Origin of the sequence: Paenibacillus piri (assembly GCF_004354045.1) — a bacterium.
Lineage (GTDB): Bacteria > Bacillota > Bacilli > Paenibacillales > NBRC-103111 > Paenibacillus_S > Paenibacillus_S piri.
In genome coordinates, this window is the sequence record NZ_SMRT01000021.1 from 1 (window position 1) to 57671 (window position 57671).

Genomic DNA, 57671 nt, shown 5'->3' on the forward strand with positions numbered 1-57671 from the left:
CCCGAAGCTGCTATCTTCGGGCATGGGTTGCCGGAGGGAACAGCCAGCGGGTAAGAAGTGCCGCACGAGTGCCAGGGAAACAGACTTATGAAGTAGTTGAACTACAGGAGGAAAAAGAATTTCCCCGAATGACCCTAAGATTCATTGTCTGGAAGCATCACGAAAAGTCCAGTCCCAATTTAAGATTTTCATTTATTTTTCAAAGATCAAATTGGAAATTTTGAAGGCGGCCGCCAGTACCCTAGGGTACTGGAAATTAGCCCAACAACAACCTTCAAGAAATACTATACGAGGAGGAACCATGATTCAGCTATCTGTACAAAACCTCACGAAACGGTATAAAACGGGTGAAGGCGTTTCGAATATTTCACTCGATGTCAACAAGGGGGAATTGGTGACGCTGCTCGGGCCTTCCGGCTGCGGCAAAACGACGGTGCTGCGAAGCGTCGGAGGTTTTCTCGAACCGGATTCGGGCGATATTTTAATCGAGGGCAAAAGCGTGCTGAAGCTTCCGCCGGAGAAACGGCCGACATCGATGGTGTTTCAAGGCTACAACCTGTGGCCGCACATGAATGTATACAACAATCTGGCTTTCGGGCTCAAAATCCGCAAAAAAAGCAAAGCCGAAATTGACGAGGCGATTCAACGCGTGCTCGAGCTGGTCCGGCTGCCCGGTTCGCAGAAAAAGTATCCGAGCGAGCTGTCCGGCGGCCAGCAGCAGCGGGTTGCGGTTGCAAGAGCGTTTTTACTGGAGCCTGCCGTGCTGCTGCTGGATGAGCCGTTCTCCGCGCTCGATGCGAAGCTGCGTCATGAAATGCGCGAGGAGCTGCGCGATATTCAGGCAAGCACCGGACTTACGATGGTATTCGTAACGCACGACCAGGAGGAGGCGCTGTCGATTTCGGACCGGATCGTTGTCATGAATGCCGGCAGCATCGAGCAGGAGGCGAGCCCGCAGCAAATTTACGATCATCCGAGCTCGCTGTTCGTGGCGCAGTTTATCGGCAAAATGAATTTTATGAATGGCCGTGCGGAGGGGGCCAACTTACATGTGAACCGGCTGCAGTATGCCAATCCGGAGCAGCTGAACGGCGAGGTGACGGTAGCTGTCCGCCCCGAGGATATCGTATTCGCACAGCCGAATGAAGGGCTGCCCGCCAAAATTCATCAGGTGATGGTGCTGGGCCATTATGCCGAGGTGTCGCTGGAAACCGAGCTGGGCGTTTTGAAAGCATTTTTACCTCGTGATGCGGTCAAAGATATGTCGCCCGGCCAAACGGCGGAAGTATCGTTTTCCAAGGTGCTTGCTTACCGGTCGGCGTAGTCTTTTCTTTCCCCGGGTGTTCCGGCTGTGAAGCGTTTACCGTTATATCAAACTGTGAGGAGGAAGTAGAAATGGATCGAATGAAGAAGCGTTTGAGCATGACCCTGGTGTCAATCATGGTGCTGGGAGCGTTGGTGGGCTGCGGTACCGGAGGAGATAAGCCGGCGTCATCGGGCGGCGGTGACAAGGGAACTAAAAAGGATGAGTTTTCGTTTTATTTTACCGGGTCGTTGAACGTGAAAGATTTGTGGGAAGCCGTTGTGCCGATGTTTGAGAAGAAATATCCGAACATTAAGGTGAAAATGGTCCATATCGATTCGGGCTCGGGCGGGCAATCGACGGTCGACCGTATTATCGCAGCCAAGCAGGCGAACCAGAAATCCGGCAACATCGACTTGTATGAAGCCGGCTTGAGCGATGTGAGCAAAGGAATTAAGGAAGAATTATGGGATTCGCTCGACGCGAAAAAAATACCAAACCTGAGTAAAGTTGAAGAAGTGAAGCTGACGAACGTTAAAGGAATGGCGATCCCTTACCGCGCCTCGGCCGTCATCTTGGCCTATAACAGCGCGAAGGTGAAAGCACCGCCGAAGACGGCGAACGAGCTGTACGACTGGATCCGCAAAAATCCGGGACGGTTCGCTTACAATGATCCCGCCACCGGGGGCGCGGGCGACTCCTTCGTGCAAACGGCCATTTACAATTTTTTGCCGCCTGAGGCAAATGTCAGCTCGGATCCGTCCAATATGCAAAAATGGGATCAAGGCTTCGCGCTTCTGAAGGAACTGCACCCGTTTATGTACCAGAAGGGCGTCTACCCGAAAAAAAATCAAGGGACGCTTGACCTGCTGGCCAATGGTGAAGTCGATATAATCCCGGCATGGTCCGACCAGGCGCTGGAGCAAAGCGCGAAGAAGCTGCTGCCCGATACGACGAAGCTGACGCAAATCGAGCCCTCTTTTACCGGCGGTCCGACTTATATGATGGTGCCCAAGCTGTCCGAGCATACGGAATCGGTGTATACGTTCCTCGACTATGTACTGTCTCCGGAAGCGCAGAGCGTCATCGTCACCAAAATGTACGGCTATCCGGGCATCAAATGGTCCGAAATGCCGCAGGATTTGAAGGATAAATTTAAAGATGTGGCCGGCGGTTACCGGACTTTCAACATCGGCGATTTGGGCAAGGAAATTCAGAAGCGCTGGCAGCGGGATGTAGCGGGCCAATGAGTAAAAACGTCAGGCAAAGCCTGTTCGGACTGCTGCTCGTGATCCCTTCCTTTCTCATTCTGAGCTTTGTCGTCATCGTGCCGATTGTGCTGGCGATCAACGAAAGCTTTAAGGACAATAACGGGAGCTACAGTCTGACGCATTATTATTATTTATTCACGGATAAAGTAAGCGTCGGCAACATCGTATTCACTTTAAAGCTGACGGTCATCTCCGTTGTAATGGTGCTGTTGATCAGCTATGCGCTGGCTGTCTATATGCGGTTTAGCGGGGGCCGGCTCGTAAACGGGATTAAACGGATGTATATGATCCCGATGTTTATTCCTTCTGTCATCGCATCCTATGGAATCATTAATATGTACGGCAATCACGGATGGCTGTCACGGATATTGCTGCTGTTCGGTACGGAGGCGCTGCCTAAAATTATTTTCGATTATAAAGGTATCATTCTCGCCAATCTGTGGTTCAACATACCGTTTACGACCATGCTGCTCAGCTCGGCGCTGTCCGGCATTCCGAACGCCATCATCGAGAGCGCAAAAGATATCGGGGCGAGCCGGCTGCAAATTTTTTTCAGATTCATCCTGCCGTTGTCGTACCGGACGATGTGGGTGGCAATCACGTTTATTTTCATGGGCATCATCGGCGGCTTTACGGCACCGTTCCTGATCGGCCCGAACTCTCCGCAGGTGCTCGGCGTGGCGATGCGGCAAATTTTTTCCGTCTATCAGGATACGCAGCTGGCGAGCGCCAACGCGGTCTTTATGTTCATTCTCTGCTCCTTGATGGGTTATTTCTATATCCGTACGATGATCAAAGACGATAAGGCGGCGCATTAGGTCAGGACGCAACTTGCACCTATCCCTACGGCGGACTTTACCGGGTACATCGGGTAGAGCGGTCGAACGGGAAAGGTGCTTTTTTTCAAAAGTGAAGGAGATAGAGAGAAACTGCATAACGGGAGGAAAATCAACAATGAAGCATCATATAGGCTCGACAGGACCGTTAGGCTGGAGAGAGGTTCATGCCAATGCGGATTTTACGATGAATATCCGGTTGGAGGAGGCCGGTTTCGTAGAGCTCGATCTGTTGGCGAAATCGGAAAGCGACTGGCGCGTGGACGGCTATGAGTCGTCAGTGCTGCGCATTTGGCTGGAGCGCGAGTATAATCAGGATTGCGTGTTGTTTTACGGCAACCGACCTTTTACGTATACGCGATTGCTAGGTTATTTGGAGGCGGGCGATTATACGCTGCGGCTTGCCTTTCATCCCGATCTGTCGTCTCCGCAGGTGAAGCGGGCTTATATCGAATCGGTTCATGTCCGCCGAATCGGCGTTGAATCTGCGGAGTTATTCGAAATTTATAAGCATTCTCCGGTTTTGTATGGGCGCAGCGTGTACCATCCTTATGAGAGCCGTTATACGGATACGCCGCTTTTACTGTTTTATTTCACGGAACCGCTTGCGGACGGTAAAGCGATCGAGTATCAGATGATCTTTTCGCATGAGGATGAAGGGACGCCCACGCCTCTGTTGATGAGCAAGTGGGGGCGGACGACCGATATCGAGTGGGTGTACCGGGTCGAGCTTGACGGGAGCGGGGAGGTGCGCAAGGCGACCTTTCAGGGGCCCGAGCATATTACGGGACATTTCAAGGGGGGGACGGCGCTCGGAGGGCATCCGGTGCTGCAGGTGGCGACGACGAACGGCATGGTGCACGATACAGTGACGTCCGGGTACCGCTTTCTGCTGCCGCCCATGTATGAATGGAACAGACAGGTTGAGCCGAGAGAGCGGGTGATGGATGCGTATCCGTTCACTTATCAGGTGACCGCCTGGGAAATGGAGCGCCAATACGCCGCAGAGTCGCCGGCGGTGAATAATTCGTTCCAGCTGGCCGATCTGCGCCATTATTTGTATGTGCAAACGGCCAAAGTAACTGCGGAGCCCGGGGTTAGAACGTCCATCGATATCCAGGTGAAGCTCAAGGGAGTGAACGGCTGGTTTTCCGGCAGCTTCGGCGACTTGCGGCATGGCAATTTCCGCTGCGCATACGACGGACCTTATCATCAATTTTCGACGACCGTCAAGCTGCCGGAAGGGACCGGTTACGATGATATGGAGGAGGTTTGCGCGGTATGGCTGCCCGGCGGCGAAGCATCCGTGCTCGTACCTGAATTTAAAGGCTTTTTTCTCGATCGGGACTATGCGCCGTTGTCTCCGATCCGCAGCTCGACCGCCGTTACCGTGAGCCAGGAAAGACCGAGACAGACGCTATGGAGGTGGGACTTCGCATGATGACGCTGCTGCAAGCGGAGGGCGCCGTTACGCCAAGCTGCTCCAAAAGTCATATTACTTACACGCTGCATTTGCATCGGGACTGCCGGGAGCTGCATGTGGAGTTTGCCTACGAGCCGAAAAGGCTGGATGACGAAGCGAAATCGGAAGCGCTTATTCGCGATGCGCTTAAGCGGTTTGTTCCGGCAGAGCAAGACCGTTCTCCTGCTGACAATTGGAAAGATTATATGCCGCTGCAAAATTTGTTGACGCTATCGATTGATGATGAAACCGGGTTTCGTGGTGCGGGACACCGGCATGATCCGGTGCAGCATTTGACCGTTACCCCGGAGCAGGCTTCTCCCGGTCTGGTACCCGGCATATTCCCGCGCGGTCAATTGCGCATCATGATCAGCATTCATTGCGTCGTTACCGAGCAATGCCGGTATCGCATGCATGTCTGGGAAGGAAGGGACATACAATGACGGATAAGTGGCTTCCTTTCGAGCTTCACTGCCACACGTATCACAGCGACGGCAAGCAATCGCTCGCCGAGCTGGCGGCTGCGGCCAAAGCGTTAGGCCTGAGCGGCGTGGCATTAACGGATCATAACACGATGACCGGCCTTGCGGACCGCGATAACGTCGCCGAGCAGAGCGGCGTGGAGATTATCCCCGGACTGGAGTGGACGACCTTCTTCGGGCATATGCTGACGCTCGGCATCCGGGAATACGTCGATTGGCGCAATTTGAGCCCGTTTCATCTTCATCGCGGCATCGAGGGCGTACACCGGCAGGGCGGACTCGTCGGCATCGCGCACCCGTTCCGCGTCGGCAGTCCGATGTGTACCGGCTGTTATTGGGAATTTGAAGTGTCCGATTGGAACGCGGTTGATTATATTGAAGTATGGTCCGGCTTATTTCCGTCGATCCGCCGCAATAACGCCCGGGCGTTCGCCTTATGGACGGAGCTGCTCAACCGGGGATACCGGATTGCGGCGACAAGTGGCCGCGACTGGCATGTATCGGACCCGGCGAGCGAGCCGGTGTCGGCTACGTTTTTGGGGATACGCGAAGGCGGTGCCGGCGAATGGGGCGGCGGGCTGGCGCGCGGAGCGGGAAGCGCAGGCGGCGATGACGGTGAAGGCGCGAGCTGTGAGCGCGAGGGCGATGCCGGCGGGCTGGCGCGCGGAGCGGGAAGCGCAAGCGGCGGCGACGGTGAAGGCGCGAGCTGTGAGCGCGAAGGCGGTGCCGGCGGGCTGGCGCGCGGAGCGGGAAGTGCAGGCGGCGACAATGCCGGCCTGATCGGCGGAGCGTTGGATGCGCTGCGGCACGGACGGGCGGCCGTGTCGATGGGGCCGCTTCCGCTGCTAGGCGTGCTTGCCGCCGACGGCTCGCGGGCCGGCATCGGCGACACGGTGGCGCTGCAGCGGGAGCGGCAGCCGGTTGTCATAACGGCTGGCATCGATTTCGACGCAAGGGCCGGTCACTGGGAGCTGCCGGAGCAGCAGCTGCAGTTGAAGCTGGTCGGCAATCTGGGCGAGATGGCGGATGTCGCTTTGAGCAGGCAGAAGCCGCAAACGGAGCTGCGTCTGGACTTGTCCGGCGTGCGTTGGCTGCGAGGTGAGCTGCATGGCGTGTTCGGCCATGTGCGGACGATGATCGGTTTTACCAACGCGATTTATTTTACTTAAAGGAAGTGGACGATCAGGATGGGGACAGCGTCAGCGAGTCTATGGACAATTTCGCATGGGGAGCTTTTGCTGAGAATGGTGCTGGCGGTGCTGTTCGGAGGCGTTGTCGGCATGGAACGCGAATGGCATAACCATGCTGCGGGGTTCCGCACGCATATTTTGGTTTGTCTTGGTTCCGCGACGATTATGCTGCTGTCCATTTACGGATTTTCCCAATTCGTCAACGAACCGAACGTACGGATCGACCCGGCCCGGCTTGCCGCTCAGGTTATCAGCGGTATCGGTTTTCTCGGAGCGGGCGCCATTTTACGCAACGGCTCGGTGATCAGCGGGTTGACGACGGCGGCATCCGTCTGGGTCGTGGCGGCCATCGGGCTATGTGTCGGAGCGGGCTTTTTATTTGCGGCGTTTTATTCGACGATGCTGGTTCTGATCAGTTTATTCGTACTGAATAAATGGGAAAAATATTTGATGCGCCACCGGCGAAATCATGAGCTTACGATTAAGGCGCTGGATCATCCCGGCGTACTCGGCAAGCTGGCTTCCGCCTTCGGCGAGCAGGGCATTCAAATCGTCAACGTCAAAATGATCCCGGATAACGAGTCAGAGCAAGGCGGCGTAGAGCAGCCGACGATGCAGCTGTGCTTCAGCCTGAAGGTACAAAGCCCGGCCAAGTTCGTGGCGGCGATGGAACGCATTCATGCGATGGATTTCGTATTGTCGGTGGAATCGGACGGTAAATTAATGGTTGTCCCTCAGCATTCCGGGGTGGAGCGGTATCATTGAGGGGGTAAAAGCTCGTAAGAGCCTTTTAAACTATATTAGCATTCGACATGGAAACAAAGCGCTTATTTTGCCTGAATCCAACTGGCCCCCGCGTATCCGCCAAAATCAGGGGGGGGGGGGGCAGGCCGATGCGCGGCTCGAGACGTTGCGGGAACTGCTTCTGCATTGACTGGAACATATGTTTGCGTAGTTCTTTATCGCCAAGCGAATAAGTCAACTGGGCGGCGAACAGCCGGTTGTCCCAATCGGTCGGTTCGGAACCCAGCTTTTGCTGAACGAGCCGGCGGATCCGCTCAAGGGCAGCATATAAGGCGGGTAACCAAGCACTCGGCAGCTTTATAAGCGGGGATAAAGGCGTCTTTTTGCATTATAGGAGCGGGGGTCCAGCGTCTAAAAATGATTTATGGGACAGCCCCCTTTGAATCCTTGCAGCTGTTGAACGCAAGTGCTGCGGGCTTACGCCTGCGCCCGGACATAGTCCTCCGGCGTCCTGCCGATCACCGCTTTAAAGTCTTTAATAAAATGCGCTTGATCGTAATAACCGAGACTAAGCGACAGCTCCATCCAATCATGCTGACGGCTGAGGTCCAACGATTCCGCCGCATGTTGGAGCCGGTACAGCCGGATCACCGATTTGGGGCTGATGCCGACGTACTGTTCGAAGAGGCGCTGAAGCTTTCTCTTGTTCATTCCGAACCGATCCGCGAGTTGATCGACCTTCGTCATTTCGCGGTCGGCGATAATCCGGTCTATCATCTCATTGATCAGGGTCACTGTTTCGTCCTGTCCAGGAAGAACCGCTTCAAACATCGGCTCTATAAGCTTGACCATCGAATCCTCGTCCGTCAGCGAAAGGATCGATGTCTCCAAAGCCCGGGCTTCCGCACCCAAGATGGATTGCACATTCATCGGCCCGTCGCGCAGTATGGTAACCGGCTGCCGGATAAACGGATAAAAGCCGCCCGGCTTAAATTTGACCCCGAACACAGCGCCCTTCCCTTCGATAAGGCATGAATATTTTTGTTTGGCGGGAGCGTATATGCCCGTGCTTCCGTTCTGAATGACCAGGTTGACGCACGGGTTTGGGACGACTTCCTGCAAATGGGGCTCCTGCCCGGTTAAATCCCAGCTGACGATCCAGTAGTGCTTAATGAAAAAACCGGCCCGCCCGGCAGGGATGTAACGGGACAGCCGGAATTTCTCCGATCCGTGCAGCATTAAAAGGCCCATACTGGGCTTGTCAGTATGCTTATTCATCGCTCAGCCACTCCTTCTGAAAAAATCTGCAGCCGCAGCACGGCTTGTCGCGTTTTTCCAATACTTCATTCAAGATAATGGTTATAGTAAAAGTGTACTACATAACAGCAGCTGCGAACAAAGCTTGCGTTAACGAATGAGGAGGAGCTCGCTATGGATTTGAAATATGATTTTTACATTAATGCATCGCCGCAAACGGTTTGGGACGCCATCGTATCGCCGGAAGGAACGCGCAAAACATTTTTCGGTTCCGTCATCCGTTCGACGTTTGAAGCGGGTGCCCCCTATGCATATGTAGGTCCGGGCAACGACGGCGAAGAGACGGTGCATGTGTACGGAAACATTTTGGCCTATGAGCCTTATAAAGTGTTCAGCTGCACGGAGCATCCGGGCCCGTCTTATTATGCCAATCACGAGCAGCTCGAAACGAGAATGACCTTCACTCTGGAAACGGTCGGCAAGAGCACAAAGCTTACGCTGCTGCAAGATCAATGGCCTGCCGACCACCCTTCCTATGAAAGAGTCAAGCAGGATTGGTGGCTCATTCTGAGCAATATCAAGACATACGCCGAAACCGGCGAGACGATGGATTTCGGCTGGTAACATGCATCAATTTTCGTCCCATCCGACCTAAAGTATGCTTTTACGTATGCAAACGACCCGAGGCGCAGCCTCGGGTCAGGATGTCGGAATGAGTTTGCTTTTTTAAATTGAGGACAGTTTCCAGGACGAACGTGTTCTTATTGTCTTCACTGTGCCGAGAACCCCATGTTAGGCTGCATTTGCGCAGCAAAATAGTTTTGATTGTTCATATGACTGACACTTTAAATTTGATTGCATGCTTGTAAAATGGAGTGCATTTGTTGAACCGCTGTTTAATGTCCTTGAAGTGCAGTTTGTATCATTTGAGCTGCCTGGCGTTTGCGCTCTGCTAATGTAAATGTTGTGTTGAATTAACCCCTCAATAAGATGCATCCGCGACTTGAAACTTATTCAACTTTTGCAAATTTTAAATGGACAAGGCGGCATTATTTGGGAAGTATGGAATTCTTACGCGCCTATCCTTTAAGGTCGGCGAAGCCGTTTATCAAGGTTAAGCGGTGGCGGCGCCGGCAGGGAAAGCAGTTTTTGCACAAATACGCTCATGGCCATCGTCATCGGCAAGCTTTTGCTGCGGATCAACAGGAAGTCCCGGGTCAGCTTCATTCCTTTGACCGGCAGTTCGCAAATTTCGCCGCTCTCCAGCTCCTTCCGGACGACGAGGCGCGATAATATAGCGATGCCAAGCCCTGCGGCGACGGATTCCTTAACTCCCTGGCTGCTGTTAAAAATGAACGACCGCTTGACGGACAGACCGGCATCCCGAATGAATGCATCGCTAAACGCGCGGGTGCCGGAGCCGGTTTCCCTGAGCACCCATACTTGATCGTCCAGCATGCCGGCCTCGACGGCGCGCCGCGACGACAACGGATGTCCCGGCGGAGCGACCAGTATCATTTCATCCTTCATGTACGGCTTGATTTCCACGTCCGGGTAAGCGACGCTGCCTTCCACCAGGCCAAGATCGAGCTCATTGGCTCGAACCGCCTGGGTAATTTCACCCGTGTTGCCGATGTTTACGCGGATGTCCACCTGAGGGTACAAGCCGGTAAATTCGGCAAGCAGCCGCGGCATCACGTACTCGCCGATCGTGAAGCTGGCGCCGATGGTCAGTGAGCCGGTGACGGCATGCTGCAGATGCCGGATTTCTTCCTTGGCTTCATGATACAGCGATAATATTTGCTTGGCATGCCGGTACAGAATAGAGCCGGCTTCCGTCAATTTAACCTGCTTGGGCGAACGATGCAGCAGCTTGGCTCCCAGCTCCTGCTCCAAATTGCGGATGTGCAGGCTGACGCCGGGCTGGGAAAGGTTGAGCTGCTCGGCCGCCCGCGAAAAATTACTCTGTTCCGTAACCGCTACGAATACTTTCAATGTTTCCACAATCATACTTGTTGCCTCCGTCTTGTTCCTTCCTGTCTCTGTTGCTTGCCCTTCAATGGCAGGTATTCACATTGTAGCCTGATTCGATGAGCGGAACAACGGTCAATCATAATTATTTCTCATGATGGCGATAGCAGATCGGTATTTCACTTTCTTTTCCCGCAGTCTTATAGTGGAGCCATAAAGAACTTGCATGGTTCCAAAAGCGGGAAGGAGTGGAGTACGATGGCACGAGCAAAAGTACGCCAGGTTTCGATTCAAACGAATAACTATATGGGATTCGCTGGAGGAATAGCGATTACGCTGCTGCTTGCCCTTGCGGCCAAATATTTGTCCGGCTTTCCTGTATTTGCGATTATGGGACAGCTCGTTATCGCGATTTTACTTGGCATGGCATGGAGAGCAGCGATTGGCGCGCGGGAGCAGACGATGCCGGGAGTGGCGTTTTCAGGCAAAAAGCTGCTGCGCTACGGTATTATTTTGCTCGGCATGAGGCTTAATCTTGCGGATGTCGTACATGCCGGGCCGAAGGTAGCGGCGATCGCGGCGATCAATATCGTGCTCGCGATTGCGGTCGTTTACGGAATCGCCCGGATATGGAAGGTCGAGCCGAAGCTGAGCATGCTGACGGCATGCGGGACCGCGATATGCGGCGCTGCGGCGGTTGCCGCCATTTCCCCGCAAATCCGCGCGAACGATGAAGAAACGGCGGTCAGCGCCGCGACCGTAGCGATCCTGGGGACGCTGTTCACCCTGCTGTACACGGTGCTGTACCCCGTTCTCGGACTGACGGCATCCGGCTACGGCGTGTTCTCGGGCGCGACGCTGCATGAAGTGGCTCATGTGATCGCGGCCGCGGCTCCAGGCGGCAAACAAGCGGTCGATATGGCCGTTATCGTCAAGCTGACGCGTGTGGCCTGCCTCGTTCCGGCGGCGGTTTTAATCGGCCTGTGGGCCCAAAGGCTGGAGCGGAAAGCCTCCGGTACAGCCTCGAAAACGAGCTGGAAGACAATTCCTGTCCCGTGGTTTATCGTCGGCTTCCTGCTGATGAGCGGAGTGAATACGATGGGAATATTTCCGGCCGTATTTGCAGGTCATGTTATTGACGCCGCCTATCTGCTGATTGCGATGGCTATGGCCGGTCTTGGCTTGAATGTCGATATGGCCGTGTTTCGCAGGCTGGGCATGAAGCCGTTCGCGGCAGGACTCATCGGTTCCATATTGTTGTCCGGCTTCGGCTATGGGCTCGTACGGTTATTCGGGTTGGCGTAAAGCTTCGCGCCAGCCCTTATTTATTGTTTAGGAAATTATGCGCAGCAAATTTCTGTGGATAACCGGGGGCTCCCCCAAAAGTAATAGGAATTGGCTTCGGAGCTTCACGTCACTTTTGGGGGACTTTGTTCGTTGAACGTACAAGATGTTAAAACTTTGCTTCATACATTTTTGATAAATGCGCGCGTCCTCGATAACGGACGGCGAAAGTGTTTATTTTTGTGTCGGGGATGTGCGATTTTCCGCTTGACGGTGCGCAGGATTGGTCATACAGTGGAAAAGGACACATATTGAGACAAAGAAGGAAATGACAGATGGAAGCTTGGAAGCGCAATCTTTACATTTTATGGTTCGGCAACTTTTTTTGTTCGGTCGGGATCGGGATGATTATTCCTTTCCTGCCGTTGTATGTTCAAGAATTAGGGATTCACGATGTGAAGCAGGCGGCATTGTGGTCGGCGATGATTTTCGGCATTAATCATTTGATGATTGCTTTAATGTCGCCTTTTTGGGGGAAATTTTCGGACAAGTACGGGCAAAAAATGACGATGGTGCGCTCCGGCTTGGGGATGAGCGTAACCATTGCAGCTATGGGTCTCGTTCATATGCCCGTTCAGTTGCTGGTGCTGCGGGCTTTGTTCGGGACGATGGGCGGATTCTCCACTTGCGCTGTCGCTTTGATGGCGATTGAAACGCCCAAGGCGCATGTAGGCAAAGCGCTCGGTACCTTGCAGACGGGACAAGTGGCCGGGCAGCTGCTCGGTCCGCTGCTGGGCGGAATTATGGCGGAATGGCTTGGGATGCGGAACTCGTTTTTTTTCACCGGCTTTTTTATTTTGCTGGCTTCGCTGCTCGCCATGTTCGGCTTGAAGGAAACGAGAACGTACCCGAAATTCAGCTTCCGAGCGTTCGGCAAGCGCGGCGAAAAGCACGCTATCGCGGGAAACTCCGGCTTGCAGCCCAAAAAGCAGCTGGCGCTCGGCGAAGTAATCCGGCAATCTCCGGTTATTTTGACGCTGTTTGTATCCACCTTTTTGATCGCGGCCAGCTTTCAAAGCATTAGTCCGATCATTACGCTGTATGTCAAAACGCTGCATGTCGAAAACCATGTCGAGCTGATGGCCGGGCTCATTTTTGCTTCAAGCGCACTAGGTACGATTATAGCGGCGCCGGTTTTGGGGCGGATGGGAGACAGGTACGGACATTTGCTTATTTTATTATGCTGCGTGCTGCTGATTTCGATCCTGTACCTGCCGCAAGCGAGTGTGACGAATCCGTGGTCGTTGATGGGAATTCGTTTTGTCGCCGGACTGTGCGTGGGCGGACTCGTTCCTTCGATCAGCTCGCTGCTGCGGAAATTGACGCCGACCGGCATCCAGGGGAGCGTATTCGCTTATAATACAAGCGCCAATTCGCTCGGGAACGTATCGGGCTCGCTGTTCGGCGGACTGGTTGCAAGCAGCTTCGGCATACCCGTCGTATTTTACATCATTGCAGCGGTATTTTTTGTTCACTTTGTGATGCTGGCCGCCCAATACGGTAAAATTATTGAGACAGGCAAACGGGCAGACTATGAACGACAGTAGCAATTCAACGGACTTTCAGGAGGTTTCCGCATGGTATTCGAAGACTACGAAGCGGCAGTGATCGGCGAAATCGCCAAAAACGAAGTGAAGCCGAACCCGGTCAAAATCGCACTCGACATGGCCGGCAAGCCGGTCACCAAGGTGTTGGAGGCTGCGCATCAAAGCGACAACAAATACATACGAAAAGCGGTCGATTCCATCGACGTCACGATCGAAAAATCGCTGAAGAAAACGATCCGGGCCGCGAATCTGCTGACCGGCGAAGAAGCGGTGAAAAAGGAATTCCGGAAAAAATGGCAGATCGAGCTGGCCGGCATCGAACAAATCCGCAGTCTGCCGCTTTACCAAATGGACAAGGTGGCGGATTCCTTTGATGTCAGCAATGCGCTTATTGTGGCTACCGAAGGCGCCGTGATGGGGGCGGCGACAACTTTGCTGGAAGCGGTGCCTTTTGCCCAACTGGCAATTCCGTCTATAGTCATTGCCGACGTAGCCGCTTCGATGACGATCATGTCGCGGCATGTTTGCCAAATCGCCACCTCGTATGGTTACTCATCCGTCGAATTGACGAACGTCCCGCATATTTTGTCGGCGATGGCGCCGAGCTCAAGCTCGTCGGATGAGGGTTTCATGGTGACGAAAGCCGCGGCGATCAACGAAATCAGGGAGTCCGCGAAGTTTGCAGCCAGACATGTGGGCGACCTGACGAAGCAATTGACGAAAGAAACGGCGTTCCCCCAGCTCATTCATCTGGTACGTATGATTTCCCAACGGCTCGGAGTCGTCATCACTGAAAAAGAATTGGGCATGCTGATTCCCATTGCAGGTGCCGTGCTGAACGGAGGATTGAATTTGGCGTTTCAGCAAATGAACCATACGAATGCTAAGGACTATTTCCGCAGACTGTATTTGGCTAATAAATATGGGGAAAGCGTTGTTCAGGAAGCGATTGAAGCCGGAAAAGCCGCCATTCGGAATTAAAAATGAAATAGTAGCCGTGTGCAGATGAAATTTTGATCAAAGAGAACGAAGGCCACGGCTTCCGCAAATATGAAAATCAATTGGACTTTTATACGTCATTGCTTTTATTTTTGGAAATTCATTTGAAGGGTCAACCTTAATAAATTCGATAAAAGCGAGCCCGGTTGGTGCGGATACGGCACACCGGGCTTTTTAATTGACTTATACGATGTTTAAGTTTAAACTTAATCTAAATACAATAAATATTCGGAGGTCCGCCATGACAAGAAGAGGACAGCTTACGGTGCAGCGCAAAGCGGTGTACGATATTTTGACGGAAAGCCATGACCATCCGACTGCGGCTGAAGTGATCGAACGTTTGAAAAGTAAAGACCAGCATTTTGCCTATGCGACCGTCTATAATTCGCTGCGTTATTTGTCAGAGGAAGGTATGATCCGCGAGCTTAAGCTCGATGGAGATGCAAGCCGGTACGACGCTTGTACGGAGGAACACCAGCATATCGTCTGCACCGTATGCGGCAAGGTGGACGAGGTGTTTACCGAGCTTCCTGCAAAATGGCTGCAAACCGTCGCTGCGGAAACCGGTTATACGATTGAACAGCAGCATGTTTTGGTGAAAGGAGTGTGCCCCGCATGCAGAGAGAAAACGAATTGAGTACGCCGGTCAACGATACCGGGTCCTTATTGTTTCAACCGATTGCCGACGGTGTGGCCGCGGGCGATTATTGCAGCACCACACATCGTATTGTCGTCATCAGCCCGCTTCCTTATTCGCTGCACTTGCTCGTGCGCGAGCTGACGGCCAAATGCTATGACGTGCTCGTCTTCCGTCATTTGGACGATGAAGCGTTGGGTGCGCTGCCGATTGATCTGATGATTATCGATTTAACCCAGGAAACGGAGCTGGAGACGGCCGCCAAGGCGTTGTCCCGGTTTCAGGGAGTGCCTGCGCTGCGGCTCGTTCGTCCGGAGAAGTTGGCCGGTCTTGCCGGCGATGAGCAAGGCAGCTTTGCAGCTGCGACGTTAATGAACTGGAAGACGAGTACGCTGGAGCAGGTACTGGAGAGAGTTCATAAGCTGCTGCAGCAGGGGACGCGCCAGAACGGACAGCGCAATGAGCAATGGCAGCTTAAAGATTTGATGGTCGACGGCAATCGCATCGCCGTGTATAGGGGAACAGACCGGATTGAAGTGACGAAGACCGAATTCGATCTGCTCAAGTCGCTCCTCGATGCCGGAGGCGCGGCGCTCAGCCGGCAGCAGCTGATGGATCGCGTATGGGGCGAACATTATTTCGGCGGGAGCAACACCGTTGACGTGCATGTGAAAAGCTTGCGGCAAAAGCTTGGAGACGATCCGAAGAAGCCCAAATATATCGCCACCATTCGCGGTGTCGGTTACCGGATCGCCGATTGAAGGCTTCATGAAATCTTCATCAACCTTTCATCCAACCTTCATGATGGATGCCAGGCCGGCATGATAAGATCGTTCTTGTAAACAATTTATATTTAGTTTAAATATAAATTAACTGACAAGGAGGAATGCACATGTCCACAGCATCCGCATCGCAGGTTATCGTTTATTCGAGCAATACATGCACGTACTGCTCCAAACTGAAGCAATATTTAAACGATCAGTCCATCACTTTTGAAGAAAGAAATATTGACGCGAACGAAGCCTATATCGATGAACTGCAATCGATGGGCGTAAGCGCGCTGCCGGTTACGATTATCGGCGAGACTCATATTTTAGGCTTTAATCCGACCCGTATCCAAAAAGCGCTGGCTCAATAAGAGCAGAAGGAGAGAATACGATGACCCAACAACCTACTCAACCTATCGACACTGTAAAAATCGGTCTGCAGGCGCCGGCCTTCGATCTTCCGTCCACGCTGAATATGGAGACATTGGAGGAGAACGTTACGCTGGAAAGCTATCGCGGTAAATGGCTGATGCTGTTTTTCTGGCCGTATGACTTTACGTATGTATGTCCGACGGAAATTATCGCATTCAGCGATCATGCGGCAAGCTTCCGCGAGCTGGACTGCGAAATCGTAGGCGTTTCGGTAGACAGCGTCTATACGCATCGCGCATGGATCAATACGCCGCGCGACCAGCAGGGCATCGGGCCGATCGATTATCCGCTTGCCTCCGATTTCAAGAAAGAGACCGCACGGGCGTACGGCGTACTGGACGAAGCTTCAGGCGCAGCACACCGCGGCTTGTTCATCATCGATCCCGAAGGCATCGTCCGTTACCAGGTCGTGACCGATATGAACGTTGGCCGCAGCGTTGAAGAGACGCTTCGCATTTTGCAGGCTTTGCAGTCGGGTGGCCTGTGTCCGGTCAACTGGAAGCCGGGCGAGCGCACCTTGGACTAAGCGCGGCATGGAACCAGGCGCGAACACGCCATCCTAAGCGCAGCTGCAAAAAAAAGGGGTTGTCCCAAAGCCAAGAGTATGGCTGAGGGATCGCCTCTTTTTTTGGTTTTAAAATCGATCTCGCAATTTTTCGAAATTTTCATTAAATATTCCTTTACAGGAATATTCCGTATATGGTATATTCTAACTATAAGAAATCTAAAACATGAAAGAGGGATTGAAACATGGGAAAAATCACAGTATCGATGTATTTATCTCTGGACGGAGTCATGGAAGAGCCGGGGGATTGGCACATGCCTTATTGGGATGATGAAATGGCCAAATTCCAATCCGATGTGTTCTACGCGAACGACGCGCTAATTCTGGGACGAGTTACTTACGAAGGATTTGCCGCAGCGTGGCCCAAGGTGAAGGAGGAGGGTGCCGACAAGATGAATACCATGCCCAAGTATGTGGCTACCACCACGCTGGAAGAACCCCAATGGAACGCCAGTTTTATCAAGAATAACATTGTAGAAGAAGTGAACAGGCTTAAGCGGGAAACGGATCAACAATATCTGATCTATGGCAGCGGTCAATTGACTCGCACCTTGATGGAGCACAATCTTATCGACGAGTATCACTTTATGGTCCATCCGGTAGTATTGGGCAAGGGCAAACGATTCTTTATGGAACAGGGTCAAAGAGGCCTGAAGCTGGCAGGCGTAAAGACAACGACAACGGGTGTGGCCATTTTATCCTATCAACCCTCAGAATGATAAGCAGAATACGAGGCTGCTATTGTGGTAATGAACGGCGGTTGAATGACAAATGACCCATAAGCTGGTCAAGCTTACGGGTCACAGTCTGAATTATCACATCGCCGCTATGCAGCTAATATTTGCATTTAGATTCTCTGTACGATCGGAGCAGTCGCTTATCCTTTGATCCCGGTCGTGGCGATCCCTTCCACAAAATATTTTTGCGCGAAGAAAAATACGAGCACGCAAGGGATAACCGCCAGCACGGACATCGCCAACACTTGATTCCATGGCGTACTGGACGAGTTGTCCAGCGCCATCCGCAAACCGAGCGATACCGTAAACTTTTTCACGCTCGTAATGTAGATCAAGGAGTTGAAGAAATCGTTCCATGTCCATATAAACTGGAAGATTCCCGCGGAGATCAGAGCCGGTGCGGACAGCGGAAGCAGGATGCGCACGAGAATCATGAACGAGTTGCAGCCGTCCATCTTGGCCGATTCGTCCAGCTCTCTCGGCAGCCCTCTGAAAAACTGCACAATCATAAAGATGAAAAATGCGTGAGTGGCCAGCAAAGCCGGCATAATAAACGGCAGGTAGCTGTTCAGCCAATCGAAATTTTTGAACATAATGTACTTCGGAATGATTACGACCGCGTTCGGCAGCATCAAGGTGGAGATCATTAACGAGAACAATAAGTTTTTCAACGGAAAATTGAACCGGGCAAAGCCGTAGGCGACGATAGTTGTCGAAATAATCGTAAAGACTACAGTTGGAATAACCATCTTGAATGTGTTGAGGAAAAACAGGCCGAACGTATATTGACCCGATCCTTTCCAGCCGTTAATGTAGCCCGACCAGTCGAAGCTGTTAGGCAGCAGGCTAAGGGACCCGAAAATTTCCTCATTTGTTTTAAACGATGCGGTAAACAGCCAAATGAGCGGATAGATCATAACAATACCGAACAAACACATTAAAATAAACGTAATCGTTTTGCGCGTGCTTTCCGATCTCATCGTTTATCACCTCCATCTTCGTAATGGGCCCAATAGGAGGAAGATCTGAAGACTAGCGCCGTCAACGCCAAAATAATCGCGAACAACACCCATGACAAAGCGGATGCATAGCCCATTTTCAAAAACTTAAAGCCTTCGTCGTACAATTTCATACCGAACAGGTACGTGGAACGAAGCGGTCCTCCGTCAGGCAAAATGACGAACGCGCCGGTAAATTCCTGAAACGCGTTAACAATTTGCATAACCAGGTTAAACAGTAAAATCGGAGTTATCAAAGGCAATGTTACGGAGAAGAACATCCGCATCTTCGAGGCGCCTTCGACGCGGCCGACCTCATACAGCTCGGCAGGTACTTGCTTCAACCCCGCAAGAAAAAGTACCATGGAGGAACCGAATTGCCATACATTCAACATGGAAATGGTAAAGAGCGCTGTACTTGGATCTCCGAGCCAGTTGACCGGCGGAATATGAAAGAATGAAGTAAACTGATTCACAATCCCTTCTTTCATAAATAAAAATCTCCACAGGACGGCTACGGCTACGCTTCCTCCCAATATGGAAGGCAAATAATAGACGGTTCTGAAAAAATTGACGCTTTTCAGCTTCACGGTCAAGACGACGGCTACGAACAAGGCAAACGCCAGCTTGAGAGGGACAGCGATAATAGCATAAATCAGGGTGACTCTTAAAGTCTTATAGAATGTTTCATCCTGCGTGAACATCGTAATATAGTTTTTTAAGCCGATAAATTTCGGCGGGTTTATCAGATCAAAGGAAGTAAAGGAATAGTATAACGATGCAATAAAAGGGTACAGTTCCAATAATGCAAACCCGAGTATCCAGGGACTAATATATAGCAGGCCGATATACTGGTAATTCTTTTTTACTTTCACCTATCATCACCCTTACGTGTACTTCAGTCGAATCAGAAGTGCCGCTGAACTTCAGCGGCACCCTTATTTCTGTGTTCCTGACAGAACAGACCGTTGTACGAATTATTTTTTCAGTTCTTTCAGCTTATCGGTGTAACGTTTGATGAGTTCGTCCGCTGCCTGATCGGGAGTCAGCTTGTTAAATGCAACCTTTTGAATAATATCTTGGCTGATATCGCTAAGCTGGGAGTTTTGAGTTATCGCATTATCCGGTACAGCAGGTTTTTTGGAAGCAAGATCTACGGCATTTGAAATGTTTTTGTCCAATTTATTCGCTTCAACTACCGCATTTTTAGCGGCTTCGACCGCAGGAACCGCTCTGACATCGCCAAGCAGCTTAGCCGCTTCCGGATCAGTCAGCAGGAAGTTGACGAATTTAAGCGCTTCTTCCTGGTTTTCGGTTTTCTTATTTACGCTGATCACCATCGAAGGACGGATTGCAGCAGGACCGGTTTTAGCATCGGAAAAAGCGGCCGGCAGTGCGGTTACAAGTTCGGTGCCTTTAGGAAGCGACTCTTGGAATTTCGGGAACTCGCTGCTCCAGCCTTCAATGGCAACAAATTCCTGGTTGATCCATTTCGGATTTTGGTCGGTTTTTTTCGAGAACAGCTGAGCTTCGCCAAGCGGTTGGAATACGCCGTTTTGATAAGCTTTTTGAATCCAGGTGTATGCTTCGGCCGCTTGCGCTTTCGTAAACGATAAGGTGTAGTCGTCTTTGACCATCGGCTCGTTTGTTCTTTGCTTCAGCATGGACATCAGCATAATGTTGGTGACGCCCAAGTCGCCATTCATCAGGTACATTTTGCTGTCTTTATCATGCAGCTTTTTGGCTTCTTCCAGCAGGCTATCCCATGTCCAGTTCTGGTCGTATTTAATACCCACTTTGTCGGCTAACGTTTTGTTGAAAAAGACGGTACGGCCGTTCGTTCCCATCGGCAAACCGACAACTTTATTGTTGTAAGTTACATAATCTTTTACATATGTGGCATCAAAGTTTTTCAGGTCGATAGTCTTTTGACTGTTCAAGTCAAGCAGAAGCTCGTTGCCGCCGCTAAGTTCCGCAAGCCAGGGCTGATCCAGCTGAAGAATGTCGGCAGCCGTTCCGCCGGCAAGCTGGGTTTTCATTTTTTGATCGTAGCCGTCAAAGCCGCCGTATTCGGCTTCAATGGTGACATTCGGATTTTTTTGCTTGTACAAATTGATAGCGTCCAGAGTCGCTTTATGACGTGCATCGCTGCCCCACCATGCGAACCGTAATGTTACCGGCTTGCCGGAGTCGGAAGCGCCTCCGCCTTGAGAGGTTTGGGAGCCGGCGCCGCAGGCGGCAAGGCTTGTCGAAATTAATGAAATTGCTACTGCGGAACTAACCAATTTTTTCGCTTTAGTCATGTCTATTCCCCTTTTCAGTCAAATTTGCAGGTACATGTTTAATTGCACAGTTAATTATATCAAGCGAATTTTCGCGATGAAATGCATCTGGTTTGGCAAAAGGTTTGATTATTTGTCCGAAATTTCGACAAAAATAGCGAATGAAAGGGTGCTTGATTTAACATTTGACGTCATAATTTGCGATTGAAAATTGCTGTATGTGTTTATTTTGCGACGGAATGCCTACAAGACGGCGGGAATTTGACGCTGCCGAAAACAAGCGTTCTACGATGTAAGTTGCCCGTTCATTCAAACAATATCCTTGGCAGCTTTTAACCGAACCTGTCAGCCGCACGTTCCGCAACCGGCTTGGCGAAAGCTTCGGCATATGTGAAAAGGGGGCTTAACTTAACATTTGATCCCATTTTTTGTCATCATGTTGTCATGCCGTTATTCGATCTTCTATAATAATGGGTAGCGCTGCAGCCGGATCCCGGCCTTTGGCATGCAGCCGTTGAATAGGCTGGGGTAAGCAAAACGAACCATCCATTTTATTTAAAACCTATTTGTGCAAATAATAACCTTGAAGGGAATTGCATAGCGATGGCGGAGCGGGAGGTTCAAATGTACAAGCTGTTGGTCGCCGACGATGAGACGAAAATAAGGAACGGGATCTGTAATTATTTTCCGTGGACTGAGCTTGGCTTTGAAATCGTGTCCGAAGCGAAGAACGGCAAGCAGGCGCTGGATTTCATTCTGAAGCATGAGGTCGACGTCGTGCTGAGCGATATCAAAATGCCGGTCATGTCGGGCGTGGAGCTGGCCGAGGAGCTGTACAACCGGAAAAGCAAAACGAAGGTTGTGTTCTTGACCGGCTACAAGGAGTTTGACTACGCCCAGAAGGCATTGATCTATGGAGTCAAAAGCTATATTATCAAGCCGACCAAGTATGAAGAGCTGCTGGAGGTATTCTCGAAGATTAAAGCCGAGCTGGATGAGGAACGGCAGAAGGAGGCGGCGGCGCCGGCGATAGTGGAGACGCAGGCCGAGGAAACGGCAGATGAATCAGCGGAAGGCGAAGGACAAAATTACCACGAGAAAAAAATCGCTGCTATCAAGTCCCACGTAATGGAGCATTATAAAGATGTGACGCTGGAGGAAGTGGCGCGCGGCTTTCATATGAATTTATTTTATTTGAGCAAATATTTTAAAAAATGGTCGGGACAAAATTTTTCCGATTATTTGATTTCGGTCAAAATGGAAAAGGCCGCCGAGCTGCTGAAAGATTTTACGTATAAAACATATGAGGTCGGCAACCTGGTCGGCTACGATAACGCCAAAAACTTCTCGAGAGCGTTCAAGCTGTATTTTGGCAAAAGCCCCAGGGAATACCGGGATTCCCCTCACTGACCGCGATAGATCGACAGAATGGAAGGCGAGCGAATGAAGACCAAATTTTTTATCAAGCATTTATCGATGTTTTTGCTGCCGCTGCTTATACCGCTCATTATATTGGGAGCGCTGTCCATTCTCATTACGCAAAATTATATTAAAGAAGATATCAATAAAAGCTCGATCAACCTGTTGAAGCAGACGAAAGAAAACATTGAATTGATTTTGAGCGAAACCGATCCGATGAGCCTGGTCTACGGAAACGATCAGCGGATCATCGAAGCGCTGGCTTCAACAATGAGAAACAGCTCGCTAACCCATGAGGAGATCATTTCGTACACGATTCTAAAAAGCTTCCTGAGCGCTCCGGCCAACGCGAGACCGTACATCGATTCTTTTTATATTTATCTTCCAAACGATAACGGGCGTTTTATTTCCTCCAAGGAGGGCCTGACCGACTTCAACGCCTATTATGATACGCAGTGGTATCAGCAATTTATTAAAAAGGATCAGCACATCAATATGTGGATCGAGCCGCGGCTTGTGAAGCCGTTCAGCTTTGAATCGCAGCCGACCCGCATCGTTACGATTTATCAGCGAATCAGCTCCGTGAACGGCTTGATCGTCCTTAATATATTGCCGGAATACATCGAGAAAGTGTTAAAGTCATTATCCACCTTGCCGGAGCAGTCCATCCTGGTCGTTAATGAGAATAACGAAATTATTTTCAGCGACAAGCAGCCGAATTACTTGAATGATCTGAATTTGAACCTGGAGACGATCTATAAATCGGAGGAAGCGTTTTATACGGCCAAAATTGACAATGAATCGTATATCGTATCGCAGCTTAATTCGGCCAGATACGGCTGGAAGTATATATCCGTCGTGCCGCAGCGGGCGTTGTACCAGGTGCCGTTTACAATCATCAAATTTACGATTTTGCTGCTGCTCGTCTCGTTTGTGCTCGGCTTTGTGCTGGCCTTCTATTTTGCGCGGAGCCGCTACAAGCAAATATCCAATGTCATTCATATTCTCGATTCCGCCGAGAGCGGACATCCGCTGCCGCCGCTGCCGGACAGGGTCAAGGACGAGTTCGGGTACATCATCCAAAATATTGTGAAAACATTTATCGAGCAAAGCTTCCTGAAGGTCCAACTGTCCGAGCGGAGATATAAATTACAGGTTGCGCAGCTGACCGCGCTGCAATCGCAAATTAATCCGCACTTTTTATTCAATACGCTGGAGACGTTGAACTGGGAGACGATTGCATTGACCGGAAGGCCGAACCAGGTAACGAAAATCATTGATAATTTATCGGAAATATTGCGTTATTCGCTGACGAATCCGGAGGAGCCCGTCTCTTTAAATACGGAAATCAAAAACTTGAAAAGCTATATCGAGATCCAGAAGTACAGGTATGAGGACAAGTTCGATATCATTTGGGAATACGATCCGGTCGTGATCGGCTGCCGGGTTATGAAGCTGCTGCTTCAGCCTTTTGTGGAGAACAGCATCTATCACGGAATTAAGGAAAAGGAAGGAAACAGCCTGATCAAAATCCGGATTGAGCTGGTTGGTCCGGACGTCCTTATCGCAATTGTGGATAACGGGTTAGGGATGAGCAGGGAAAGGCTTCGCAAAATACGGCATGACTTCGAGCGGGATGACGAATTCTCCGATCGAATCGGCATGATCAATACGAATAAACGGATCAAGCTGGCTTACGGCGAGCAGTACGGGATCGTCATTCGCAGCAAAAAAGGGTGGGGAACGGCGGTGTACATGAAGCTGCCGATGGTTTAAGCTTTCGAGCGGCTGGAGGTCTTGCTGTAGGCTGCACCGTGCAGCTTAATTAGCGCTGTTGTTGTTCGGGCTGCGGTCCTGTGTAAACCGATTGCGGCCGGAAAATGCGGTTGATTTCCGCCTGCTCCAGCAGGTGGGCGGTCCAGCCGACGACGCGGGCAACGGTAAACGCAGGCGTGAACAATGCCGTCGGCAGCGCGATGGCGCGCATAATCGCTGCCGCGAAAAATTCCACGTTCGCATACAGCCTGCGGCCCGGCTTATATTCTTCAAGCAATGCGACGGCGATTTGCTCGGTTTGCACCGCCAGGTCGAACCAGGGATCGTTGCCGGACAAAGCTTCCGTCACTTCTCGCAGCGCTTCCGCACGCGGGTCGCGGGTTTTATAGACGCGGTGGCCGAAGCCCATGAGCTTCTCGCCCCGTCCGAGGACGCCGCGGATCCAGGCTTCCGCATGATCCTTGCTGCCGATAGCGTCAAGCATCGCAATCACTTCAGACGGGGCGCCGCCGTGAAGCGGCCCTTTCATGGCGCCGATCGCCGCGCTGACGGCGGAAGCCATATCGGACTGCGTCGACAGGACGACGCGGGAAGCGAAGGTGGACGCATTCATGCCATGCTCCATGCCAAGAACGAGATAAGCGTTAAGCGCTTTGACATGGGCGGGATTCGGACGTTCCCCTGTCAGCATGTACAGAAAGTTCGCGGTATGGCCTAACCGGGCGTCCGGTTCGATAGCAGGCAGACCAAGCTGCTTTCTGTGCCAGTAAGTTACGATCGTCGGGAGCAGCGCCGTCAATTCGACCGCCTGCCCGATTGTCGGCGGCCAGGCGGGCGTATCGTCCGACATCGCGGCAGTGGCCACCTGCAGCACGTTCATTACCGGCATCGTTGCAGGCAGCGCCTCGAGCAGCTTCCGGATGCGATCAGGCAGCTCGCGTTTGCTTTGCAGACTGTTTCTGACCGACTCCAATCGGGCTTCATCCGGCAGCTCGCCGAACCATAATAAATATGCAGCCTCTTCGTATTCTTTGCTTACCGCCAAATCTTTGGCCCAGTAGCCCCGATATATGAGGTGGCCCTGTTCCCCATCCACAAGGCTGATATCCGTTTCCGCCGCTACGATTCCATCCAAACCGGTTACTTTTGCCATCGCGCTCACCTATCCTTATCGTCTGAACCCGTTGTCGGAGCCCAGAAAAGTATGTTGATTGTTAACTCCATCATACTCCAGCAAGGATATAAAGTAAATTTATATGTTTTTATATAGTACATAAAATTTAATTATCGAAATGGATGGCGATCAAAATAACCAGCAAAATCAGACCTGCGGCCCATGCAAACCGATCCGATCGCCGAATATGAAGGTTGAAGCCGCGCGATCGGGACAAACGCTTCAATTTATAGCCCCTCGCTTCCAAGGCAAACGCCAAATCTTCGGCATGCTTCATCATCGACAGCATCAACGGAATCATAAATACATGCGCATCCCGCAGCCGGATCGAGCCCGGTTTCACCTGCGACTTGCCTCTGGCTCTTGTGATGAGCGAGATTTTATCGATTTCGTCGAACAGCGTCGGTATGAATCTGAAGAGCAGCGAGGCGGAAAATGTCAACATGGCGACCGGAATGCGAAGCCGCTCAAGAAACGCCAAAGACCTTTCCAGTCCGCGCTGCATCATCGACGGGCTTGTGGTCAGCGCGAACAGGATGCCAAGCAGCATCATCAGCAAATACACGCACAGCTGCTTGACGGTCCGAAGCGCCGATGCCCATGAGAAGTCGATCTCCCGCAGCGTCCATGTGTCCGGATAGAAGGAAACGGAAAGCCCTGAAATCATCGCAGAAATTAAAATAAACAGCATGAACGGCTTGACGGGCTTGAGCAGCGTTCCGACCCGGGCGCCGGATAAGGCTATGCAGGCGCATGCGACGACCGCCGCGGCGGCAACACCCGGCCATTGATTTTGAATCAATGTGCCGGCCGACAGCAGCAGGTACAGCACCCACTTCGTAATCGGGTGCAGCTGCTGTACCCGAGCTGCCCGGGTTGTGGCCGCACATACGGCCGATGGCGCTTGCGCCGTATCGGGCGTGGGCGCAGCCGGGTGAGCAGGCGCCGCGCCGGACATATGCGCGGCATCGGGCGGGGGCGCAGCCGCACCGCGGTCGAGCCGCCGAATGATGGCGGCCGCCGTATCATCCGGAGTCAGCGCAGGCGGTACAGGAAGCGCGATACCATGCTCCAGCAGCGCATTGGCGATTTCAACTGATGCCGGGAGCCCGATTCGGGCTTGCAGCAGCAGCTCCGGCTTGGCGCACAGCTCCTCAGGCGGCAAATCGGCTATGATCGTTCCGCGGCTCATAATAAGTACGCGGTCCGCTATCGGAAGGAACGTATCGAGATCGTGGCTGACCAGCACGATTCCTCCGTTCCCGGATCGCTTATGCCGCACAATTGTCTCGAGCAACTGCGGAATGCTCATGGGATCGATGCCCGCCGTCGGTTCGTCCAGCAGCAGCCAATCCGGGCGAACCGCTATTGTCGTTGCCATGGCGACTTTCCGCTTTTGTCCGTCCGATAATGTATAAAACGATTGCTCAAGCATGGACGCCGGCAGGCTCATCCGGCTCATAGCGCTGCCGATACGTTCAGCTTCCTCTTGCTTCGTTAAACGGAGCGGGCGCAAGGAGTAACGGAATTCTTTGCGGATGCTGTCGGCAAACAGCTGCCTTTCGGGATATTGAAACAGGACGCCCATATTAAAGCGGACGGCGTTATTCAAGCGGCTGCCGGTCCATAAAGGCTGCCCGTCATATGTAATCGAGCCTGCCACCGGAGGGATAAGTCCGGCCAATCCGCTCAGGAAGGTCGATTTGCCGGAGCCCGTTTGGCCGGCGATTAGTGTTATCGTATTTTTTTGCAGCCGGCAGCTGCAGTCGTGAAGTATCGGATCAGACCGATTATCGGCAGGTCTGGTTATGGTCATATGTTGAACGGATATCGTCACAGCTCGCTCACTGCCTTTCCAAGCTCGGCCGCCGTGATCGGTAACGGCTCACGCAGCTTGCATCCTTGGTCGAGCAAAGACAGAACGACCTGAACCGTATAGGGCGGCGCAAACTGCAGCCGATCGCAGCCGGTTTGGCACTGATCGTTCCTTTTATAGAAAAAATCGGGCGGAGACCCGTCAAAAATAATGCTCCCTTGGTCCATCGCTATGACCCGATCCGCCAACGACAGCTCATCGAGCCATTGGGTTATCCAGACGACAGTAGCCCCCAAATGATGCAGCCGTTTGGCGGCTTGGGCAACATGCTGCCTGGCGAGCGGGTCGAGCATCGAGGTCGCTTCATCGAATATAAGGACGGCCGGGTTGACGGATATGCAGGAAGCGACGGCAAGCAGCTGTTTCTGGCCGCCGGAAAGCCGGGCAACAGGCATGTCGGCCATCGACGACAATCCGGTCTGTTCGAGCGCATCCATAGCGCGTCGGGCCATTTCGGAGTCGGGAATCCCGTAATTTTCCATGCCGAAGCATACATCCTCAAATACGGTTTCTCCGATAATTTGCGTTCCCGGATTTTGAAAAACGAGCTGGACAGGGGGCTGTTCGCGAATCGCGAAGCTGATTTCACCGGAAGCTGCGGGGATGAGCCCTGCCATCAGCTTGGCTAATGTGCTCTTGCCGCTGCCGTTCGTTCCGGCTACAGCGACCCATTCGCCGCGGCGAATCGTTAAATTGATATTATTTAATACGGACACGGTTCCATCCGCCGACGGATAAGAGAAGGAGACGCGGTCCAATGCGATAAGTTCGGCTCCAATTGGCATCGATTTTTTTCTCTTTTCTAAAATGTGGGATTGTGCTAGAATACAATTGTCAACTTGTGGTTACAATATTAGGTTAACAAATAAAAGGAGAATGTGTCAATGAAAATGAGTTTAAATGTACGGGGAATGGTATTCTGCGCATTGTTTGCGGCGTTATTGGTCGTTTCAAGCTTTTTGAACCTCCACTTGGGTACGCCGGTGCCGATTACGCTGCAAAATCTGATCGTGATGCTGGCCGGCGCCATTCTGGGGCCTCTGTACGGTTTCTGCAGCATGGCGTTGGTGGTCGTTCTGACGGCATTGGGCATTCCGCTGCTTCATGGAAACGGAGGTCTTCCTTTGATTCTCGGACCTACGGGCGGGTTTATCTGGGCGTATCCGTTTGCCGCTCTGCTGATCGGCTTTGCGGCTCAGCGCATTAAAGGCAAAGGACCAGCAGCCTTTATTCTGATGTTTATTTCGCTGGAGCTGTTCGGTTCGCTGTTGTTGTATGTAACCGGAGTGCCTTGGCTCGCGCATGTCGCCGGTTATTCGATGCAAAAAGCGCTCGTCGCCGGCTGCTATCCGTATTTGCCGGGCGATGCCGCAAAAGCGGTGATTGCCGCACTCATCGCTCTCCCGGTACGCCAGGTGTTCCCCATCGCACGGATAACCGGGGCGAGCAAGACGGCGTGACGCTTGAGGGCTGCTGCAAGCGAAGCGACAAGTAACGCCGATAGGTCGCAACGGTCAGCGTCAATTAACGATGTCTATAACAAGGCTTGCTTCCTTGTTGCAGACATCGTTTTTATTTATGGATGATCATTTATTAAGGCTATATTAAATCCTGATATTGATTTTTACGATTAAGAAAACCGCCTCGTTGAATAGGCGGCTTATTGAGCTATCGTACCCGTCCCTTTAATTTGGTTTTGCATTGATTTCCGTTAAAGTTCATGCATCACGAAGTTTTCTTTTAAACGTCACTTATTTATTACCGAGTTGTTCCGCCAAACCGATTAGAAGGCCTTCATTTCCACGAATGTAGCAGAGCCGATACGAGTCCTCGTACTGAACCACTTCGCCAACGAGCTGAGCACCATGCTTAGTGAGTCTGGATACCATTTCGTCAATGTCTTCAACGGTGAACATGACGCGTAGATAACCGAGGGCATTTACAGGAGCAGTTCGGTGATCTGATATAGTAGGTGGGGTGAGAAATCGCGAAAGTTCAAGTCGGCTGTGGCCATCTGGGGTAACCATCATAGCAATCTCTACACACTGTGAACCCAGCCCGGTTACGCGACCAGCCCATTCACCTTCGACAGTAGCTCGCCCTTCGAGCTTCAAGCCAATCTCCTCGAAGAAAGAGATTGCGTCATCAAGGGATTCTACAACGATGCCAACATTGTCCATTCTTAGTAATTTGTTTTTGGCCATAGTTTTATCTCCTTATGTGTACAAATATTACCTGATCATCTTCATATTTATTCAATCAAGAATTACTAATTCCTTCCAAACGATTAACATCTTGTCACAGTTCATGATAACAAAGATAAGTCACAGTATAGTAAAATGTGAAATTTGGTTTTCGGATATGTCATATTAACTTTTATTCTACGAAATTCAATTCGTAATTACCGTAATAAGATGGGTAAATCATCTCCGAAAAGTGATATTACTCTAATTATAGAACATTAGTTCGTATAAATCAAATATCAACAACAAATTTTAACATAGCTTTTATTAAAACAACAAAGACGAAAAATGATTCTTAAATACCATTGACAAAATTTAAATAGTATGATATAATGAAATATTCATATTTGACACTTGATTTCTGTAGGGGTAAGATAAGGTTTGAAATTCAGAGTCATCTTGAAAATAACCTGAGTCTACGGAGGGATCAGATGCGAATTGCCAACGGAATCGAGATGCTGGAAATTACCGCAACAGTCATGGGGAAAACCGACACGATTAACCCTACGCTTTTATGGGACGAGCATCATGCGGTTCTCGTAGATACCGGCTATCCCGGTCAAATGTCCAAAATCGCCGAAGCAATGGAGCAGGCTGGGGTTCCCTTGGCTAAGCTTAATAAAATTGTAATGACACATCAAGATTTGGACCATATCGGCAGTCTGCCGGCTCTGCAGCAGGAGCTGTCCGGACGGCTCGAAGTGATGTCGAGCGAACTGGAAAGGCCGTATATCCAGGGCGACAAGCAGCTGTTGAAGCTGTCGAAGGAGTCTATTGCGAAGGCGCTCCAGGCGATACCGCCCGAGGTGCCGGAAGAATGGCGCCGCTCCTTCCAAAAATCGCTTGAAAATCCGCCAAAGGGGAATGTGGACCGGACGGTGACGGACGGAGAAGTGCTGCCGTACTGCGGAGGAATTATCGTCATCGATACGCCGGGGCATACACCCGGACATATATCGCTGTACCATAAGCCGAGCAAAACGCTGATTGCGGCTGACGCCATGATTGTCGCCGACGGCCAGCTTTACGGCGCACATCCGCAATATTCGCTCGATCCGCATACTGCGGCCCTTTCGCTGCGCAAGCTATTGAATTATGAAATCGAATCGGTTATTTGTTATCACGGCGGCTTGTTCAGCGGTGGTGCGAATGAACGGATCGCCGAACTGGTCAGCAAATGACCGTTCCAGCCCAATAATGCGCAAACGTTACGGGTGACTAGCGATTCAAAAGCATTGTAACACGGCAAACGTCCATCCCATCGACAATCGCCGCTCTTATGGACCCCGGAGCCGTTAATTGCGGCCAAACGATGGTTTTTTCATGTATAGAGGGACCGAGGAGACGTTGTTTTGCGACAAATGGTATAAATCAACGGCCGGCGCGTCATTTAACGTCCCTCCGGTCCGTTGCAGCTTCAATTGGAAGAAATCGGGTCAATTAACGGCAGCTCAGTCCGTTACACCAAAGCCTTGATCAAACGGCGCCCGGTACGGATGAGTACTCCGGACCTATGGGCAGCTAGTGCGAGCATTATTTATATGTATCCATCAACTTTCTCTCATCATTCATGCAAAAAAGAACCTTAAAAACCGCTGTAAAAGTGGAGTTTAAGGTTCTTTTTCTTTGAAGTCCGGTGAATAACGGCCCGCTGCGCAGGCGGATCATTCTTCCAAACCCTGTTGTCCCCGGATTACTTGAATGTATACCGCATTAACGGTAGAAATCCGGGGACAAAGGCGACCGCTTACGCTTCTCCAGAACGATTCAGCCCTCTCCGCGACGACTTTATCGGGTTAAGACCCCCACCTCTAAGGTGGGCCTTGAATCAGGTGGGGTAGAGTCCCCATCTGATTCCCCGATTTTCAGCAATGCTGAACGAGTTCGCTCTCCACGTTTTTAGAGGGATTCTCAGCTTAGGGACGAGCTCGTTTTTATACCTGACCTAGACAGCGCCCTGTACCGCCTTGCCCTGCGAATGCCGGTACAGCTGCTCGTAATAGCCGTGCAAATCAAGCAGCTGCTGATGGTTGCCGGCTTCGACAATTTGTCCTTGCTGCATGACGATGATCCGGTCAGCTTGCATAATCGTCGACAGACGGTGGGCAATGACGAGCGTCGTTCTGCCCTGCGAGACAACATGCAGCGCCGATTGGACGAGCTGCTCCGTTTGCGAATCGAGATTGGCCGTCGCTTCGTCGAGTATCAATATTTTCGGCTGGAATACGACAATCCGCGCGAAGGAGATCAGCTGCCGCTCGCCGGCGGACAGCCCGCTGCCGCGCTCCGACAGCTGCGTATCGTAGCCGTCCTTCAGCCTGGAAATGAGCGTATCGGCGCCGACAAACTTGCAGGCGTCGACGACCTGTTCGCGGCTGATGCTTTCATCGAACAAGCGGACGTTATCGACGATCGTGCCGGAATATAGAAACGGCTCCTGCTGCACGAGGCCGATCATCCGGTGCAGTGTGCTCTGGGGAATGCTGCGTATATCGGTGCCGTCGATCTGAATGCTGCCCTGTCGCACGTCATAGAACCGGCACAGCAAGCTCATCAGCGAGCTTTTGCCGGCGCCTGTCGTTCCGACGATACCGATCATTTCGCCGGGCTGAATATGCAGATCCAGATCTGCGATGACCGTGCTGTCGTCCGAATAACCGAACTGGACATGATTATAGTCGATACGGCCTTTGACATCGGTCAAGCTGATTTGTGACGGCGATGGCGCGTCCTTGATTTCCGGTTCGATCGAAAACAGCTTATACAGCCGGTCCATCGATACAGTCGTGGACTGCAGCGTGCTCCACTGCTGGGAAATGTTGTTGATCGGCTGGAAAAACTGGCGAATATACGTAATGAACGCATACAGGACACCGAACTCGATGGAATGATGGAATACCGCCATCCCGCCGATATAAGTCAGAAAAGCGACCGACAAATTGCTTAAAATATCGAAAGAACGGTTGAACAGCACGTTGGTGCGGATTTCCCGCAGGTTTGCCTTTAAATAGCTCTGGTTGCGGTCCGTAAACTGCCGCTGCTGTTCTTTTTCCTGGTGAAACGCTTGCGTCAGGTTCATACCGGCCAAATTTTCCGCAATAAATGCGATCAGCCGGGACAGCCGCGTTCTCGTTATTTGGTACGTTTTCCGCATATAAGACCGGAACCCGATGGCGATACCTGCGATGATCGGCAGCAGCACCATACTATAGCCGGCCAAAACCGGGTCGAGATGAAACATTAGGATAATGATAAAGACGAGCGTCATACCGTCACGGATCAGGCTTAAAAATACTTGGTTGAAAAATTGGTTCAACGTTTCCGTATCGCTCGATACATGGGTAACCAGGCTGCCGCTGTGAAATCGGTCAAAAAACGACATATTCAGCTTCGTTATATGGCTGAACAAATCTTTGCGGATACGCGCGACAATGCTTTGACCGGTAAATTGCAGCAAATTGTTTTGCAAATAAGTGAATATAAAGCTCGTTATTGTCAGCAGCAAATAAATGCCGCCGATCCACAGTAAAAAGTTGAAGTCGTTATTGCCGATCAGCAAATTGTTGTCGATCGCGATTTTGACCAGATAAGGCTGCAGCAGATCAGCCGCTATCGCCAGCAGCGTACAGAAAAAGATAAGCACAAACTTGGAGCGATGCGGCTTGGCGTAGCCGATCGTATAGCGGAAAGCCGCCTTGCGGTTTTCCGGACTGACGTAATAGGCGCTGCTGATTTCTTCTTCGTTATTCAGATTAGCGATGTCCTTCGGCATACCGCGTTCCCTCCTCTTGAATGGAATAGAGGGAAGCATACACGCCGTCCTCCGCCAGCAGCTGCTGGTGAGTCCCTCGCTGAACGATTTTACCTTCGTCCAGTACGATGATTTCATCCGCATGCTTGATCGCGCTGATCCGGTGGGCGATGATGATCGTCGTTTTATTTTTGCGGCTCAGTCTGAGATTTTCAATTATTTTCGTTTCGGTTACGGCATCGACGGCGCTGACGCTGTCGTCCATAATCAAAATCGGCGCATTTTTGATGAAACCGCGGGCCAGGCTGCTGCGTTGTCTTTGACCGCCCGACAAAGTAAAGCCGCGTTCGCCGAGCTTCGTATCGAACTTGTCGGGAAACTCGACGATATTATCGTAAATTTGCGCCTGCTTCGCCGCCATTTCCACCGATTTAAACGCCGATTCGCGGTTGAAGAAGGCGATGTTGTCGCGGATCGTCGTGCTGAACAGGAAGCCGTCCTGCGGCACGTAAGCGATCTGATTGCGGAGACTTTCCAGCGTTGCATCGTGAATATCGTCGCGGCCGATGCGGACCGTACCGAGCGGCGGATTATAAATCCGCAGCAGCAGCTTGACGAGCGTCGTTTTACCGCTGCCGGTTTTGCCGATTATGCCTAATGTTTTGCCGCGCCCAATCGTCAAATGAATATCGCGCAGCGCTTCCTGGGTTGAGTCCGGGTAGGCGAAGGTCAATCCGCGGATCGAGATATCCGCCGCCTGCAGATCGACAGGCTTGGCCGTCGGCAGCTCCCGGATGTCCGGTTGAATCGACAGCAGGCCGTTTAACCGGTCCAGCGAGGCGCGTGCGCGCTGCATGGCGTTGATCACGTTGCCGATTTGCTGAAGCGGGTTTACCATCATTCTCAAGTACAGCGTTAATGAGACAAAGTTGCCGAGCGAAATATGATTGTGAATTGTCAAATAACCGCCGAATACGATGGAGATAATAAGCGACAAGGCGCCTAAAAACGGCAGCAGCGCCTGGAATACGGAAGTCATGCGGACCAGCCGAAGCTGATTTTCGAGTATTTTATCGACCGTTTTGCCGAACCGGCCGCGCATGATCGGCTCGACGGCGAATTTTTTCGTAACCCGGATGCCTCCGAACTGCTCCTCGGCGGATTCAGTCATCCTGGCCAGCGATTCCTGCACCTTCGTGGATCGTTTGCGGATTTGCGGACCGAAGTAAACGACCGCAAAAGGAATCACGAGAAGCGGGAGCACACAGACGAAAATGAGGTAGATCGGAATGGAGCTGACCGCCATCATGACAACTACGGATACAAGCAAAATGATGGAGTTCACCGTGTGGTTGAGCCCCATCGACATCGCTTCGCGGACGGCCGTCACATCGTTCATGACGAAGCTGAGCAGGCGTCCGACCCCATTTTTCGAATAGTAGCTTTCGCTTAGCGTCGTAAAATGTCCGAACAGCTTTCCGCGCGTATGGTATTCGAACTTGCGTCCCAGCCTCATGACCACATACTGTCCGACCCCGAACAAAACGCCGTAACCGAGGCCGATGCCCAGCAGCAGCAAGCTGTATTTCTCGATAATCGAAACCGTGATTCCTGCCGCCTGCAGATGATCGGTGAAATCGCCGAGCACTTTAGGATAGTAGGATTGAATAATATTTGCCGTCATCATAAATAAGATGGCCACAACGTACAAAAACCAATGCGCTTTCATATAATCCGCTAGCAGCCTTTGGGCTTTCAATGGCATCCACATCCTGTAAGTTTAATCGTTTTCAGAAGTTAATTATACTTCCATGATCTGAATATTTCACCCGCATGCAATCAGTTGAAAGCGGTATTTTGGCGGCGATAACGCGCATTAACCCCGGTTATGATACATGATCGGTGTTTATCTTCCAAATGCTCTTGATTATGGCCCGATATTCGACAATTCTTAAATAAGAAGAAGCTGCTGCAATCGGATAACGGGCTGTAATTTTGTTCGCGATGCAAGTCACCCACGATGCGCCAGCAATGGAAAATGATTTGCGATGACTTGGCATCGGGATCGTAGTATACTCATTTACGTAGCAAACGAGCGCACGAATACGAGCGAAACGAATATCCGACGCTGACCGCAGCCTCATTTATTTGATTGTCCGTTTTACGAACAATTGGAGTGAATGGGGTTTTTTGATGCCTGTTTTCTATCATAAAAAAAATAAACGGAGGTAATACGCCCTATGAAAAAAAGCTTGTCGATGATTTTGTCTCTGGCTATGGCATTTTCGATGTTTTCTTCAGCAGCATTCGGTGCGGCCGCAGCCGGCAAATCTTCGCATGATTTTTCGGACCTGAACGATTTGGATGCAGCGACCAAAGAAAAATTCGATGCCATGATCTCGGGCGGTATTTTTAACGGTATCGCAGACGGCACTTTCGGCATAAACGATAAAATGAACCGGGCGCAATTCGCCAAAGTGGCGGCCTTGATCTTCGGTTTGAAAATAAACGATACGAAAACTTCAAGCTTTGCCGATGTTAAAGCGGACGATCCCGCTAACGGCTATGCACTGCCTTATATAGAAGCGATTGTCAGAGCCGGTATTACGGACGGCGTTGCTCCCGGGGAATTCAACCCCGCGGGCGAAGTGACGATGGAGCAGCTGGCGGCCTTCCTGATCCGCGGTCTTGGTATGGACGCTCAAGCGAAAGCGATGGATGGCGACGATGAATCGGTATCCAGTTGGGCGCAAGGCTACGTCGCTCTGGCGCTTGAGAAGAAATTGATGACGAATGGCCCCGACGGTTTGTTCGGCGGCACGATGCCGGCTACCCGCGAAGCGCTGGTCACTTCTTCCTATGCGGCCAAGCAGCAGTTTATCAAGGTGCCTTTCAATGGCTCGTATGCGATTGAGTCTTTCCAGGCTACGGATTACAACGAGTTTACGCTGCGGCTGAATGCGCCGCTTAACGACAGCGATGCGGATGCAATCAAAGTAAACCTGGACCTTAACGGTTCTCCGTTTACGTCGGGCTATACAACGACCTGGAGCGAGGATAAAACAAGCGCCGTCATCAAACTGGATGCCAAGTTGGGCGAAGCCAAGTGGGGCGTTACGTTGAGCGGCTTGAACAATCTGGATGAAGCGCATCATACGGCCCAGACGGAAACATCGCCGGAGAAATTGGAGAAAATCGAGGTGCTGGCGGCCGGCGACAGCCTGCCGAACAATCCGGGCCAAAAAATTCGCATCGATTTTTATGCGACCAATCAATACGGAGCCCGTTATTCCACTTCGGCCAGCGATTTTGACATCCATGCAAGCCAAGGCACCGTAACGCCGATCGGCGGCGAGCAGGCTTTTTACCTTACATTGCCTGACGGCACCGAACGCAACGAGCAAATTTCGCTTTCCGTGCTTCATCAAAACAGCAATATGCAGGTTAACAAGCTGTTCACGCTCGGTGATAAATCGGTAGTGACCAAAATTGTTGCAGGCGATTTGCTGGATAGTTCGGGCAAAAAAATTGAAGCAATCAATGCCCACAGCTACGCTTATCTGGATGTGAAAGCTTACGATCAATACGGCTTGCGTATCGAAGACAAAAATGCCTTGAACAAAGGCATCGGCTTATCGATTTCGGACAACGACCTGGAAAAAGGCAATGAAGGCGATGTGAACGGCTTTGTCGACGATGCGATCGGCGATAAGGCGGCTGATTTGAAGCTCCGTTATACTTCCGATATGCAAAAAGAAATCAAAGTGACGCTGTTCCCAACCGGTTCCAACGAATCGGTAACCAAAACGATTCAAACCGCAGCTTACAAAATGCCGGCCAAGGTTGAATTCGGCGCTTATGACTACAATCTGGCCAAAGGCGATTCGATCACGGGAGATGAATCGACCGATCATAAAATGTTCATGCCGATTATTGTGAAGGACGCCCAAGGCAATACGTTAACACCTCAAGAAATTTACGACAACCGGAACAAATTAACCGTTTATGCCGGCGGGGCGGTTACGTTAGCCCAGGAGCCTATCTCCAATTCGGGCTCGCATAAAGGGATGATTGCGATTGATCGTGTCGATAAAAACGGCGAGGCTGCGATTACCGTACAACTGAAGGACAACGCGGAAGTTCGCGTGCAAAAAACGCTGAATGTCAATGACGAACGGAAAGCCGATACGCTTAAGTTTTCCGAAACGCCTGCAAAATATATGACCGCCGGCGCTGACAATGAATTGAAAGTGAAGCTGTACGATCAATACGGCGGCGAACTGAAATATGACGCCAATGACCAATATATCGTCCGCTACTCGTTGACGGCCAATTCCGGCGATGAGGCAAGCTTATCCGCGACGAGCCTGGCCAGCGTACAGAAAGAGGATGCAGCAAACCGCGATTCAGCCAGAAAGTATGTGCTGAGCCCTGAAGAGGCCGGAACGACGGCTGTTCATGATTTCAAACTGGCGCATGACGCATCGGACGGCAAGGTTGACTCCATGTTCGATAAAGCCTTCAAGTTTTATGCAGGTACAGACGCGAAAGCGGCCGCTTACGGATTCAAAGCGACATTGTACAAGCAGGATAATCAAGGTACGGTCGACATTGACGGGAAAAAATATGTGGAAGTCAATACATTGACGACGACGATGGAAGTGCTCGATCCGGCTAATTCGAGCAACAAGCTGACTTATGAAGCTTATCTCGATAAATCGAACAACACCGTGCTCGCGGCCGACGACTATATGGATGCCGGAACGGGCGCTGCGGGTGCGGCCAACGTGTACGAAAACAATAAAGGCTTTGCGAAAGAAGTGAAAATCCGCGCCAAAAAAGACGGCGGAGAGGAAGTTAAAGTTCCGACCCGCATTGCTTCAATCTCTTCCAGCGATTCGCAGGTTGTGAATGCCGCCGCGAAAACGAACTGGGTGGCCGGCGGCAAGGCGGGTCAAGCGAAGCTGACTGTGCTGTATTTTGACGGTAAAAAAGATATTGCCAACTCAAGCATTGACGTTACCTCCAAAAATGAAGGGCCGGTTGTGAGCGAAATTGCCCTTAAAAAGACGGGCAAAACGGTAAAACAAGCCGATTTGCAAAGCGGCCTGTACTTGTGGGATGCGAAGCTGGCCGAGAAGCTGACGGTGCGCGACCAATATGCGGGCGAATTCGTCGCCGAGCATGCTCCGGGATCGTTGAATGAAGAAGCTGCTTATAACGACAATATGATCGTCAAAGCGAACGGAGCGGGCTACAACAGCAACGAAGTGCTGAAAGTGAGCTTCTACGTATCGGATATCGTCGGAGCGAACCCGCAGGCGGTCACGATCGATCCGGCCACAGGCTTGATCAAGTATAACGGCAAGGAAGGCGATGTAAAAAGCTTTAAAGTGAATGCCTTGGCGCCAAGCGGCGTGAAAGCTTCCTTCGATATCAACGTTCAATAATTTATAAATAAAAATGTTCGCTCAATTCAATTGCCCCGGCCATGGCAGCCGGGGCAATTTTTTTCCATCTTGTTAAGAAACGTAAAGTCGGGAAGCCTAAATAAAAAGTTGCAGGTGTTGACAACTGCGATGCTGTTATACATCGAACAGTTGCAACGGAGGAGGTATGCCGATGGCGAACCTGCTTGTGGTGGATGACGACAACCATATCCGGGAGCTGATGACAACCGTGCTGCGGCAGGAAGGGTACGGGGTTATGGAGGCGGAGAATGGCCGGCAGGCGCTTGTTGCGATGAATGCCGTCAAGGCGGATTTGGTCGTATTCGATATTATGATGCCGGAGATGGACGGCTGGAAATTATGCGCCAGGCTCCGCAGCGATTATCCGGACCTGCCGCTGCTTATGGTCACCGCGAAGGGGGAAACCGGGCAGAAAGTAAAGGGCTTTGAGCTCGGAACCGACGATTATTTGGTCAAGCCGTTCGATCCGATCGAGCTGGTCGTTCGAGTTAAGGCTCTCCTGAAACGGTACCGGATCGATCTTTCGTCGACGATCCAGTGCGGCACGGTTGCATTGGACCGGCAGCAGTTTGAAGTGATCCGCGGCGCCGAGCGGTTGACGCTTCCGTTGAAGGAATTCGAGCTGCTGTACATGCTCGCCTCGCGTCCGGGGCAAATTTTTACACGCAACCAGTTTATCGAGCATATATGGGGAACCGATTACGAAGGCGACGAGCGTACCGTCGATGTGCATATTAAAAGACTGAGAGAACGGTTTCCGGAGGAAACGTCGGGATTTGCGATCACAACGATTCGCGGCCTGGGCTACAAGCTGGAGGTGCGTATGTGATCAAAACGCTGTACGTCCGGGTTGTGGCGACATTTCTCGCCGCCGTGCTGTTCGGGCTTATCGCCGCTTTTTTTATTACGACGACGCTGTTTCGCGGCGAGCTGACCGGGCAAGCGGAAGAGGAGATGATGGCCAACAGCAGAGTGATAGCCGGCATATACAGCCGCTTGAACGCCCAGGTGGCCGACGATTACATGCAAAGCACTTGCGCCCTGATTTCGTACCGGATCAGCTTGTTTGACGCCGGCGGGCTTTACAAGCGGTACGGTGCAGCGAAGCAAGCGGGTGCGGATGCGGATGCGGATGCGGTACCGGATGAAATTGTACGTCTTGTTCGCAGCGGCGTACCGCATCATTTTGCGCCCCGGGCGCCGGAGAGACCGGTTGTCGGCATCCCCGTCCAAATCGGCAGCGAAACGTACGCCATGTTCTCGGAGCTCGCCGGCAATAAATGGGGGGGCATCATCAGGAAAGTTTTGCTGTCGGCACTCGCGTTTGTTTTGTTGGCCGGAAGCTTGTTTATATTCGTCGCGGCGCGCTATTTGGTCAAGCCGCTGCAGGCGATGACGGCCGCTACCCGGCGTATGTCCAAAGGCGATTTCAACATCGACTGGAAGCGGGACAATCGCAAGGACGAGCTGGGGGAGCTGGCCAGAAGCTTTGGCGAAATGGCTCGGGAGCTGAAGCAGATGGAACGGATGCGGCAAGATTTTGTATCCAACGTATCCCATGAGATCCAATCGCCGCTCACCTCGATCTCAGGATTTTCGCAAATATTGAAGCGGCAGGGCATGTCGGAGGAGCAGCGGGCTCACTACCTCGATATTATCCAAAAGGAAAGCGAGCGGATGTCCCGGCTAAGCGAAAACTTGTTGGAGCTGGCTTCACTCGAATCCGAGCATCATCCGTTTCACCCGAAAACATATGCGCTGGACGAGCAGCTTCGCCAGGTGATCGTCGCCTGCGAGCCGCAATGGTCGGCGAAAGCAATTCAGTTCGAGCTCGCGATGCCATGCGTCAAAATTAGCGCCGATCCGGACCAATTATATCAGGTGTGGATGAATTTGATCGGCAACGCCATCAAATTTTCACCGCCGAACGGTACGATCGCGGTGACCGTCAAGCTTACGACGGACGAGATTGCCGTTATGATAGCGGATGAAGGAATCGGAATCTCGAAAGCGGATCAGGCGCACATCTTCGAGCGCTTTTTCAAAGCGGACCGGTCGCGCAACCGGACGGAAGGGGGCAGCGGCCTGGGACTCGCCATCGCGAGCAAAATCGTCAAGCTGCACGGGGGGACGATCGGGGTTAGAAGCGAACAGGGCGAAGGAGCCGAGTTTAAAGTAACGCTCCCGGCCATTTAGTGAACTGGCTTTCGTATTAGCTTAATAATTAAACGCCGCGCGGCTTTGATTTTACAAGCCCGGCTTTTTATCCATAAAAAACCGTCTGCTGCCAAGTTCAGACGGTTTTTCCTGTTTTTACTGTTTGTTATGCAGCCTCCAGTTCATATTGAGTACATGTTAGTTCGGTATATTGAATCCAGATTATGAGGAGGGAAACATATGAACAAGCTGACCAGCTTCTCCATGAAAAATGTGGCCGCGGTCATCATCATCATCGCGATGCTGTTTGGGGGAGGCATTTATTCGGCAAGCACGCTCAAAATGGAAAATATGCCGGACATCTCGTTTCCGGTTGTGCTTGTAACGACAACCTATCAGGCTACGCCCAAGGATGTCATGACCGACGTTACGAAGCCGATAGAGGATAAAATAGCCAATATGGAAGGGATCGAGAATTTGTCATCCACCTCCAATGACAACATGTCATCGGTTATTGTCCAATTTGCGCAAAACGTCGACATCGACAAGAAGAAGCAGGATATCGACAGCTTGCTCCAGGAAGTGAAGCTGCCGAATGCCGCAGGCCGTCCTAAGGCGTCCACGTTCGGGTTCGCTTCGATTCCCGCTTATTATTTGGCGGTTTATGCCGATAACGGCATGAGTCAGACCGACCTGGACAAGCTTTACAAGGACCAGATCGAGCCCGGTTTGCAGGGCATTAACGGGGTCGACCATATCGATTCGATCGGCGCCCGCGAAACTTCGCTTGATATTGAATTGAACGCCGACGCTCTTTCGAATTTCGGACTGACGCCGGCACAGGTCAGCAATGCGCTGAAAAGCACGCTCGCCAACGGCGCGATCGGAACGGTCGACTTTAACGGAAATACGAAAATTGCCCGGGTAACGAGCGATATCGACAGTCTGTTTAATCTGGAAAACATGGAAATCGCATTGGGCAATGGAAGCACGATTACGTTGAATCAGGTTGCGAAAGTACAGGCTGTCACCGATTCGGAATTTATCGCCCGATTGGACAATAAACCGGCACTCGGCATCCATTTATATAAAACCAGCGACGCCAATGCCGTCGAGTTTTCCAATGAAACAGACGCATTGATTAAAAAATGGGAAACGACGATGCCGGGCATTACGTTCAAATCGGTCTATAACAGCGCCGATCAAGTCAAAGAGTCGGTTAACGGCTTATTAAAAGAGGGCATTATGGGGGCGGTGCTCGCATCCCTCATGATATTGCTGTTTTTGCGCAATGTACGGATGACGATTATCGTGCTCGTTTCGATTCCGCTGTCGATTCTGATCACGCTGCTGGTCATTTCACAGCTCGGCATTACGCTGAACACGATGACGCTAGGCGGTATATTTATCGCGGTCGGGCGTGTCGTTGACGATAGTATTGTAGTTATCGAAAATATTTATGCTTCGCTGCAAAAAGCGCAGGAACGGAATGAATCGGTTATCAGGCTGGCCACGAAGCAGGTATCGATGGCGATCACCTCGTCCACGCTTGCGACCGTCGGCGTTTTTGCTCCGATCGGATTGGTCAGCGGCATTGTGGGAGAGCTGTTCCGCCCGTTCGCGATTACGGTCGCCGTAGCCTTGCTGGCTTCTTTGATCGTAGCTTTGACCGTTATTCCGATGATGGCCAAGCTGCTGGTGCTGCGTAAAGGGAAGATTGTTCACCACGAAGAAACGAAGCAAGGACGGGTCATGTCCTTTTACGAGAAAGTGCTGAAATGGTCTCTGTCCCATCGGATTAAAACTTTGATCATTGCAGGACTGTTGTTCGTCGTATCGCTGGGCGCGATCATTCCGAATTTGAACGTCAGCTTTATGCCGAGCAGCGAGTCCGAACGGCAAATGTATTTTGAGGTGAAGCTGCCTTACGAAACTTCGATTGAAGCGAATGATCAAGTGACGAAGCAGCTCGAAGCGATACTGCAGGAAGCGAAGGACAGTCAGGGCCAGCCGCTGTTTACATTTGTCGAAGCGCTGGTCGGCTATAACGGCAGCAAAGACCAGGTTGCCTACGCTTCCGAAATATTTACCGAGGTCAACGGAAAAGCGGATCCGGATCAAGTGAAAAAAGATTATAAGCAGATTTTGCTGTACGAGCTGCCGAAGGGCTCGGAAGTGATGCCGAAATCGTTGGCCGGCGGCGGTGGCGGACTCTCGTCCACGGACTTCTCCTATTCGTTAAAAGGCGATAACCAGCAGCTGCTGGAGCAGGCGTCGGCTGCCGTTAAAGAGAAGATGAAGGATTTCTCCGAGCTGTCCGAGGTTGAAGATTCGCTCAGCGATTCGAAGACGCAGGTTCAAATTACTGTAGACCAAGGCAAGGCCAGAACGGTCGGACTTACGGTCGCACAAGTAAGAGATACCGCCCGCGGTTGGATTGTAAAGGATCAGCTGGGCGATCTCCAGTTGGATAACGAAACGTATACGACCACGCTTCAATTGTCCAAAGAGGATAAAAACTCGATGGACAAGATCGGAAAAATACCGCTGAAGACGGCTTCGAACACAACGGTCTATTTAAATGAAGTCGCCAAAATCGAGGAGGTTACGGCTCCGGTAGCGCTGCAGCGGGAAAGCAAGGAGCAGGTCGTCAAAGTAACGGCCAAAATCGATTCGGCCAATAAAGCGGCCGTCAGCAATAAGGTGTCCGCCGAATTGAATAAATTGCAGCTGCCTGACGGCGTTTCGCGTGAAGTGAAGGGCGTCAGCGCCGATATAAACAAAAGCTTCACACAGCTGTTTGTCGCGATGGCCGCTGCCGTATTTGTCGTCTATCTGGTTATGGTGCTGGCGTTCGGGAATGCCGGTGCGCCGTTTGCAATTTTGTTCTCGCTGCCGCTTGCGGCGATCGGCGGTTTGGCCGGTCTGCTTATAGCCAGACAAACGCTCGATGTAACCTCGATGATCGGCTTTATGATGCTGATCGGGATCGTCGTCACGAACGCGATTGTGCTCATCGACCGCGCCCAGCAGCTTCGCGAGGAAGGCTATACGGTGCGTCACGCACTGATCGAGGCGGGCCGGGTTCGCTTAAGACCGATCATTATGACCGCCGGTGCGACGATCGTCGCCATGCTGCCGTTGGCGCTCGGATTTTCCAAAGGCACGCTCATTTCCAAAGGCTTGGCGGTTGTCGTGATCGGAGGCTTGACGACTTCGACGGTATTGACACTGGTCGTCGTGCCAGTCGTGTACGAGCTGATTGAAGTGCTGAAAAACCGCGCAAGCCAACAAATGCACCGGCAACCAAAAGCCGGTAAGACACAAGGATAAACGGCCTCGCCGTCCTCAAGGACGCGCGTGTCCGCCAAGGTTGTGCGAAGCAAAGTTTAAATTATTTCCTGATTAAACGAACACATGTGAAGGAGAGAGGACACGCGATGAAAAACAGCTTGAATCGAATAAAGAGGCTGCGCGGCGCACGAACCGCCGGATTGCTCATCATCGTTGCGGCGTTGGCCGCCGGCTGCTCGACAGCCAAGGTGGCGGATACGTCCGCAGCGGCGCAGCTGCAAAACCGGCCGATCAAAGTGGCCGCAATCAGCTCGCAGAGCATGGGGGATCCGAAGGAGCAGGTAGCCGATGTTCTGTCGCTCTCGCAGGTCGATGTCATTCCGAAGGCTGACGGCCAGGTAGTCGAGGTAGTGAAGAAGAAAGGCGATACCGTTCAAAAGGGTGATATAATTGTACGGATCGATACGAAGGATGTTGCTCTCCAGCTGGAAAAAAGCCAATCGTCGCTGAACAGCGCGGAGCAGTCGCTTGCCAAATCGCGGGAGGATTTGGACAACAATAAGACCGAGCTGAGGAACTCGTTGATGAAAGCGCAAAGCCAGCTCGATACCGCTCAGAAAGACTACAACAAAATGCGCAACGACTTCGATGCCGGTCTGGCGACCAAAAAGCAGCTGGATCAGGCGGAGGTTCAAATGAACAATGCGCGCAGGGATGCGGAGCTGCTGCAGGATAAGCTCAATTCGCTGGATAGTACGAACGCCCTCGCAGCCCAACAGGCGCAGGTGGATTCGGCGCGGATAGCACTGCAGGATGCCAACAACACGATGGACAATTATGCGGTCAAGTCCACGATTGACGGCGTGATCACGGATCTGACGGCCGAGGTCGGCATGTCGGTTTCGCGTTCCGCGAAAATCGGGCAGGTGCAGCAGACCGATATGCTGAAAATAAAAGCCGATTTGACGGAGTCCGCAGCCAAGCTGGCTCGCAACAAATCGGAGCTGACGTTTTACTCCGCCAACAATCCGGGCGTTAAGCCAAAGGCAAAAGTCACATATTTGGCGGAAGTCATCAACGCTCAAACCAAAACATTCCCGATCGAGCTTGAGTTCGCCAATACGGACGGGTCATTGAAACCGGGCACCCGGGTTCAACTGCAATTGACGACCGAGCAGGAGGAAATGGCGCTTGCAGTGCCGAGCCTGAGCATTGTGAGGGAAGGCAGTGACACGTTCGTCTTTATATTGAACGGCGACAAGGTCGAGAAGCGCAAAGTGAGCCTGGGCCGCATCAAGGACGCGAACCAGGAAGTGCTGGACGGTGTGAAGGCCGGCGAACAGGTCGTTGTTTCCGGTCAGCATCAATTGAAGGATGGACAAAAAGTGGAAGTGGCCAAATAAGCAAGCTTACGCCCCTGATTCGCTACTCATGCGAATCAGGGGCTGCTTTTTGCCGTTTGATTGCATGAAATACCGATAGCGCCCATTCGCACCATTGAATATAGCCCCGGGTATAAATAACGCCGAATTCGGATGTCAAATATTCGCTGATCCGGCTCATGTCCGGCAGCTCATCGGTACGGAAATGCTCATTGCGCCATTGCAGCTCCTTCTCAAGGACGCGCTGCTCGCGCTGCTTCATCTCGCTCAGCAAGCGGATCGCTTCATCCTCCGCTATGATGGGAAAAGCGTTGACGCGAACGAGAAACTCATCCTTAATGATGGCTGAAGAGGAAGGCTGCCGGAGCACCCAGCCGATCAGCTCCACCGTGCCTTTGGACGTCAACGTATATATTTTTTTATCGGGATGCGCCGTTTGATGGACGACTTCGGAGCTGACCAGCTGCTCGCTCTCCATTTTGCCGAGATCCCGGTATATTTGGGAATGATGGACATTCCAGAAATAAACCAGCTTTTCTTTGAACTGCTGATGCAGCTCATAGCCGGTCGACGCCCGTTTGGCCAGCAGCCCGAGCAATGCGTAACGTAGAGACATGGCAAATACCTTTCTGCGTTGAAAATGGTCAACTATGAACAATTTGTTTCGGTTTGTCCGGAGCGGTTGCTATTGCCGGTATCCCATTATATAATCAGAGGGTTCATATGTGCAAGTGCACATATAAATTCAATCACTTCAAATTCGGGAGGAACCGACATGTTCAACATTTTATACCAGTCCCACGCCGGCACTTGGGCGCTGATGCTGATCGCCTTCATTCTCAGCGTTATATTTCAGCGGCAAAAGGTCACATCGATTATTTTGAAGGTGCTCTATCTTATCATGCTCGTATCCGGCATCGGCATGCTGTTTATGCTTGGCTTTCCGCTCCTTTTCGTACTGAAGGGCGTGTTGGCGATAATACTCATCGGTATGATGGAGGTCATTCTTGCCCGCCGCCGCAGAAACCAGCCGGAACTCATCATGTGGCTGATTTGGCTCGTCGCGCTTGTGCTCATTTTGCTGCTCGGTTTTGGCGTCATCTAGAAGTTTACGGGACTGCCAGCCTTATATTGGACAAATATCGAATATCATGCTTAGAGAACCGCCAGGAAGCCCATTTCCCGGCGGTTTTTTTCGTTTTTCACGATTCCAGTACATCCGCTGAGACTTGTCAAAAACCATATTCATATACTGATTCCATGTTACAAGTTTGGCTGCCGGATCTTGCGGGATCATGCCGCCGGTTTATGGGAGAGTGACGCTAAGTGGTGGAGCAGCAGGGTGGTACCGCACTGAAGGAAACCGCCTGGTACCTGGAGGTTTACGAGAAAGAAAACCCGTTGGTGACGGTGTGCATTCCGACGTATAACCGTTCGAATTTGTTGATTGAGCGTTCCTTGAAGTCGATCTTGAAGCAAACTTATCTCCATCTTGAAATTATCGTGATCGGCGATCACTGTACGGATGATACGGCTGTACGGATACAGGCGCTTGGCGATTCGCGAATCCGCTTTGAAAATTTGCCGCAGCGCGGCCAGTATCCGTCCGAACCGCGCCAGAGGTGGCTCGTTGCCGGCAGCTTTCCGTCCAACCGGGCTTTGGAGCTGGCCTCCGGCGATTTTGTAACCCATCTGGATGACGATGACGAATTCGTGCCGGAGCGGATTGAGAAGCTGGTTCGCTATGCTCAGGCTACAAAGGCCGATCTCGTTTTTCATCCTTTTTACCATGAATTGTATCCGGATTATTGGGATATGAACCGGGCCGAGGCGCTGGAGTGCAACCGGGTGACGACGTCCTCGATTTTTTATCACAAATGGCTGAAAGGTGTTCATTGGGATCCAGGCTGTTATTTATGGAATGAGCCGGGCGATTGGAACCGCATCCGCCGGATGATCGTGCTGGGTATTCAATCGGTCCGCTATCCTGAGCCGCTTACGATTCATTTTAAAGAGGGGGGAAACGGTCATGTATGAAATCCCGTTTTTGCGTCCCAAGCTGGTCGAGAAGGAAGCGTATGCGGATTATTTCCGGCAAATCGACGATTCCCGGATCTACACCAACTACGGAACGCTGAACACTCTGTTCGAGCAGCGGCTGCTGCACGAATTGTTCCGGAATAAGGGCAGCGCCGTTACCGTGAATAACGCCACGACGGGTCTGATGCTGGCGATATCGCTCACCAAGCGACGCGGCAAATATGCGCTGATGCCGAGCTTTACGTTCGCCGCGACGCCATTGGCCGCCATGTGGTGCGGCTTGGAGCCGTATTTTATCGATATCCGGCCGAACGACTGGTGCATGGACGAGGAGCTGTTGAAGCATGAGCTCGACAAGCTGGGGGACGAGGTCGCGGTGGTCGTGCCGTATGCCGCGTTCGGTACGAATATGGATATAAGCGGGTATCAGTCGCTGCAGGAACGCGGCATTCCGGTTGTGATCGATGCGGCCGCGAGCGTCGGATCGACGCTTGACGGTCATTTTGGGCAAGGCTTTGAAGGAACTGTCGTGTTCAGCTTTCATGCAACGAAAGGGTTTGGCATCGGCGAAGGCGGTCTTATTTACAGCGCCGATCGGCCGGTTATCGATGCGCTGCGGCAAATGGCCAATTTCGGTTTTGATGTGGAACGGGATTCGCGGCAAATCGGGTTGAACGGAAAGCTGTCCGAATATGCGGCCGCAATCGGCCTGGCGACGCTGCAAGCGTACGAGCAGAAGAAAGGCAGACGGGAACGGGTTTACGGCTGGTATATGGAGGAGCTGGCGGAAGCCGGTCTGCCCGATCAGGGGTGGACGCTGCAGGATGTACGGGGAACCGTAGCCCAGTCGTTTTTTTCCATGCTGTGTCCTGCGGCAAGCTGCAATCTCGACGTAGTGCGCATGCTGGCAGCCCACGGGATCCAATCCCGCACGTATTTCGCCCCGTCCTGCCATCAGCAGACTCTGTTTCAATCGTGCCCGTCGACGTCAATGACCGTCACCGAGCAGATCGGAAGTCGAATTGTCAATTTGCCGCTGTGGGAAGATATGAACCGTTCGCAGGTGAGCAAAGTTGTCCGGTGCCTGCGTCATGGATGAGCGCAAGCTGGTCATATGGGGCTGCGGCGGTATGGGCCGTGAAGTTCTCGATTTGTGCGAGCAGCTGGGCCGTGAGGTGATCGGATTTCTCGACGATCGTCCGGACATGCGGGGACAGACGGTGGACGGGGTTCCGGTGCTCGGCGGCTTAGCCGATATTGTCAAGCTGCGCGGCGACGTTAAAGTGATTTGCGCCGGTGTCGGAAGTCCCGTATTGAAAAAAAGATTCGTTCACCAAACAAAGGAGCACGGCTTTACGCTTGCCGAGACGCTTGTCCATCCGTCCGTCCGCTTGTCTCCCAAAAACCGGCTCGGCTTGGGCTCCGTCATTTGCGAAGGGGCGATATTGACGATTCATGTGCGGGTAGGCGACTTTGTAATTGTAAATACGCGCGCTACGCTAGCCCATGATGTGACGGTAGCCGACTATGCGACGATTTCCCCCGGCGTCAATATAAGCGGTAACGTGAGTATCGGCGAAGGGGCGTTTATCGGAACCGGCTCGGCGCTGCGTGAAAAAATAACCGTAGGAGCCTGGTCCGTTATCGGCGGCGGCGCCTTCGTCAAGGATGACGTGCCTGCCGGCGTGCTGTGTGCTGGCGTTCCGGCCGTTGTGAAAAAGAAGCTGTTATAGTATTCGCCCGGCTTTTGAGAAGAAGCTGATTGATCAGCATGTGATCCGTGTGCTGCGAACGGTCGCCGTAAACCGGTATCGGCCACGGAAATAAAGGGTAAGAGGAGAGAGGGCTCCGATGATTATTCATCTCCATGCATTATGCTGGAACGAGGAGAAGATGCTGCCGCATTTTTTCAAGCATTATGACGGGTTGGTTGACGCGTATTTTATTTACGATAACGGTTCCTCGGACCGATCGCTGACGCTGCTGCACTCGCATCCCAAAGTGACGGTAAACCGGTTCGACATCGAGGGCGCTTCCCTGATCGAATCGGCGCTGGCCCAATTCAACAGCGTCTGGAAACGTAGTGTCGGCAAGGCTGATTGGGTCATCGTCTGCGATATCGACGAGCACCTGTACCATCCCGATCTGCGCGCGTACCTGGAAGCATGCGCCGCTTCCGGGGTTACGCTCATTGTACCGGAAGGCTACGAGATGGTGGCGGATGCTTTTCCCGATTACGGGAGTCCGTTATGCGAGCAAATTCAAACCGGCGTAAGAGACGGCGTCTTCCTCGACAAGCCGCAGCTGTTTAATCCGAATGCGATCGGCGAGATCAATTTTGCCGCAGGCCGGCACAGCGCTTCGCCTGTCGGAAATGTAATTGAGCCGTCGTCCAAGGAAGTGAAACTGCTGCATTACAAATATTTAGGGTTCGATTATTTGAGCAGCCGGCTGACACAGCTGAGACAAGGACTGCGCATGGTGGATATTGCGAATCATTGGGGAGTGCAATATATGTGGGCGGAGCAGCAAAAGCGGCAGGTGTTCGAATCGCTGAAACGGCAGGCCGTAAAAGCGCTTTGACCGGGACCTCATTCCACACCTCACACTCCCAGCGCCGTTTCCATCATGCCGGGTGGATGTTTTTAGCGTCGCTTGCAACGGATACTTCAATTCCCAGCTCGATGATGCTTTGAAGCAAAGCGGGGTCCGTTTGCGAATCGGTAATTAAAGTATCGATCTCTTGCAGCTGGGCGAATGAGACAAGCGCCGTCCGCCCGATTTTTGTATGATCGGCGAGCAAAATTTTGGTATGCGACGATAGGAGCATTCTTTTCTTCAGCTCCGCTTCTTCCCGATGGAAAATGGACAAGCCCCGCTCCAGATCAACCCCCGAGCAGCCCAGAAAGGCGATATCCGCATTCAGCTCGCTCATCATTGCAAGCGCGCCCGGGCCGACAAGCGTATAGGTGCTTTTGCGGCGGTAGCCGCCGAGAACGCACAGCTCGATATCGTTGCTGTCGGACAGTGCCGATGCGATGGCCGTATCGTTGGTGATCACCGTAAGGGAGCGGTGGCGGATGAGCTTGGCCAGCTCCAGCGTCGTCGAACCCGCGTCCAGCAAAATAATTTGTCCGTCCTCGATCAGCTTGCAGGCTTCCGCCGCAATCCGCTCTTTCTCCCCGAACTGGCGGCTGCGCCTTTTATAAATCGGCAGTATCGATTCGGAATGGTCGATCAGCACGGCCCCTCCATGAACCCGCTTCAAAAAACCTTTTTCCTCCAGCTTCTCCAAGTCTTCACGGATTGTCTTTTCGCTGACCTGTAAAAATTTGGATATATCTTTCACTTTTACCGAGCCGCTGCTGTTTAAAAACTCGACAATTTTCGTATGTCTTACATCAGATAGCATCGTTGCTCACTCCATATTTCTCTATTTTAAGTTCAAGTTCGGTATGAAAAGGTTCAAAAATGTTTGTAATGGTTCGTTTTATGTGATAATGTATAAGTCAAGTATAACAATTTTTATGATTAAAAGCGATAATTCATGTGAGAAGCACTTATACGAACCGAAACGGAAGGGGAAATCGGAAATGAAGATTGATTTAAGCAATAAGGCGGCGCTGGTAACGGGTTCGAGCGGAGGGATCGGCCGTGCGATTGCGATCGAGCTGGGCGGCTGCGGGGCCAACGTTGTCGTTCATTATTTGAGCAACCGCGAAGGCGCGGAAGAAACGGCAGGGGAAATCCGCAAAGCGGGCGGACAAGCCGCCGTCATCCAGGCCGATGTGACCGACTTGGCGCAGATCGAACGGCTTGTTGCGGAAGCGGAGCAGGCATTCGGCAGCGGGCTTGACATTCTCGTCAACAATGCCGGCAACCTGGTAGAAAGACGCAGCATCGAGCAAATGACTTACGAACTGTATAAAGAAGTGATCGATGTCAACCTGACGTCCACCGTCTTCGTCACCAAGGCGGCGATTCCCGGCATGAAGGCAAGAGGCGCCGGCTCGATTATCAATATGAGCTCATTGGCTGCGCATAATGGCGGCGGACCCGGCTCCGGCATTTATGCCGCTTCCAAGGGCGCGATTCTCACCTTGACGAAAAGCTTGGCCAAAGAGCTGGCGCCGAGCGGCATCCGCGTCAACTGCGTTGCGCCCGGCTTTATCGAGGAGACGAAGTTCCACGCGACCTTCACTTCGGAGGAAGGCAAGCGCGCCTCCATCGCGGGCATCCCGCTCGGCCGCAGCGGCGTGCCGAATGATATCAGCGGAATCGTCGCTTATTTCGCATCCTCCTACAGCTCGTTTATTACGGGAGAAACTTTTGAAATTAACGGCGGCAACTATATGCGTTAAGCGCGCCTCATACGGACGGCCCGCCATCCCCGGATGGCGGGCCGTTTTCTTATAATGATAGAAAGTATAAGTTTTCAGCGGAGCTGAAGCTTTCTATCATTTCAAGAAAACCTACATATAAATCGCGGTCGCTCATCTTGGATAGGCCTCGATAGTGGTTTTCTTATCCCCCGGAACGAGCCGGATTTCTCGCTGATGGAGGCAGAACGGTATACTGCGCCTCAGGAATCCACGCATGGTTTGCGAAGTCGCGGCCCTTAATAACGACCCGGCTGTTAGGATACACTTCGACATACAGCCCTTCGCTGGCGTTTCCGCCGAGAGGCTTGTAGGCGCCGTTGCTGTCGGAGGTCCACGGATCGCTTGCGGACGAAGTGTTGACCATCGTGAACAAGTCCTGTACGAACGTTTTCGGCAATCTTAAATTCATATGGCTGTGGCTGGTGAACAATATGACTTGCGGAAAAGCGGATAAAATATTACGCAGCTCTTTATCCTGTATGACGGACCGGTAATTGATACAGCATTCGGAACCGGAAACCGTATCGCTTAACGGCTGATGCAAAAAAACGAAGATCGGTCTGTTCAAACCGTATGTATACTGCGCATTCAGCAGCGATTGGCGCAGCCAATCCAGCTGAGTCTGCGACAAATAAGCGTTCTCCGCATTATCCGGATTCGATTGCCGGTACTGCTCGGAGCCAAGGAAAATAAACGGAAAGCCTTGAATTTTTTTCTGATAGTACACGCTGCTCTCTCCGGTAAACTGCAGAAACCGCTGAATGGAAGCCTGCTCGGTCTCCCCGTTGGGGAACGTATCGGAGCTCCAGGAGCCGGAGCCTTTGAACCAGGATTTATAAAATTCATGGTTGCCGATCGACGCAAAGACGGATTGAGGATGAGGGTTTTCCTTCAGCAGGCTGTTGAGCGTCAAATAATCGCCCGGCAGCCCGTTGGTCAAGTCGCCGTTAAGAATAAGTGCCAAGGAATCGGGAGCGGCTTGCTGCAGATCCGCCAATGCGTTTGCAAATTTATTTTGGGATTCGCCGCTCCACGCTTCTACATGGATATCGCTGAGCACGCTGAAGCCGAACAGCGGTTTTTCCTCCGGCTGAGCGTCGGCGCCTGTGGGCAGTACAAACATCAGACATAAAAACAATGACAACAAAGCGGAGCCAATACTGGTTTTTCTCATAGAAACCTCCAAAAGATGTACGATCGCACGTTGTAACCGGAATTTGTAAAAGCTCGGTCGGAACATCGGTTAATAAGAGTCCAAATAATTCATTAACCGCAATTCTACATATTTAAACAAAATTAGACGATATTAGCATTTCCGTGAAACGCTCGTTGGGTCCAGGGAAATCATGCCAATTGTTTCAACGGGCGACTCTGTCTATTTTAGTGCTATTGGTTAAGTTTGTCAGCCCTCAAATAATATTCGACAGCAAATTTTGCATAGTGGGGGTCAGAAACCGCAATAAACATCGGTTTTCTTTGTCCGCGATATGCTAGAATAGATCGTGTAACGTGCCGGATCACGGCCGCGCCCTAAACGAGTCCTGCCGACCCAACGCATGCCTGTTTCATGACAGCGCTTGCTTGTAAGCGATTTAATGCAACCGGCGGGAGAACATGCAGAAGAATAAAGGAAGGGGAACGAAAATGAGAGTTATTCATACGGATCAAATACGCGATACGATCGCCATGATGTGCTGGGAAGCCTGCTATTATTTGCCGCAGGATATTTTGGACGGATTCCGCAGAGCGAGCGAAACCGAGGAATCGCCGCTCGGCAAAAGCATCATCGATCAATTGATTGAAAACGCCCAATTGGCGGCGGAGGAAGACCGTCCGTACTGCCATGATACGGGTCTGACTGTCGTTTATGCCGATGTCGGGCAGGATGTTCATATTCAGGGCGGGGATTTCACCGGCGCCATTCATGAAGGGATACGCAAAGGGTATAAAGAGGGGTATCTCCGCAATTCGATCGTCTCCGACCCGCTTATCCGTAAAAATACGAACGACAATACGCCCGGCGTCATTCATACCCGGATTGTTCCCGGCGAACAGATCAAGCTGACGGTTCTGCCGAAGGGCGGGGGCAGTGAAAATATGAGCGCCATGAAATTTTTGCTTCCCGGAGACGGTGTGGCGGGCGTAAAGAAATTTGTGCTGGATACGATTATCGCGGCGGGAGGCAGAGCTTGTCCTCCTTTGGTCGTCGGTGTCGGCATCGGAGGCAGCTTTGATAAAGTGACTGAAATTGCGAAGGAAGCGGTGCTCCGCGAGGTAGGCGCCTTCCATCACGAGGAGCATATCGCCCGGCTGGAGAAGGAATTGTTGGACGAAATCAATAAAACAGGCATCGGACCGCAGGGCCTGGGAGGTTCCAATACGGCTATTTGGGTTGCGGTCGAGACATATGGCTGCCATATTACGGCACTGCCGGTCGCTGTTAATATTCAATGTCACGCCGCCCGTAAAAATACGAAAGTGATTTAATGGTCTTTAGCAGATTGTTGATGAAAGGGGATAAAAGCCTGTTCCCACAGTTTATCGAAAATCTATTCAGGCGCGTTAAATCTCGGAAAGGACAGATGCCCATATGGCCAAAATTTATATCGAGACGCCGCTGACCCGCGAAAAGGCAGTGCAGCTGAAAGCCGGGGATGAAGTTTTTCTTAACGGAACGATTTATGTCGCACGCGATGCCGCACATAAACGCATGATCGAATTGCTGAAAAATAACGAGGAGCTTCCAGTAAATTTGAAGGATCAAATTATTTTTTATGCCGGCCCGACACCGCCCAAGCCGGGGCAGGTTATCGGCTCGATCGCTCCGACGACGGCTTCCCGTATGGACCCTTACACGCCCGCTATGTACGAGTACGGAGTTAAAGGCAAGATCGGCAAAGGGCCGAGAAGCAATGAGGTCAAAGAAGCCTGTGTCAAGTACGAAGCCGTATGCTTGTCGGCCGTCGGCGGTTTATCGGCATTGCTCGCCAATAAGGTCAAATCCGCCGAAGTTGTCGCATATGACGATCTCGGACCGGAAGCGATCCGCAAGCTCACGGTCGAAGATTTCCCGGTGCTGGTCGTTTACGATGCGCACGGCGGAGATCTGTACGAGCAGGAAATCGCAAAATACAGAAAAATATAAGGCGCGGATAATCTGAAGCGGGAGGACGGAATCGTTCCGTAGAAGCATAGCTTTCGCTTTTGTTTCCGGATTTCAGCGATTCGGTTGAATGACACGCCAGTGAAGCAAACATTTATCGCTGACTTGTGGAACGGAAGGGTATAATCGCGATCAAAATTGAAAACACTTAACGTAAACGTTTGCCGGCGGCAAAGGAGGCGCAGATTGTGTTTTCAAAGATCAAGTCGATGCTCAAGGATTACTTTATCGTTGAACCGCCAAGCGAGGATTATATTTATTTCCCGACCGAATATGGCGGATACCCTTTCTACAAAGTTTCAAGCGCAGTCGATGACGCGGTTAGCGACGAGGCGGATCAAGATACCGTCCAATGATCCGTTGTCTCCGTATTCATCCTCCCGTCAGCAAAGGGGGGATTTTTTTTACTCCGCTTTTTGTTCAACGTACTTGTCGATCGTATTCAGCACTTCGCTCAGCTTTTGGTGGCTGAAATGAATTTCCGAATTGCTGGCCTGGTAGCTTTTCTCATTTTGAAATACTTTAAAGCCCCTGTAATTCTCGTAAATGGTTCTCATGATCGTGTCTCTCCTGTTCATAGAAATGATTTTAAAAGTGGAAAACCAGAGCAGTTGTCTCATCGCTGTGGGTATATTGGGATATTTTACAACAAATTGGCAATTAAAACTACGATGGAAAAGCGGAAGTTTTGTCGCTTTGTGTTAAGGTCTCTTCATATTTTGCGACAATTCCGGTGCAAATGATACGGAAATGCAAATAAAACCAGCCGCCTGACGGCGCCTGGTTTCCGATTGATTATGAGTCGATGAGTCTTTTGGTTAGTTCAGGGTATGGGATGATCATAATGCCGGAACTGCCGGAAAGCGGCGTGGACCTGCGTACGGACTAGAGCTGTTCGACCTTATGGATCGCCTCGATCAGCACCCCGGCCGTCACCGGAAACGGCATATTGCCCATCGTGCCGTCCGGAGACAGCGATACGCGTGCGATTTCCTGCAGCTGACCGTCTGTTAAAGGCTCGGTAATGCCAAGCTCGCGCAGCTTGGAAGGCAGGCCGATCTGCTTATAGAAATCAAGCAGCTCCCGAATTTCCTCGGCCGGCCGGTTTTCCAGCACCAGCTGCGTGATAATGCCGTAAGCGACCTTTTCGCCGTGGTAAGCGTGATGCGATTCGGGCAGCGTCGTCAGCCCGTTATGCACCGCATGGGCGGCAGCGGAACGGCAGTTGTCCTCGCCAAGCCCGCCAACCAGGCCGCTGAACAGGATGACGGCGTCGACGACCTTTTGCAGCGCTTCCGAGGACCGGCCAGCCTTGGCATCGCGGATCGCGTCCTCACTGTCGGCCAGCAGCGTATCGAAGCACAGCTTGGAGGCTTGGACGCCTCCAATAGTAGGCAGGTTTTGCGGCTTGCCATCGGAGCAAGCCGTCGATTCGTACCATTTGGCGATCGTATCTCCGATCCCGGCGATCAGATACCGTACCGGTGCGGCAGCAATCACATCCGTATCGATCAGCACGAGCAGCGTGTTGCGGTAAAATACCGGAAAGTCCACATAAACGCCATCGTCCGTATACATGACGGACAAATTCGTAACCGGCGCGCATTGCGCGGCCAACGTAGGGATGGCGACCAGCGGCTTGTTGACGTCGTTGGAAAGCTTTTTCGCGGTATCAATCACTTTGCCCGCCCCGACGCCGACAATCAGCTCGACCTCGGGCTTGACCAACGCCTGCAGTCGTTTCACCTCGTTGTACGAGCACTCGCCGCGGTAAGGCACCACTTCATATTCGATTCCGGCCGCATCCAAACTCGCAATGAACGGCTCCTGGACGCTCGCCCACGATTTGGTACCGGTTACAATAAAGATGCGTTTTCCGAATTTGGCAATCCATTCGCCAGCTGTTTTCATCAAACCCGGTTCTTGAATATAAGCATTGGGCGTACCCGCCACGTAATGAACTTTGGACATGCTGCAAGCTCCTCCTTGAGTAACTGTGGTTCAAACGCACTCCTCACATTTTACCAGAGAATGGGGTCCCGGGTATAGTTAATTTCACGTTTAATCTGAATCGGCCTCGGCAATCTTTGAAAATGAGGCGCGTATCCTTTATGATAAAAGCAGATTGCAAACAGCAATGAATAACGTGGAAAGCGGGTGTGGGGATGAGCAATGAACTTGAAAAGCGGATGCGGGAATCGATCCGGCTGGCGGTCGAAAACGTACAGTCCGGTCAAGGCGGACCTTTCGGCGCCATTGTGGTCAAGGACGGGCAAATTATCGGCAGAGGCAGCAACCAGGTAACTACGCTCAACGATCCGACGGCGCATGCGGAAGTACAGGCGATTCGGGATGCATGCCGGCATTTGAATCATTTTCAATTGACGGGCTGTGAAATTTATACGAGCTGCGAGCCGTGCCCGATGTGCATCGGCGCGATTTACTGGGCCCGACCGGACGCCGTCTATTACGCCTGCAGCAAGGAGGATGCGGCAGCTGTCGGCTTTGACGACCAGTTTATTTACGAGCAGATTGCGCTGCCTATGGAGCGGCGCTCTATCGTGATGAAGCAATTGAAGCCGGATGAATACAAGCTGCCCTTCGAGCAATGGGCCGTCTCGGAAATCAAGAAAGAGTATTAAACCGCACAACTGACAAGTTGGATTTTTCACGGTATTGGGGAGCTGCAACGAATGAATCCGCGTTTTGTCGTTATTAT

General features: G+C 51.8%; 52 protein-coding genes (1 of these 52 running past the window's edge). 36 read left to right on the forward strand and 16 right to left on the reverse strand.

From position 1 onward, the window contains the following. The first annotated feature begins 301 nt into the window (after positions 1-301). From E1757_RS29980 to E1757_RS30010, 7 genes are all read left to right on the forward strand, one after another. Positions 302-1324, forward strand: a complete 1023-nt coding sequence (locus E1757_RS29980) for an ABC transporter ATP-binding protein (RefSeq protein ID WP_133235221.1) — start codon at positions 302-304, stop codon at positions 1322-1324. Positions 1325-1395: 71 nt separating this feature from the next. Then, positions 1396-2553 (forward strand): extracellular solute-binding protein, encoded by a 1158-nt coding sequence (locus E1757_RS29985; RefSeq protein WP_246079641.1) that lies wholly within the window; start codon positions 1396-1398, stop codon positions 2551-2553. Further along, the gene (locus tag E1757_RS29990; RefSeq protein ID WP_133235223.1) at positions 2550-3392 is read left to right on the forward strand and encodes an ABC transporter permease; all 843 of its coding nucleotides are present in this window, start codon (positions 2550-2552) and stop codon (positions 3390-3392) included. Before E1757_RS29985 ends, E1757_RS29990 begins: the two co-directional genes overlap by 4 nt. Positions 3393-3528: 136 nt before the next feature. Next, complete coding sequence (locus E1757_RS29995) at positions 3529-4851, forward strand: hypothetical protein (protein WP_133235225.1); 1323 nt, start codon at positions 3529-3531, stop codon at positions 4849-4851. Further along, entirely contained in the window at positions 4848-5315 is a 468-nt protein-coding gene (locus tag E1757_RS30000) for a hypothetical protein (protein WP_133235227.1), read from the forward strand. Before E1757_RS29995 ends, E1757_RS30000 begins: the two co-directional genes overlap by 4 nt. Then, positions 5312-6523 (forward strand): CehA/McbA family metallohydrolase, encoded by a 1212-nt coding sequence (locus E1757_RS36040; RefSeq protein WP_165972358.1) that lies wholly within the window; start codon positions 5312-5314, stop codon positions 6521-6523. Before E1757_RS30000 ends, E1757_RS36040 begins: the two co-directional genes overlap by 4 nt. Positions 6524-6541: 18 nt before the next feature. Beyond that, positions 6542-7309 (forward strand): MgtC/SapB family protein, encoded by a 768-nt coding sequence (locus E1757_RS30010; RefSeq protein ID WP_133235229.1) that lies wholly within the window; start codon positions 6542-6544, stop codon positions 7307-7309. Positions 7310-7765: 456 nt separating this feature from the next. Here E1757_RS30010 and E1757_RS30015 read toward each other — a convergent pair whose 3' ends face one another. Next, a complete protein-coding gene (locus E1757_RS30015; RefSeq protein ID WP_133235231.1) occupies positions 7766-8566 on the reverse strand; it encodes an AraC family transcriptional regulator in 801 nt (266 codons plus the stop codon). Between the two features lie 153 nt (positions 8567-8719). On the opposite strand from E1757_RS30015, the gene E1757_RS30020 reads away from it, so the two are divergent. Then, complete coding sequence (locus tag E1757_RS30020; RefSeq protein ID WP_133235233.1) at positions 8720-9169, forward strand: SRPBCC family protein; 450 nt, start codon at positions 8720-8722, stop codon at positions 9167-9169. A gap of 462 nt (positions 9170-9631) precedes the next feature. Here the strand turns inward: E1757_RS30020 and E1757_RS30025 are convergent, their stop codons facing one another. Beyond that, complete coding sequence (locus E1757_RS30025; protein WP_133235235.1) at positions 9632-10555, reverse strand: LysR family transcriptional regulator; 924 nt, start codon at positions 10553-10555, stop codon at positions 9632-9634. A gap of 219 nt (positions 10556-10774) precedes the next feature. On the opposite strand from E1757_RS30025, the gene E1757_RS30030 reads away from it, so the two are divergent. The 8 genes from E1757_RS30030 (at position 10775) to E1757_RS30065 (ending at position 17526) form a co-directional block, all read left to right on the forward strand. Then, positions 10775-11821, forward strand: a complete 1047-nt coding sequence (locus E1757_RS30030; protein WP_133235237.1) for a YeiH family protein — start codon at positions 10775-10777, stop codon at positions 11819-11821. 314 nt (positions 11822-12135) lie between these two features. Then, positions 12136-13407 (forward strand): MFS transporter, encoded by a 1272-nt coding sequence (locus E1757_RS30035; RefSeq protein ID WP_133235239.1) that lies wholly within the window; start codon positions 12136-12138, stop codon positions 13405-13407. Between the two features lie 30 nt (positions 13408-13437). After that, on the forward strand, positions 13438-14388 hold the full coding sequence (locus E1757_RS30040; RefSeq protein ID WP_133235240.1) for an EcsC family protein: 951 nt from the start codon (positions 13438-13440) through the stop codon (positions 14386-14388). A gap of 259 nt (positions 14389-14647) precedes the next feature. Beyond that, positions 14648-15043, forward strand: coding sequence for a Fur family transcriptional regulator (locus E1757_RS30045; protein ID WP_133235242.1), 396 nt, complete (start codon positions 14648-14650; stop codon positions 15041-15043). Continuing rightward, a complete protein-coding gene (locus E1757_RS30050) occupies positions 15022-15804 on the forward strand; it encodes a winged helix-turn-helix transcriptional regulator (RefSeq protein ID WP_133235244.1) in 783 nt (260 codons plus the stop codon). The genes E1757_RS30045 and E1757_RS30050 overlap by 22 nt, the downstream gene beginning before the upstream one ends. Positions 15805-15935: 131 nt before the next feature. Then, positions 15936-16181 carry a glutaredoxin family protein gene (locus E1757_RS30055; RefSeq protein ID WP_133235246.1) on the forward strand — a complete coding sequence of 82 codons (246 nt, stop codon included), beginning with the start codon at positions 15936-15938 and terminating at the stop codon, positions 16179-16181. A 20-nt stretch (positions 16182-16201) separates the two neighbouring features. After that, on the forward strand, positions 16202-16768 hold the full coding sequence (locus E1757_RS30060) for a peroxiredoxin (protein ID WP_133235248.1): 567 nt from the start codon (positions 16202-16204) through the stop codon (positions 16766-16768). Between the two features lie 224 nt (positions 16769-16992). Beyond that, entirely contained in the window at positions 16993-17526 is a 534-nt protein-coding gene (locus tag E1757_RS30065) for a dihydrofolate reductase family protein (RefSeq protein WP_133235250.1), read from the forward strand. A gap of 158 nt (positions 17527-17684) precedes the next feature. Here E1757_RS30065 and E1757_RS30070 read toward each other — a convergent pair whose 3' ends face one another. The 3 genes from E1757_RS30070 to E1757_RS30080 form a co-directional block, all read right to left on the reverse strand. Further along, positions 17685-18524, reverse strand: a complete 840-nt coding sequence (locus E1757_RS30070; protein ID WP_133235252.1) for a carbohydrate ABC transporter permease — start codon at positions 18522-18524, stop codon at positions 17685-17687. After that, complete coding sequence (locus E1757_RS30075) at positions 18521-19417, reverse strand: carbohydrate ABC transporter permease (RefSeq protein ID WP_133235254.1); 897 nt, start codon at positions 19415-19417, stop codon at positions 18521-18523. Before E1757_RS30075 ends, E1757_RS30070 begins: the two co-directional genes overlap by 4 nt. A 102-nt stretch (positions 19418-19519) precedes the next feature. Beyond that, positions 19520-20845: an ABC transporter substrate-binding protein gene (locus E1757_RS30080; protein ID WP_133235256.1), complete on the reverse strand. Its 1326-nt coding sequence runs from the start codon at positions 20843-20845 to the stop codon at positions 19520-19522. Positions 20846-21448: 603 nt separating this feature from the next. Here E1757_RS30080 and E1757_RS30085 point away from each other — a divergent pair. Then, positions 21449-22234 carry a response regulator transcription factor gene (locus tag E1757_RS30085; protein WP_133235258.1) on the forward strand — a complete coding sequence of 262 codons (786 nt, stop codon included), beginning with the start codon at positions 21449-21451 and terminating at the stop codon, positions 22232-22234. Between the two features lie 33 nt (positions 22235-22267). Next, a complete protein-coding gene (locus tag E1757_RS30090; protein ID WP_165972359.1) occupies positions 22268-24019 on the forward strand; it encodes a sensor histidine kinase in 1752 nt (583 codons plus the stop codon). A 49-nt stretch (positions 24020-24068) separates the two neighbouring features. On the opposite strand, the gene E1757_RS30095 is transcribed toward E1757_RS30090, so the two are convergent. The 3 genes from E1757_RS30095 to E1757_RS30105 form a co-directional block, all read right to left on the reverse strand. Continuing rightward, a complete protein-coding gene (locus E1757_RS30095) occupies positions 24069-25172 on the reverse strand; it encodes a citrate synthase/methylcitrate synthase (protein ID WP_133235262.1) in 1104 nt (367 codons plus the stop codon). 127 nt (positions 25173-25299) lie between these two features. After that, entirely contained in the window at positions 25300-27030 is a 1731-nt protein-coding gene (locus E1757_RS30100; protein WP_165972360.1) for an ATP-binding cassette domain-containing protein, read from the reverse strand. After that, positions 27027-27854 carry an energy-coupling factor ABC transporter ATP-binding protein gene (locus E1757_RS30105; protein ID WP_133235266.1) on the reverse strand — a complete coding sequence of 276 codons (828 nt, stop codon included), beginning with the start codon at positions 27852-27854 and terminating at the stop codon, positions 27027-27029. Before E1757_RS30105 ends, E1757_RS30100 begins: the two co-directional genes overlap by 4 nt. Positions 27855-27953: 99 nt before the next feature. Between E1757_RS30105 and E1757_RS30110 the strand changes: the two genes are divergently transcribed. After that, a complete protein-coding gene (locus E1757_RS30110) occupies positions 27954-28529 on the forward strand; it encodes a biotin transporter BioY (protein ID WP_133235268.1) in 576 nt (191 codons plus the stop codon). 291 nt (positions 28530-28820) lie between these two features. Here E1757_RS30110 and E1757_RS30115 read toward each other — a convergent pair whose 3' ends face one another. After that, positions 28821-29273 (reverse strand): VOC family protein, encoded by a 453-nt coding sequence (locus tag E1757_RS30115; RefSeq protein WP_133235270.1) that lies wholly within the window; start codon positions 29271-29273, stop codon positions 28821-28823. Between the two features lie 470 nt (positions 29274-29743). Here E1757_RS30115 and E1757_RS30120 point away from each other — a divergent pair, with 470 nt between their 5' ends. Then, complete coding sequence (locus tag E1757_RS30120; RefSeq protein ID WP_133235272.1) at positions 29744-30493, forward strand: MBL fold metallo-hydrolase; 750 nt, start codon at positions 29744-29746, stop codon at positions 30491-30493. Between the two features lie 764 nt (positions 30494-31257). On the opposite strand, the gene E1757_RS30125 is transcribed toward E1757_RS30120, so the two are convergent. Then, on the reverse strand, positions 31258-33084 hold the full coding sequence (locus E1757_RS30125) for an ABC transporter ATP-binding protein (RefSeq protein WP_133235274.1): 1827 nt from the start codon (positions 33082-33084) through the stop codon (positions 31258-31260). Then, on the reverse strand, positions 33065-34822 hold the full coding sequence (locus E1757_RS30130; RefSeq protein ID WP_133235276.1) for an ABC transporter ATP-binding protein: 1758 nt from the start codon (positions 34820-34822) through the stop codon (positions 33065-33067). The genes E1757_RS30125 and E1757_RS30130 overlap by 20 nt, the downstream gene beginning before the upstream one ends. A 481-nt stretch (positions 34823-35303) precedes the next feature. Here E1757_RS30130 and E1757_RS30135 point away from each other — a divergent pair, with 481 nt between their 5' ends. From E1757_RS30135 to E1757_RS30155, 5 genes are all read left to right on the forward strand, one after another. Next, the gene (locus E1757_RS30135) at positions 35304-38513 is read left to right on the forward strand and encodes an S-layer homology domain-containing protein (protein WP_133235278.1); all 3210 of its coding nucleotides are present in this window, start codon (positions 35304-35306) and stop codon (positions 38511-38513) included. A 172-nt stretch (positions 38514-38685) separates the two neighbouring features. Further along, on the forward strand, positions 38686-39363 hold the full coding sequence (locus tag E1757_RS30140) for a response regulator transcription factor (RefSeq protein WP_133235280.1): 678 nt from the start codon (positions 38686-38688) through the stop codon (positions 39361-39363). Then, positions 39360-40730, forward strand: a complete 1371-nt coding sequence (locus tag E1757_RS30145) for a sensor histidine kinase (protein ID WP_133235282.1) — start codon at positions 39360-39362, stop codon at positions 40728-40730. The genes E1757_RS30140 and E1757_RS30145 overlap by 4 nt, the downstream gene beginning before the upstream one ends. A gap of 201 nt (positions 40731-40931) precedes the next feature. After that, positions 40932-44024 carry an efflux RND transporter permease subunit gene (locus E1757_RS30150; protein ID WP_133235284.1) on the forward strand — a complete coding sequence of 1031 codons (3093 nt, stop codon included), beginning with the start codon at positions 40932-40934 and terminating at the stop codon, positions 44022-44024. A gap of 107 nt (positions 44025-44131) precedes the next feature. Then, positions 44132-45388 (forward strand): efflux RND transporter periplasmic adaptor subunit, encoded by a 1257-nt coding sequence (locus tag E1757_RS30155; protein ID WP_133235286.1) that lies wholly within the window; start codon positions 44132-44134, stop codon positions 45386-45388. 22 nt (positions 45389-45410) lie between these two features. Here E1757_RS30155 and E1757_RS30160 read toward each other — a convergent pair whose 3' ends face one another. Further along, a complete protein-coding gene (locus E1757_RS30160) occupies positions 45411-45983 on the reverse strand; it encodes a PadR family transcriptional regulator (RefSeq protein WP_133235288.1) in 573 nt (190 codons plus the stop codon). A gap of 159 nt (positions 45984-46142) precedes the next feature. Between E1757_RS30160 and E1757_RS30165 the strand changes: the two genes are divergently transcribed. The 5 genes from E1757_RS30165 (at position 46143) to E1757_RS30185 (ending at position 49990) form a co-directional block, all read left to right on the forward strand. Continuing rightward, complete coding sequence (locus E1757_RS30165) at positions 46143-46472, forward strand: DUF1516 family protein (RefSeq protein ID WP_133235290.1); 330 nt, start codon at positions 46143-46145, stop codon at positions 46470-46472. Between the two features lie 221 nt (positions 46473-46693). Continuing rightward, on the forward strand, positions 46694-47404 hold the full coding sequence (locus E1757_RS30170; protein ID WP_133235292.1) for a glycosyltransferase family 2 protein: 711 nt from the start codon (positions 46694-46696) through the stop codon (positions 47402-47404). After that, positions 47397-48506 carry an aminotransferase class I/II-fold pyridoxal phosphate-dependent enzyme gene (locus E1757_RS30175; RefSeq protein WP_133235294.1) on the forward strand — a complete coding sequence of 370 codons (1110 nt, stop codon included), beginning with the start codon at positions 47397-47399 and terminating at the stop codon, positions 48504-48506. The genes E1757_RS30170 and E1757_RS30175 overlap by 8 nt, the downstream gene beginning before the upstream one ends. Further along, positions 48499-49140 carry an acetyltransferase gene (locus E1757_RS30180; RefSeq protein WP_133235296.1) on the forward strand — a complete coding sequence of 214 codons (642 nt, stop codon included), beginning with the start codon at positions 48499-48501 and terminating at the stop codon, positions 49138-49140. Before E1757_RS30175 ends, E1757_RS30180 begins: the two co-directional genes overlap by 8 nt. A gap of 118 nt (positions 49141-49258) precedes the next feature. Beyond that, complete coding sequence (locus E1757_RS30185; protein ID WP_133235298.1) at positions 49259-49990, forward strand: glycosyltransferase family 2 protein; 732 nt, start codon at positions 49259-49261, stop codon at positions 49988-49990. A 43-nt stretch (positions 49991-50033) separates the two neighbouring features. On the opposite strand, the gene E1757_RS30190 is transcribed toward E1757_RS30185, so the two are convergent. Then, positions 50034-50819, reverse strand: coding sequence for a DeoR/GlpR family DNA-binding transcription regulator (locus tag E1757_RS30190; protein WP_133235300.1), 786 nt, complete (start codon positions 50817-50819; stop codon positions 50034-50036). A gap of 181 nt (positions 50820-51000) precedes the next feature. On the opposite strand from E1757_RS30190, the gene E1757_RS30195 reads away from it, so the two are divergent. Next, positions 51001-51768 (forward strand): SDR family NAD(P)-dependent oxidoreductase, encoded by a 768-nt coding sequence (locus E1757_RS30195; protein ID WP_133235302.1) that lies wholly within the window; start codon positions 51001-51003, stop codon positions 51766-51768. Between the two features lie 163 nt (positions 51769-51931). Here E1757_RS30195 and E1757_RS30200 read toward each other — a convergent pair whose 3' ends face one another. Next, positions 51932-52963, reverse strand: coding sequence for a metallophosphoesterase family protein (locus E1757_RS30200; protein ID WP_133235304.1), 1032 nt, complete (start codon positions 52961-52963; stop codon positions 51932-51934). A 470-nt stretch (positions 52964-53433) separates the two neighbouring features. On the opposite strand from E1757_RS30200, the gene E1757_RS30205 reads away from it, so the two are divergent. The 3 genes from E1757_RS30205 (at position 53434) to E1757_RS36045 (ending at position 55308) form a co-directional block, all read left to right on the forward strand. Further along, positions 53434-54276, forward strand: a complete 843-nt coding sequence (locus E1757_RS30205; RefSeq protein ID WP_133235306.1) for a fumarate hydratase — start codon at positions 53434-53436, stop codon at positions 54274-54276. A gap of 103 nt (positions 54277-54379) precedes the next feature. Then, positions 54380-54934, forward strand: coding sequence for a Fe-S-containing hydro-lyase (locus E1757_RS30210; protein ID WP_133235308.1), 555 nt, complete (start codon positions 54380-54382; stop codon positions 54932-54934). Between the two features lie 206 nt (positions 54935-55140). Next, positions 55141-55308 carry a hypothetical protein gene (locus E1757_RS36045; protein ID WP_165972361.1) on the forward strand — a complete coding sequence of 56 codons (168 nt, stop codon included), beginning with the start codon at positions 55141-55143 and terminating at the stop codon, positions 55306-55308. A gap of 48 nt (positions 55309-55356) precedes the next feature. Here E1757_RS36045 and E1757_RS36050 read toward each other — a convergent pair whose 3' ends face one another. Both E1757_RS36050 and E1757_RS30215 read right to left on the reverse strand, forming a co-directional pair. After that, entirely contained in the window at positions 55357-55509 is a 153-nt protein-coding gene (locus E1757_RS36050; protein WP_165972362.1) for a hypothetical protein, read from the reverse strand. A gap of 328 nt (positions 55510-55837) precedes the next feature. Further along, on the reverse strand, positions 55838-56923 hold the full coding sequence (locus tag E1757_RS30215) for an iron-containing alcohol dehydrogenase family protein (protein WP_133235310.1): 1086 nt from the start codon (positions 56921-56923) through the stop codon (positions 55838-55840). 194 nt (positions 56924-57117) lie between these two features. On the opposite strand from E1757_RS30215, the gene E1757_RS30220 reads away from it, so the two are divergent. Next, positions 57118-57594, forward strand: coding sequence for a nucleoside deaminase (locus E1757_RS30220; protein WP_133235312.1), 477 nt, complete (start codon positions 57118-57120; stop codon positions 57592-57594). Positions 57595-57645: 51 nt separating this feature from the next. After that, positions 57646-57671 carry the 5' portion of a metallophosphoesterase gene (locus E1757_RS30225; RefSeq protein ID WP_133235314.1) on the forward strand. The gene runs 1120 nt beyond the window's last position, so the window shows 26 of its 1146 coding nt (coding positions 1-26); its start codon is at positions 57646-57648; its stop codon lies beyond the right edge, outside the window.

Bases quoted from the DNA above. Each gene is read 5' to 3' on its own strand.
- E1757_RS30060 (WP_133235248.1), top strand. From the start codon at position 16,202: ATGACCCAACAACCTACTCAACCTATCGACACTGTAAAAATCGGTCTG.
- E1757_RS29995 (WP_133235225.1), top strand. From the start codon at position 3,529: ATGAAGCATCATATAGGCTCGACAGGACCGTTAGGCTGGAGAGAGGTT.
- E1757_RS30185 (WP_133235298.1), top strand. From the start codon at position 49,259: ATGATTATTCATCTCCATGCATTATGCTGGAACGAGGAGAAGATGCTG.
- E1757_RS30035 (WP_133235239.1), top strand. From the start codon at position 12,136: ATGGAAGCTTGGAAGCGCAATCTTTACATTTTATGGTTCGGCAACTTT.
- E1757_RS30025 (WP_133235235.1), bottom strand. From the start codon at position 10,555: ATGATTGTGGAAACATTGAAAGTATTCGTAGCGGTTACGGAACAGAGT.
- E1757_RS30020 (WP_133235233.1), top strand. From the start codon at position 8,720: ATGGATTTGAAATATGATTTTTACATTAATGCATCGCCGCAAACGGTT.
- E1757_RS29980 (WP_133235221.1), top strand. From the start codon at position 302: ATGATTCAGCTATCTGTACAAAACCTCACGAAACGGTATAAAACGGGT.
- E1757_RS30115 (WP_133235270.1), bottom strand. From the start codon at position 29,273: ATGGCCAAAAACAAATTACTAAGAATGGACAATGTTGGCATCGTTGTA.
- E1757_RS30135 (WP_133235278.1), top strand. From the start codon at position 35,304: ATGAAAAAAAGCTTGTCGATGATTTTGTCTCTGGCTATGGCATTTTCG.
- E1757_RS30045 (WP_133235242.1), top strand. From the start codon at position 14,648: ATGACAAGAAGAGGACAGCTTACGGTGCAGCGCAAAGCGGTGTACGAT.
- E1757_RS30070 (WP_133235252.1), bottom strand. From the start codon at position 18,524: ATGAGATCGGAAAGCACGCGCAAAACGATTACGTTTATTTTAATGTGT.
- E1757_RS30200 (WP_133235304.1), bottom strand. From the start codon at position 52,963: ATGAGAAAAACCAGTATTGGCTCCGCTTTGTTGTCATTGTTTTTATGT.
- E1757_RS36040 (WP_165972358.1), top strand. From the start codon at position 5,312: ATGACGGATAAGTGGCTTCCTTTCGAGCTTCACTGCCACACGTATCAC.
- E1757_RS30055 (WP_133235246.1), top strand. From the start codon at position 15,936: ATGTCCACAGCATCCGCATCGCAGGTTATCGTTTATTCGAGCAATACA.
- E1757_RS30015 (WP_133235231.1), bottom strand. From the start codon at position 8,566: ATGAATAAGCATACTGACAAGCCCAGTATGGGCCTTTTAATGCTGCAC.
- E1757_RS30090 (WP_165972359.1), top strand. From the start codon at position 22,268: ATGAAGACCAAATTTTTTATCAAGCATTTATCGATGTTTTTGCTGCCG.
- E1757_RS30215 (WP_133235310.1), bottom strand. From the start codon at position 56,923: ATGTCCAAAGTTCATTACGTGGCGGGTACGCCCAATGCTTATATTCAA.
- E1757_RS30195 (WP_133235302.1), top strand. From the start codon at position 51,001: ATGAAGATTGATTTAAGCAATAAGGCGGCGCTGGTAACGGGTTCGAGC.
- E1757_RS30180 (WP_133235296.1), top strand. From the start codon at position 48,499: ATGGATGAGCGCAAGCTGGTCATATGGGGCTGCGGCGGTATGGGCCGT.
- E1757_RS30040 (WP_133235240.1), top strand. From the start codon at position 13,438: ATGGTATTCGAAGACTACGAAGCGGCAGTGATCGGCGAAATCGCCAAA.
- E1757_RS30000 (WP_133235227.1), top strand. From the start codon at position 4,848: ATGATGACGCTGCTGCAAGCGGAGGGCGCCGTTACGCCAAGCTGCTCC.
- E1757_RS30125 (WP_133235274.1), bottom strand. From the start codon at position 33,084: ATGCCGAAGGACATCGCTAATCTGAATAACGAAGAAGAAATCAGCAGC.
- E1757_RS30080 (WP_133235256.1), bottom strand. From the start codon at position 20,845: ATGACTAAAGCGAAAAAATTGGTTAGTTCCGCAGTAGCAATTTCATTA.
- E1757_RS30150 (WP_133235284.1), top strand. From the start codon at position 40,932: ATGAACAAGCTGACCAGCTTCTCCATGAAAAATGTGGCCGCGGTCATC.
- E1757_RS30010 (WP_133235229.1), top strand. From the start codon at position 6,542: ATGGGGACAGCGTCAGCGAGTCTATGGACAATTTCGCATGGGGAGCTT.
- E1757_RS30095 (WP_133235262.1), bottom strand. From the start codon at position 25,172: ATGGCAAAAGTAACCGGTTTGGATGGAATCGTAGCGGCGGAAACGGAT.
- E1757_RS29990 (WP_133235223.1), top strand. From the start codon at position 2,550: ATGAGTAAAAACGTCAGGCAAAGCCTGTTCGGACTGCTGCTCGTGATC.
- E1757_RS30065 (WP_133235250.1), top strand. From the start codon at position 16,993: ATGGGAAAAATCACAGTATCGATGTATTTATCTCTGGACGGAGTCATG.
- E1757_RS30050 (WP_133235244.1), top strand. From the start codon at position 15,022: ATGCAGAGAGAAAACGAATTGAGTACGCCGGTCAACGATACCGGGTCC.
- E1757_RS30110 (WP_133235268.1), top strand. From the start codon at position 27,954: ATGAAAATGAGTTTAAATGTACGGGGAATGGTATTCTGCGCATTGTTT.
- E1757_RS30190 (WP_133235300.1), bottom strand. From the start codon at position 50,819: ATGCTATCTGATGTAAGACATACGAAAATTGTCGAGTTTTTAAACAGC.
- E1757_RS30175 (WP_133235294.1), top strand. From the start codon at position 47,397: ATGTATGAAATCCCGTTTTTGCGTCCCAAGCTGGTCGAGAAGGAAGCG.
- E1757_RS36050 (WP_165972362.1), bottom strand. From the start codon at position 55,509: ATGAGAACCATTTACGAGAATTACAGGGGCTTTAAAGTATTTCAAAAT.
- E1757_RS30085 (WP_133235258.1), top strand. From the start codon at position 21,449: ATGTACAAGCTGTTGGTCGCCGACGATGAGACGAAAATAAGGAACGGG.
- E1757_RS30140 (WP_133235280.1), top strand. From the start codon at position 38,686: ATGGCGAACCTGCTTGTGGTGGATGACGACAACCATATCCGGGAGCTG.
- E1757_RS29985 (WP_246079641.1), top strand. From the start codon at position 1,396: ATGGATCGAATGAAGAAGCGTTTGAGCATGACCCTGGTGTCAATCATG.
- E1757_RS30105 (WP_133235266.1), bottom strand. From the start codon at position 27,854: ATGCCAATTGGAGCCGAACTTATCGCATTGGACCGCGTCTCCTTCTCT.
- E1757_RS30210 (WP_133235308.1), top strand. From the start codon at position 54,380: ATGGCCAAAATTTATATCGAGACGCCGCTGACCCGCGAAAAGGCAGTG.
- E1757_RS30205 (WP_133235306.1), top strand. From the start codon at position 53,434: ATGAGAGTTATTCATACGGATCAAATACGCGATACGATCGCCATGATG.
- E1757_RS30220 (WP_133235312.1), top strand. From the start codon at position 57,118: ATGAGCAATGAACTTGAAAAGCGGATGCGGGAATCGATCCGGCTGGCG.
- E1757_RS30120 (WP_133235272.1), top strand. From the start codon at position 29,744: ATGCGAATTGCCAACGGAATCGAGATGCTGGAAATTACCGCAACAGTC.
- E1757_RS30165 (WP_133235290.1), top strand. From the start codon at position 46,143: ATGTTCAACATTTTATACCAGTCCCACGCCGGCACTTGGGCGCTGATG.
- E1757_RS30160 (WP_133235288.1), bottom strand. From the start codon at position 45,983: ATGTCTCTACGTTACGCATTGCTCGGGCTGCTGGCCAAACGGGCGTCG.
- E1757_RS30030 (WP_133235237.1), top strand. From the start codon at position 10,775: ATGGCACGAGCAAAAGTACGCCAGGTTTCGATTCAAACGAATAACTAT.
- E1757_RS30155 (WP_133235286.1), top strand. From the start codon at position 44,132: ATGAAAAACAGCTTGAATCGAATAAAGAGGCTGCGCGGCGCACGAACC.